At 70.1% G+C, this 57,083-nt stretch carries 51 protein-coding genes, 1 tRNA gene and 2 pseudogenes (1 of these 54 running past the window's edge); 21 read left to right on the forward strand and 33 right to left on the reverse strand.

What is annotated here, in order from left to right; genetic code table 11:
- Positions 1–24: 24 nt before the first annotated feature.
- Positions 25–717, reverse strand: a complete 693-nt coding sequence (locus ADK36_RS27020; RefSeq protein ID WP_078916523.1) for a helix-turn-helix transcriptional regulator — start codon at positions 715–717, stop codon at positions 25–27.
- A gap of 264 nt (positions 718–981) precedes the next feature.
- Here ADK36_RS27020 and ADK36_RS27025 point away from each other — a divergent pair, with 264 nt between their 5' ends.
- The 5 genes from ADK36_RS27025 (at position 982) to ADK36_RS49030 (ending at position 5,168) form a co-directional block, all read left to right on the forward strand.
- Positions 982–1,188 (forward strand): hypothetical protein, encoded by a 207-nt coding sequence (locus ADK36_RS27025; RefSeq protein WP_048584692.1) that lies wholly within the window; start codon positions 982–984, stop codon positions 1,186–1,188.
- Between the two features lie 13 nt (positions 1,189–1,201).
- A complete protein-coding gene (locus ADK36_RS27030; RefSeq protein WP_053199392.1) occupies positions 1,202–1,546 on the forward strand; it encodes an EGFR-like transmembrane domain-containing protein in 345 nt (114 codons plus the stop codon).
- 278 nt (positions 1,547–1,824) lie between these two features.
- On the forward strand, positions 1,825–2,172 hold the full coding sequence (locus tag ADK36_RS27035; protein WP_048584694.1) for a hypothetical protein: 348 nt from the start codon (positions 1,825–1,827) through the stop codon (positions 2,170–2,172).
- Between the two features lie 42 nt (positions 2,173–2,214).
- The gene (locus ADK36_RS27040) at positions 2,215–4,470 is read left to right on the forward strand and encodes a hypothetical protein (protein ID WP_159391204.1); all 2,256 of its coding nucleotides are present in this window, start codon (positions 2,215–2,217) and stop codon (positions 4,468–4,470) included.
- 53 nt (positions 4,471–4,523) lie between these two features.
- Positions 4,524–5,168 (forward strand): hypothetical protein, encoded by a 645-nt coding sequence (locus ADK36_RS49030; protein WP_159029263.1) that lies wholly within the window; start codon positions 4,524–4,526, stop codon positions 5,166–5,168.
- Between the two features lie 286 nt (positions 5,169–5,454).
- On the opposite strand, the gene ADK36_RS27050 is transcribed toward ADK36_RS49030, so the two are convergent.
- The 10 genes from ADK36_RS27050 to rsmI all read right to left on the reverse strand — a co-directional run bounded on the left by ADK36_RS27050 (position 5,455) and on the right by rsmI (position 18,673).
- Positions 5,455–7,344, reverse strand: coding sequence for a PQQ-binding-like beta-propeller repeat protein (locus ADK36_RS27050; RefSeq protein WP_053199398.1), 1,890 nt, complete (start codon positions 7,342–7,344; stop codon positions 5,455–5,457).
- Positions 7,345–7,409: 65 nt separating this feature from the next.
- Positions 7,410–9,188 (reverse strand): PQQ-binding-like beta-propeller repeat protein, encoded by a 1,779-nt coding sequence (locus tag ADK36_RS27055; RefSeq protein ID WP_053199400.1) that lies wholly within the window; start codon positions 9,186–9,188, stop codon positions 7,410–7,412.
- Positions 9,189–9,514: 326 nt separating this feature from the next.
- Positions 9,515–11,329 carry an ABC-F family ATP-binding cassette domain-containing protein gene (locus ADK36_RS27060; protein ID WP_048584699.1) on the reverse strand — a complete coding sequence of 605 codons (1,815 nt, stop codon included), beginning with the start codon at positions 11,327–11,329 and terminating at the stop codon, positions 9,515–9,517.
- Between the two features lie 146 nt (positions 11,330–11,475).
- Entirely contained in the window at positions 11,476–12,594 is a 1,119-nt protein-coding gene (locus ADK36_RS27065) for an N-acetylmuramoyl-L-alanine amidase (RefSeq protein ID WP_338060794.1), read from the reverse strand.
- 175 nt (positions 12,595–12,769) lie between these two features.
- Positions 12,770–13,684, reverse strand: coding sequence for a 4-(cytidine 5'-diphospho)-2-C-methyl-D-erythritol kinase (locus tag ADK36_RS27070; RefSeq protein ID WP_048584701.1), 915 nt, complete (start codon positions 13,682–13,684; stop codon positions 12,770–12,772).
- On the reverse strand, positions 13,685–14,569 hold the full coding sequence (gene rsmA / locus ADK36_RS27075) for a 16S rRNA (adenine(1518)-N(6)/adenine(1519)-N(6))-dimethyltransferase RsmA (protein WP_053199401.1): 885 nt from the start codon (positions 14,567–14,569) through the stop codon (positions 13,685–13,687). It abuts the gene before it with no gap.
- Between the two features lie 71 nt (positions 14,570–14,640).
- Positions 14,641–16,116 carry a resuscitation-promoting factor gene (locus tag ADK36_RS27080; protein WP_053199403.1) on the reverse strand — a complete coding sequence of 492 codons (1,476 nt, stop codon included), beginning with the start codon at positions 16,114–16,116 and terminating at the stop codon, positions 14,641–14,643.
- A 141-nt stretch (positions 16,117–16,257) separates the two neighbouring features.
- Complete coding sequence (locus tag ADK36_RS27085; protein WP_048584704.1) at positions 16,258–17,139, reverse strand: TatD family hydrolase; 882 nt, start codon at positions 17,137–17,139, stop codon at positions 16,258–16,260.
- Positions 17,140–17,220: 81 nt separating this feature from the next.
- Positions 17,221–17,634 (reverse strand): hypothetical protein, encoded by a 414-nt coding sequence (locus tag ADK36_RS27090; protein ID WP_048584705.1) that lies wholly within the window; start codon positions 17,632–17,634, stop codon positions 17,221–17,223.
- Positions 17,635–17,824: 190 nt separating this feature from the next.
- Positions 17,825–18,673 (reverse strand): 16S rRNA (cytidine(1402)-2'-O)-methyltransferase, encoded by an 849-nt coding sequence (rsmI, locus tag ADK36_RS27095; RefSeq protein ID WP_048584706.1) that lies wholly within the window; start codon positions 18,671–18,673, stop codon positions 17,825–17,827.
- Positions 18,674–18,768: 95 nt separating this feature from the next.
- Between rsmI and ADK36_RS27100 the strand changes: the two genes are divergently transcribed.
- The 3 genes from ADK36_RS27100 to ADK36_RS27110 all read left to right on the forward strand — a co-directional run bounded on the left by ADK36_RS27100 (position 18,769) and on the right by ADK36_RS27110 (position 24,630).
- Entirely contained in the window at positions 18,769–20,511 is a 1,743-nt protein-coding gene (locus tag ADK36_RS27100) for a dolichyl-phosphate-mannose--protein mannosyltransferase (protein ID WP_048584707.1), read from the forward strand.
- A 637-nt stretch (positions 20,512–21,148) separates the two neighbouring features.
- Entirely contained in the window at positions 21,149–22,789 is a 1,641-nt protein-coding gene (locus ADK36_RS27105) for a penicillin-binding transpeptidase domain-containing protein (RefSeq protein ID WP_048584708.1), read from the forward strand.
- A gap of 158 nt (positions 22,790–22,947) precedes the next feature.
- On the forward strand, positions 22,948–24,630 hold the full coding sequence (locus ADK36_RS27110) for a penicillin-binding transpeptidase domain-containing protein (protein WP_053199405.1): 1,683 nt from the start codon (positions 22,948–22,950) through the stop codon (positions 24,628–24,630).
- A gap of 24 nt (positions 24,631–24,654) precedes the next feature.
- On the opposite strand, the gene ADK36_RS27115 is transcribed toward ADK36_RS27110, so the two are convergent.
- Complete coding sequence (locus ADK36_RS27115; protein ID WP_048584710.1) at positions 24,655–25,035, reverse strand: SsgA family sporulation/cell division regulator; 381 nt, start codon at positions 25,033–25,035, stop codon at positions 24,655–24,657.
- A gap of 182 nt (positions 25,036–25,217) precedes the next feature.
- Here ADK36_RS27115 and ADK36_RS27120 point away from each other — a divergent pair, with 182 nt between their 5' ends.
- The 6 genes from ADK36_RS27120 to ADK36_RS27145 all read left to right on the forward strand — a co-directional run bounded on the left by ADK36_RS27120 (position 25,218) and on the right by ADK36_RS27145 (position 30,052).
- Positions 25,218–26,276: an energy-coupling factor ABC transporter permease gene (locus tag ADK36_RS27120; RefSeq protein ID WP_048584711.1), complete on the forward strand. Its 1,059-nt coding sequence runs from the start codon at positions 25,218–25,220 to the stop codon at positions 26,274–26,276.
- A gap of 3 nt (positions 26,277–26,279) precedes the next feature.
- Complete coding sequence (cbiQ, locus tag ADK36_RS27125; RefSeq protein WP_048584712.1) at positions 26,280–27,041, forward strand: cobalt ECF transporter T component CbiQ; 762 nt, start codon at positions 26,280–26,282, stop codon at positions 27,039–27,041.
- Positions 27,029–27,841 carry an energy-coupling factor ABC transporter ATP-binding protein gene (locus tag ADK36_RS27130; protein ID WP_048584713.1) on the forward strand — a complete coding sequence of 271 codons (813 nt, stop codon included), beginning with the start codon at positions 27,029–27,031 and terminating at the stop codon, positions 27,839–27,841. Before cbiQ ends, ADK36_RS27130 begins: the two co-directional genes overlap by 13 nt.
- Positions 27,838–28,302 carry a MarR family winged helix-turn-helix transcriptional regulator gene (locus ADK36_RS27135; RefSeq protein ID WP_048584714.1) on the forward strand — a complete coding sequence of 155 codons (465 nt, stop codon included), beginning with the start codon at positions 27,838–27,840 and terminating at the stop codon, positions 28,300–28,302. Before ADK36_RS27130 ends, ADK36_RS27135 begins: the two co-directional genes overlap by 4 nt.
- Positions 28,303–28,408: 106 nt before the next feature.
- On the forward strand, positions 28,409–28,858 hold the full coding sequence (locus ADK36_RS27140; RefSeq protein WP_048584715.1) for an organic hydroperoxide resistance protein: 450 nt from the start codon (positions 28,409–28,411) through the stop codon (positions 28,856–28,858).
- Between the two features lie 36 nt (positions 28,859–28,894).
- Positions 28,895–30,052, forward strand: coding sequence for a serine hydrolase domain-containing protein (locus ADK36_RS27145; protein ID WP_048584716.1), 1,158 nt, complete (start codon positions 28,895–28,897; stop codon positions 30,050–30,052).
- Positions 30,053–30,058: 6 nt separating this feature from the next.
- Here ADK36_RS27145 and ADK36_RS27150 read toward each other — a convergent pair whose 3' ends face one another.
- Positions 30,059–30,334, reverse strand: coding sequence for a DUF1876 domain-containing protein (locus ADK36_RS27150; protein ID WP_048584750.1), 276 nt, complete (start codon positions 30,332–30,334; stop codon positions 30,059–30,061).
- 234 nt (positions 30,335–30,568) lie between these two features.
- Here ADK36_RS27150 and ADK36_RS27155 point away from each other — a divergent pair, with 234 nt between their 5' ends.
- Positions 30,569–32,041: a purple acid phosphatase family protein gene (locus ADK36_RS27155; protein WP_078916524.1), complete on the forward strand. Its 1,473-nt coding sequence runs from the start codon at positions 30,569–30,571 to the stop codon at positions 32,039–32,041.
- A 246-nt stretch (positions 32,042–32,287) separates the two neighbouring features.
- Positions 32,288–32,572: a hypothetical protein gene (locus ADK36_RS27160; protein ID WP_048584717.1), complete on the forward strand. Its 285-nt coding sequence runs from the start codon at positions 32,288–32,290 to the stop codon at positions 32,570–32,572.
- A 161-nt stretch (positions 32,573–32,733) separates the two neighbouring features.
- On the opposite strand, the gene ADK36_RS27165 is transcribed toward ADK36_RS27160, so the two are convergent.
- The 7 genes from ADK36_RS27165 to ADK36_RS27195 form a co-directional block, all read right to left on the reverse strand.
- Positions 32,734–33,579, reverse strand: a complete 846-nt coding sequence (locus ADK36_RS27165; protein WP_048584718.1) for a DMT family transporter — start codon at positions 33,577–33,579, stop codon at positions 32,734–32,736.
- On the reverse strand, positions 33,576–34,094 hold the full coding sequence (locus ADK36_RS27170; protein WP_048584719.1) for a YbaK/EbsC family protein: 519 nt from the start codon (positions 34,092–34,094) through the stop codon (positions 33,576–33,578). The genes ADK36_RS27165 and ADK36_RS27170 overlap by 4 nt, the downstream gene beginning before the upstream one ends.
- Before the next feature lie 45 nt (positions 34,095–34,139).
- Positions 34,140–34,892 carry an HAD family hydrolase gene (locus ADK36_RS27175; protein ID WP_053199414.1) on the reverse strand — a complete coding sequence of 251 codons (753 nt, stop codon included), beginning with the start codon at positions 34,890–34,892 and terminating at the stop codon, positions 34,140–34,142.
- A gap of 1,021 nt (positions 34,893–35,913) precedes the next feature.
- Positions 35,914–36,714: a trypsin-like serine protease gene (locus ADK36_RS27180; RefSeq protein ID WP_048584720.1), complete on the reverse strand. Its 801-nt coding sequence runs from the start codon at positions 36,712–36,714 to the stop codon at positions 35,914–35,916.
- Positions 36,711–37,046 carry a CU044_2847 family protein gene (locus tag ADK36_RS27185; protein WP_234329892.1) on the reverse strand — a complete coding sequence of 112 codons (336 nt, stop codon included), beginning with the start codon at positions 37,044–37,046 and terminating at the stop codon, positions 36,711–36,713. The genes ADK36_RS27180 and ADK36_RS27185 overlap by 4 nt, the downstream gene beginning before the upstream one ends.
- 4 nt (positions 37,047–37,050) lie before the next feature.
- Positions 37,051–37,302, reverse strand: coding sequence for a DUF397 domain-containing protein (locus ADK36_RS27190; RefSeq protein ID WP_048584721.1), 252 nt, complete (start codon positions 37,300–37,302; stop codon positions 37,051–37,053).
- Positions 37,299–38,144, reverse strand: coding sequence for a helix-turn-helix domain-containing protein (locus ADK36_RS27195; protein ID WP_048584722.1), 846 nt, complete (start codon positions 38,142–38,144; stop codon positions 37,299–37,301). Before ADK36_RS27195 ends, ADK36_RS27190 begins: the two co-directional genes overlap by 4 nt.
- A 137-nt stretch (positions 38,145–38,281) precedes the next feature.
- On the opposite strand from ADK36_RS27195, the pseudogene ADK36_RS27200 reads away from it, so the two are divergent.
- Positions 38,282–38,719: pseudogene (locus ADK36_RS27200) on the forward strand (ATP-binding protein); the annotation flags it as partial.
- A 391-nt stretch (positions 38,720–39,110) separates the two neighbouring features.
- On the opposite strand, the gene ADK36_RS27205 reads toward ADK36_RS27200, so the two are convergent.
- Together ADK36_RS27205 and ADK36_RS27210 are read right to left on the reverse strand one after the other, a co-directional pair.
- Complete coding sequence (locus ADK36_RS27205; RefSeq protein ID WP_048584723.1) at positions 39,111–41,369, reverse strand: MMPL family transporter; 2,259 nt, start codon at positions 41,367–41,369, stop codon at positions 39,111–39,113.
- A 132-nt stretch (positions 41,370–41,501) separates the two neighbouring features.
- Positions 41,502–42,107 carry a TetR/AcrR family transcriptional regulator gene (locus ADK36_RS27210; protein ID WP_048584724.1) on the reverse strand — a complete coding sequence of 202 codons (606 nt, stop codon included), beginning with the start codon at positions 42,105–42,107 and terminating at the stop codon, positions 41,502–41,504.
- 168 nt (positions 42,108–42,275) lie between these two features.
- Between ADK36_RS27210 and ADK36_RS27215 the strand changes: the two genes are divergently transcribed.
- Positions 42,276–45,542, forward strand: a complete 3,267-nt coding sequence (locus tag ADK36_RS27215; protein WP_048584725.1) for a S41 family peptidase — start codon at positions 42,276–42,278, stop codon at positions 45,540–45,542.
- A gap of 158 nt (positions 45,543–45,700) precedes the next feature.
- Here ADK36_RS27215 and ADK36_RS27220 read toward each other — a convergent pair whose 3' ends face one another.
- The 4 genes from ADK36_RS27220 to ADK36_RS27235 form a co-directional block, all read right to left on the reverse strand.
- On the reverse strand, positions 45,701–45,895 hold the full coding sequence (locus tag ADK36_RS27220; protein WP_048584726.1) for a hypothetical protein: 195 nt from the start codon (positions 45,893–45,895) through the stop codon (positions 45,701–45,703).
- A gap of 91 nt (positions 45,896–45,986) precedes the next feature.
- Complete coding sequence (locus ADK36_RS27225; RefSeq protein ID WP_048584727.1) at positions 45,987–46,871, reverse strand: SDR family oxidoreductase; 885 nt, start codon at positions 46,869–46,871, stop codon at positions 45,987–45,989.
- The gene (locus ADK36_RS27230) at positions 46,868–47,785 is read right to left on the reverse strand and encodes an alpha/beta fold hydrolase (protein ID WP_048584728.1); all 918 of its coding nucleotides are present in this window, start codon (positions 47,783–47,785) and stop codon (positions 46,868–46,870) included. The genes ADK36_RS27225 and ADK36_RS27230 overlap by 4 nt, the downstream gene beginning before the upstream one ends.
- Positions 47,782–49,281: a flavin-containing monooxygenase gene (locus tag ADK36_RS27235; protein ID WP_048584729.1), complete on the reverse strand. Its 1,500-nt coding sequence runs from the start codon at positions 49,279–49,281 to the stop codon at positions 47,782–47,784. The genes ADK36_RS27230 and ADK36_RS27235 overlap by 4 nt, the downstream gene beginning before the upstream one ends.
- Before the next feature lie 163 nt (positions 49,282–49,444).
- On the opposite strand from ADK36_RS27235, the gene ADK36_RS27240 reads away from it, so the two are divergent.
- Positions 49,445–50,086 carry a MerR family transcriptional regulator gene (locus tag ADK36_RS27240; protein WP_107083867.1) on the forward strand — a complete coding sequence of 214 codons (642 nt, stop codon included), beginning with the start codon at positions 49,445–49,447 and terminating at the stop codon, positions 50,084–50,086.
- Positions 50,087–50,205: 119 nt separating this feature from the next.
- On the opposite strand, the gene ADK36_RS27245 is transcribed toward ADK36_RS27240, so the two are convergent.
- Positions 50,206–51,009 (reverse strand): exodeoxyribonuclease III, encoded by an 804-nt coding sequence (locus tag ADK36_RS27245; RefSeq protein ID WP_048584730.1) that lies wholly within the window; start codon positions 51,007–51,009, stop codon positions 50,206–50,208.
- 477 nt (positions 51,010–51,486) lie between these two features.
- Between ADK36_RS27245 and ADK36_RS27250 the strand changes: the two genes are divergently transcribed.
- Complete coding sequence (locus tag ADK36_RS27250) at positions 51,487–51,729, forward strand: hypothetical protein (RefSeq protein ID WP_159029264.1); 243 nt, start codon at positions 51,487–51,489, stop codon at positions 51,727–51,729.
- 432 nt (positions 51,730–52,161) lie between these two features.
- The gene (locus tag ADK36_RS27255; RefSeq protein WP_048584756.1) at positions 52,162–52,638 is read left to right on the forward strand and encodes a GNAT family N-acetyltransferase; all 477 of its coding nucleotides are present in this window, start codon (positions 52,162–52,164) and stop codon (positions 52,636–52,638) included.
- Positions 52,639–52,653: 15 nt separating this feature from the next.
- Here ADK36_RS27255 and ADK36_RS27260 read toward each other — a convergent pair.
- The 6 genes and pseudogenes from ADK36_RS27260 to moaC form a co-directional block, all read right to left on the reverse strand.
- Positions 52,654–53,900: pseudogene (locus tag ADK36_RS27260) on the reverse strand (MFS transporter).
- Between the two features lie 105 nt (positions 53,901–54,005).
- Positions 54,006–54,079, reverse strand: a tRNA-Ala gene (locus tag ADK36_RS27265).
- 71 nt (positions 54,080–54,150) lie between these two features.
- On the reverse strand, positions 54,151–55,458 hold the full coding sequence (gene glpR, locus ADK36_RS27270; protein WP_053199407.1) for a gephyrin-like molybdotransferase receptor GlpR: 1,308 nt from the start codon (positions 55,456–55,458) through the stop codon (positions 54,151–54,153).
- A gap of 172 nt (positions 55,459–55,630) precedes the next feature.
- A complete protein-coding gene (locus ADK36_RS27275; protein WP_078916525.1) occupies positions 55,631–56,323 on the reverse strand; it encodes a GNAT family N-acetyltransferase in 693 nt (230 codons plus the stop codon).
- Between the two features lie 20 nt (positions 56,324–56,343).
- Positions 56,344–56,844 carry a MogA/MoaB family molybdenum cofactor biosynthesis protein gene (locus ADK36_RS27280; protein WP_048584734.1) on the reverse strand — a complete coding sequence of 167 codons (501 nt, stop codon included), beginning with the start codon at positions 56,842–56,844 and terminating at the stop codon, positions 56,344–56,346.
- Positions 56,841–57,083 carry the final stretch of a cyclic pyranopterin monophosphate synthase MoaC gene (gene moaC, locus ADK36_RS27285; protein ID WP_048584735.1) on the reverse strand. Its footprint extends 252 nt past the window's final position, so 243 of the gene's 495 nt are visible here — the last part of the coding sequence; its start codon lies off the right edge, out of view; it ends in the stop codon at positions 56,841–56,843. The genes ADK36_RS27280 and moaC overlap by 4 nt, the downstream gene beginning before the upstream one ends.

Genomic DNA, 57,083 nt, shown 5'->3' on the forward strand with positions numbered 1-57,083 from the left:
CCGCACAGGCCAACGCAGGCGCGATCACACCCCCGCCGTGCCCTCCCCCGTGACCGGCCCCGCCCGGTCCAGCAACCCCGTACGGGCCGCCAACGCCGCCGCCTCAAGTCTGGAACCGACGCCCAGTTTCATCAGCACCCGCTGCACATGCGTACGCGCTGTCGACGGCGCGATGCCCATGCCCGCCGCGATCAGGCGGGTGTCCTCGCCGTCCGCGACGCGCACCAGCACCTCGACCTCCCGAGGGGTGAGCATCTGAAGCAACCTCTGCCCCTCGTCGTCCGGTTGGGCCACGGGGTTGAGCAATTCGCTGAACGCACCCTGCAGAAGGGACGGCGCCACCGCCGCCTCCCCCGCCCGCGCCTTCATGATCGCCCGCTCGACGCCCTCTATGCGTTCGTCATGGCGCACATAGCCGGAGGCCCCGGCCGCGAACGCCGCCGCTATCCCCCGAGGACTCGGCACCGGACCCAACACCAGCACAGCCACCTGCGGCCGCTCCCGCTTGATCTTCACCACCGGGTCGAACATCCCCGGCTCCGCAGGCGAGGCGGTCCCGAGCAAGCACACCTCCGGCGCCCGCGTGATCACCAGCTCCGCCGCCCCCGCGGCCGGCGCCGCCGCGGCCAGCACCCGGTGCCCCCTCAGCTTCAGCGCCGAGGCCAGCGCCTCGGCGAGCAATCGGTGGTCGTCGACCACCATCAGCCGTACTCCCATCGAGCAACCCCCCAGTCCCCCGAGTCCCCAGTCCCCTCCGCACAGACGGCCGGAGCCCCCTCCCGACTCCCCGCCCTTCATGCCCCCGGAAGCTACACGCTGGTTCGACGTTGCGCTCCCCCTACCGGTGAGAAGTGCCCCGGAACGGCGGATTTTCTGGCTTTCCACGTATTCGAGGACGACGGGACATTGATGAGCACCTGACGTTCGTATAGCTGTCCGCCCCGCCCTACGCCAGACAAGGCGGACAACACCTACGGATGGATGCTCACCCTGCGATCGGCCTGGCTGGCGCCAGACCCAGCGCCTGGGGCCGACCTCACCGCGGGCCAGATCGTCAACCGCCTCACCAAGAGGGCTGGTCTCCCTGACGACGCCAAGGGCCTCAAGCTCCCCGACCAGAAGTACGGCTACGGCTACATCCAGCCCCTCGCCGCCCCCAAGCAGAACATCCCGGCCGGCCCCCAATAACGGCCCCCTGACCATGCCCGCCGCCGACTCCAGCAGCACCGGCAAGGGCGACGCCACCACACCCCCGGCCTCCTCCAACAGCTCGGACGACAGCAGCGTCCTGAGCACCACCACGACCCTCGCCCTCGCCGCAGGCGGAGTGCTCCTCGTCCTCGTGATCGGCGCCCTCGTCGTCCGCAGCAAGAACCGAGCCCGCCGCGACGGCTCGCCCAACCCGCCGCTCAGTTTCCCCACGTACGCCCCACTGCAGCCGTACAACAATCAGGCCGCGCCCCCCAACCCCTACCAGCAACACCCCACACCCCAGACCGTCCCACCGAACCAGCCCCCGTCCGGCAGCAACCCCTATCAGCGGTAGCGTTCCTTTTCCGTCACATCCCGGTAGTCCCTCGCCTGAATGTACAGCCGCGCCATCCACTCAAGTGCGACGAGATCCTGGCCCGCGTGTGTCCGTAACGGTCAAATGGGCGTGGGCTTTCAGCCAAAGTCATTGGGCCGGCGCTGTATTGATAGACGAGATTGGGGTTTGCGCCGTATCCAACCGCGTTGATCAGCAGGCGAACCCATGTGTCAATTATCATGCTGCGATGTCCAGGGAGCTCGCAGTTCCCCTGACACATAAGACAATTGGGGGCGATGATGGCAGGCACGACAAACGTCGACGACACCGAACAGTTGTTGACGGCAAGCCGGGGCTGCTCCGAGTTGGCGTCGCTGGTCCGGATCGCCGGTGATTTCCCGCGCAGCGACCTGGACGAGGCTGCCGCGAGCCTGTCCGGCGCCAACTGGGACGGTCAGCTGGGCGGTGCCTTGAAACACCTGGCAGCGCGATGGATGGACCACCAGTGCGAAGCCCTGCATGCCACCTACCGCGCCCTCGGTCAGAAAACCTGGGACACGTGGTCTGCGTACACAGGTGCCGAGCGCACCAACACCGCGACGTTCAACGACGCGCACGCTGACATCCGGGCCACTTTCGGCTGACACACGCGCAGCTGACGTCGAATAGCCAACGGGGACATCTGCATGTCGATCACCTACGCCCAGCTCGACCACCTCAACCTGTCCCGCCTAGATCACGCCATTACCGCGTGGAGAGCGGTGGTGCGCAAGATGAGGGAAATCGACGACTCCCACGGGCCCAAGGCGCAAAAGCCCTTCGAGGCCGCGGGATGGACCACCACCGGGGCTGGCCCCGATACGGCTGCAATGGCCCACAAGCAGATCAAGGACGCGGGGCACGAGGCCGACTCCGCTCTGAAACAGGCCCGCGCGATCGAGAAGGTCCTCACGGAGGCGCGCGACAGCCTCAAGGCCCAGCAGAAGCGGCTCCACGATTACGTGCAGGAGACGTCAGCGGGCGGAAAGGTCCGCATCTCCAACCAGGGCACGGTCACTTTCACCGATTCCGTCGCCGACGACCCCGAACTCCAGGGACAGCCCGGCTTCGGCCAAGCCGTGGCTGCCGAGCAGCGCCGTATCGACGAGATCGAGGGCGAGATACGCAAGATCCTGCAGACCGTCACGGAGGTCGACGACAGCGCTGCCGCTGCCCTGCGCTACAACGTCGGCAACGATAAACACGGATTCAACGAGCACGCCACCGGCAGCACGGAAAAAGCCGAGGACCGCTACGACGCCGCTCGCGCAGTTCAACTCGCCCAGAAGGGTGAGGACATGAGCAACAGCGAACTCAAGGAGTTCAACAGCCTGCTCAAGGAGCACAAGAAGGACCCCGAGTTCTCTGAGCGATTCGCGACCCGTATGGGCGGCCGCGGCACGTTGGAGTTCTGGGAGGGCATGGGCCTGCACGACGAGCCAGCTCCCGAGGGCGCCCGCAAGGAGCTCCTGGAGCAAACCCGCAGCCAACTCGGCGCGACCATCGGAACGGCCACCCAGTCCGACAGCAAGGCGATGCAGGACTGGAAGAATGACGTAATCGCCGCCGGCCCCTACGCGCTCGATCATGATCTCAACAAGCCCAGGGGATTCCAGGTGATGTCGGACCTGATGAACTCGGGCCGCTACGACAGCGCATTCCTCAAGGACTACGGGAACGCCCTTATTTCCTACGAGAAGGACGCCACCAAGAACGGCGACTCACTGAGCGACGAATACCTGGGCAAGGTAATCCCTGGCAGCGGCCTCGACGGCGGCGATATCGACCTCACCAATGACTGGGGTACCGATCCCATGGCTGGCTACATGAACGCTCTCGGCCACAACCACGAAGCCTCCACCGAGTTCTTCTCCAACAAGAGCAACTTCGACTACGCGATGGGCGGCGAAGGTGTGAAGGGCGCTCGCGACTGGCCCGAGGACGCCTACCCCCAGTATGACAGCGGCAAGTCCCGTGGATACGACGCTCTCGGCCATGCCCTGGAATCCGCCACCACAGGGAGCGACTATGGCGCCGCCAAACCGGAGTTGCACCGGGGCGAGGACGAACGTGCCGTCATGCAGCGAGTCATGGAACGCTACGGGAATCCCGAGATGGAGCTGATGGACAAGCAGACGGGCATCTCCGACAGCATGGGGCGCATGGGCGCTGCCTATATCGACGACCTCAACTACAGTATTTCGGGACTGGATGCCTCCGACCAACGCCAGCGGGGCATGGAGGAGTTGTTCGGCGCTAAGGACGAGAACCGGATCGAACCAGTCACTGCCCAGCAGTTCGTCCGTGAACTCGGCAACGACGAGACTTCGCACGGCATCATGTCCCAGGCCCAGCAGGCGTTCACCACCAGCCGTATCCAAGCCCACGAAGGCACCGCCGAGGCATATCGGGCCGCCGAGTGGGGGATGACGATGCATGGTGCCCTCGATGAGGCGCGCGCCGAACAGATCGGCCGCGAATACCGTGAGGGCGACGAGGACTACAACCACGAACTCGCGAAGTCCGCCGCCTGGAAGCAAGCGGGGGTCTCCGTCGCCGTGGGCGGCGCGACGACCGGAGTCGAAGCAGCTGCCACCATCCTGGCGCCACAAGCTGCACCCTTCGTCATTCCCATCGCCGAAGCCGCTGGCACCGCTGTGGAAACCGGCCTGGGAAATGAGATTGCAGACTCTCTCAAGGAGAGCGAACGAGACAGTACCGGCAAGGCGATCAACAGCATCGATGGATTCGACTACGAAGCCAAGGGACTGGCCCGAACGGGCATCGACAACTACATGAACAGTCACGGCGTAGAGGGCCCGTCGCGAGACGCTCGGAACACGGCACTCGACGCCGCATACGCCCGGGGTGGCCGCATAACAGATACGGACAACTCTCGGTGAAAAAGATGTATTCAGCCCAACGAATGACGCTTTGGCTGGCACCCTGCGCGGTCGTGGGCGCGCTGATTACGGGATGCACTTCATCCACGATACCTGATCAGAGTGTCAACAAAGTGTGTGACGGATTGCTTGGCGAAGAAGGCGGCAAGTTGTTCACCGAACTCGCCAACGGCAGAACCAGACTGACTCCAGCTACCGCCTCGGAGGGCACCCGCATTAAGAAGGTGGCCGCGGCCATGAAGAAAACTGCAGGCGAACCCGCTCCCGCCAAGGCCACCTTGAAAAGCATCTGCACAGTCAAGAGGCCAACTATAGACGGGGAAGTCTATAAGAAGGACACGATAGAATTCAAGTTCGGATGGAGCAGAAAACCGGATCCGGTCCCCGAAACGGCCGTATCGTCGCACTCCATTGGGACCGCCCGGGTGGACTACTGGGCCTCCCTGTTGAATTTCGTAGACTTGTACTTCACCTGCCACCTAGCCAGCGGCGACGAGGGAATCGTCAAAGGCGAGTGGATAGGACCGACACGGAGCGACCTGCCCTACGCAAAGGCGGCAGACGCTCGGATGCGCATCATGGCCGCCGCCAGCGCAACATTCGCCACCGCCCTCGGCTGCACAAACAACCTCGGTCTGTCCCCGATAGCCAAGATGGAGACACTCCCAGTGGGCACCGAGTTCCCCGATCGCCACTGACATACCGGCGCCTCACCCTACTTACACAGTGCCAGATCCTCGACCTCCGTCCCGGTCGACACGTCACACCTCATGGCACATTGCGCTCCGTGCGTAGGCAAAAGGCATGCACCGCATCTGCCGCGAACACGACGATTGTGACCGTGTACAGCCCCGGCTACTCAGGGAGTTGGGTGAGTAGCCGGTGGAGGAAACCTGGCGGCACTTCGGCCCGCTGCGGTGGCGGGAGCCGCAGCGAGCAGCAGCTGTACTTGCGCGCCGATGACACCACCGGGCCCCCGGCGGTTCAGCCCTGTGCTCCGAAAGCGATCACATGCACCTTCCGGGTGTCCGAACTCGTCAACTCACTCGCGTACACGGCGGACATGTACAGATGCCCCTGCGCGTAGATGAGCTCGGAGTACTGCGGAGACAGCCGGGTCTCCACATCCCGCACCGACCTGGACGCCGGGTTCTCCAGCAGCTTCGTCTCCTTGAACGTGCCACCGTCGATGCTGACGATCTGCCCGCCCTTGTCGTACGGCGGACGCTTGTACGCGATCACGTTGCCGCCGTCCATCCGCAGCGGCGTCATCGTGTACCGGTCGCCCGCGTCCGCACGCTGCCCGGTCTTCTTGCCGGTGGCCAGGTCGAAGGCGACGATCTCGTTGGTCATGCCGTACGAGCCGTTGCTGCCGTCGTGCTGCTTGGTCTCCACGTAGAGCCGGTCGTTGCCCACCACGACGCCCTTGCACTGCTCGATCGTGGTGACGCCGGAGCAGCGGGCCTCGAACTGGTCGCTCGGCACGGAGATACGGATGCGCAGCTTGCCGGTCTTGTTGTCGATCGAGAAGACGTCCGAGAGGCCGATGGAATCCGTGTCCCCGACCTCCGCGGCCACGACGAGCGGCTCGGTGGACACCACGCTGGCGTACTCGACGCCCTCGGCCATCTTGTACTCGGAGATCACCCCGCCGGACTTCGGGTCGATGGTCAGGATGTGCAGCTGGGGATTGTCGTAGGAGCCGCACTTGCGGACCGTGACCAGCTTCTCGCCGCCGGCGTACCCGAGGTCGTAGCAGCCGTCGTCGGCCTTGGGGACCCACAGCTGCTTGCCGGACTCGATGTCGAACGCGGTGCCGCCGCTGGTGCCGCCGGCCGCGACCGTGCCGCCGCTGACGGTGATGTTGTCGAAGCGGATCGGTGAGCCGTCCACCTCGGCGGTCTTGGTCCAGAGCTTCTTGCCGGCGTCGAGGTCGATCGCCGCGACCTCGCTGCAACCGTACGAGGGCTTATCCTTGGTCGGCTTCGCGGGCTGGAAGGCGATGGCCGTCAGGTTGTCCTCGTTGACGTGCTTGCTGGCCTGGCAGACCGGCCCGGGCAGCGCGATGGTCCAGAGCTTGGTGCCCTTGTCGGGGTCGTAGCCGACGATCTCGGAGACACCGCTCTTGACGTACGCCTTGTCGGTCAGCCACGAGCCGGACACGACGACGCTGGTGTCGTCCTCGACCTTGGGCGCCGGCACCTGGAAGAGGACCGAGGAGTTGGTGTCGGAGGGCACCTTCTCGGTGCCGTCGGGGGTGTCGCCGCCGCCACCGCCCCCGCCGCCGTTGTCCCCGCCGCCGGTGCCGCCGCTGGAGCTGGCGGTGTCGTCCGTGGTGCTCCCGTCACCGGACTTGGCGTACCACACGCCACCTCCGATGATCAGCGCGATCACCACGACGGCCGCGGCCACGATGACCGCCAGTTGCGAGCTGGACCGGCCACCGCCGCCACCGGGCCCGGTGGCCTGCGGGTGCAGCGGCACGGTCTGCTGCGGATAGCCGTAGCCGGGCGGCTGCGGCTGACCGTACGGGGCCTGCGGCTGACCGTAGGGGGCCTGCTGCTGGCCGTACGGGTCTTGCTGCTGGCCGTACGGGTTCTGCGGCTGGCCGTACGGAGCGGGCGGCTGCTGCCCGGGGTAGCCGTACCCGCCGCCCGGAGGGGTCTGCGGGGCTTGGGGTGCCTGCGGTGCCTGGGGGTAGCCGTACCCGGACGGCGGGCCCTGCGGGGGCGGCGTCTGGGGCGGGCCCTGGGGCGGCGGGTTCTGGGGTGCGCCGAAGCCGCCACCCCCCGGCTGCTGGGGCGGCTGGTCCTGGGGCGGGCCGAACCCGCCCTGCGGGGGCTGGTTCGGCGGCGGAGGCGGCGGCTGGGTCATGGCGTGGGTACCTCAGGGGAGGGGGACGGAGGGGGCGACGGTGAAGGGGATGTCCGGCGCACGCCTCACTTGCCGAAGGCGAGGATCAGCTTCTCCTTGGCGGCGTCGTTGCCGGTCAGCCGGGTGCTGGCGAGGTAGAAACGCCCGTCGGCCCAGTCGAACGACTTCGTGAAGAAGCCGCGCTCGACGTCCGAGGCGCTCGCCGGGTTCTGCAGCAGCTTCGTCGGCTGGGGGTTGCTGCCGCTGACCGGGATGGACACGACCTGGCCGCCCGCGTCGTACGACGGCTCGACGTAGGCGATGAGCTTGCCGTCCTCGACCTTGATCGGCAGCATCGACTCCTCCGCCGGGGACTTCACGCGCCACTTCTCCTTGCCGTTGGCGAGGTTGATCGCGACGATCTCGTTGGCGCCGGTCGTGGCCTTGGTCGGCATGTAGAGCGTGTCGGCGTCGGCGGCCACACCGGTGCAGCCCTGGAGGTCACGCTGGAGGATGGCCCAGCCGCACTGGGCGCCGATCTCCAGGGGGACGTCGACCTGCGAGCGGCGCTTGCCGTCAGCGCCGAAGGTGGAGATGTTCCACTGCTTCTTGTCCTTGTTGGTGCTGTAGATGACCAGCGGGTCGAGGGAGAAGACGCGCGAGACCTTCCAGCCCGTGGCGAACTCCCAGGTCCACTTGGCCTTGCCGGTCGCCGGGTCGAGCTCCTGCACCTCGTCGTGCTCGTTGCTGCGGCTGGCGTTGCAGCCCGCCACGGCGATCAGCTTCTTTCCGCCCGCGAAGGAGTCCGGGAAGCACGCGTCGCCGTACCTCTTCTTGTCCCACAGCTTTTCGCCGGTGTTGACGTCGTACGCCGTGCCGGACTGCGAGCGGCCCACCACCAGCGTCTTGCCGGTGATGGACAGTTCGACGTCGAGCGTGCTGTCGAACAGCGCGCCGTTGGCGACCGAGCCCTTCCAGCCCTTGGCGCCGGTGTTGAGGTCGATCTGCTGGAGCTGGTTGCACTTGGCGCGGTCGCTGCCGCCGCTCATGTACGCCACGACGATCTTGTCGTCGGACGACTTCTCCGGGGTGACCGCACAGATCTTCTCGGGGAAGGAGATCGGCTCCCAAGCGGCCTCGCCGTCACCGACGTTGTAGGCGAAGACCTGCTTGTACGCCGCCTTCACGGCGGCCTTGTCGGTGATCCACAGACCGGGGGCGTCGGCGCCGGAGCCGGGCGCGTCGGGCGCTTCCTTGTACCAGAGCACCTTGGAATCGCCGGCCTCACGGCCCCCGTTGAGGTTCTCCGGGTCGGCGCCGCCGCCCCCGCCGTTGTCGGGGTCGTCGGTCGGGGACTCGGAGCCCTTGGAGTCGCCGCTCTCCTGAGCGATCGGCTTCTTCGGGTCGTCGTCGCCGCCGCGGGTCACCGCGAAGACGGTGCCGCCGATGACGGCCAGCGCCGCGACCGCGGCACCGATGGCGAGGGCGGGCTTGCCCTTGAAGGGATTGCGCGAGCCGGGCTGCGGGGCGCCCGGGTACTGCGGCTGGGGCGGGTAGCCGTAACCCTGGGCGGGCTGCTGCGGGTAGCCGTACGGCCCCGGCTGCTGCTGCGGCTGACCGTACGGGCCGGACGGGTACGCGCCCGGCTGGGCCGGCGGTGCCTGTGGTGCCGGCTGCTGCGGATAGCCGTAGCCGGGCTGCGGGGCGGCGGGCGGCGGGCCCTGCGGGGGCGGCGGCGTCTGGGGCGGTCCCTGCGGCGGCGGGGGCGGCGTCTGCGGGGGCTGCGGTGCACCGAAGCCGCCCTGCCGCGGATCCTGCGGTGCGCCGAAACCGCCCTGGGGCGGCTGGTTGGGCGGCTGGCTCATGTGCGGTTCCCCCTCATCACCGGTGTGGTGCCACGTTCTGTGCCGTCGCGTTTCCGCCACACCAGCGGTTCTCAGACTGTTCTCAGACGGCTCTTTCTATCACCCGCCGACGACAGTGCACCGGGCCGTCTCGCCCCCTGTTCCCAAGGGAGGACCGGCCTGTGATGCCCCCGTTATGCGCCTTCACACGCCCTTCACCCAGGGCGCCCAGCGCCCGGGTGAAGGGGCGCGGGGAACTGCGCGCTCAGCCACGACGGCGCCGCACCCGTCGACAACACCTCGCGTCCCGCGGCGAAACCGCGAACCCGCCCAACCCGGCGGAGCGCTCACGCGTCCTCGGCGAGCTCCAACCACCGCATCTCAAGCTCATCCCGCTGCCCCGCCAAGTCCCGCAGTTCCGCGTCGAGTTCGGCCACCTTCGCGAAGTCCGTGGCGTTCTCGGCGATCTGCGCGTGCAGCTTGGTCTCCTTCTCGGAGACCTTGTCGAGCTGCCGCTCGATCTTCTGCAACTCCTTCTTCGCGGCACGCGCATCCGCGGCGCTCTTCTCCGGTACGGCCCTCTCGGCGGCCGGAGCAGCCGCCGTGGCGGTGGCGGTGACCCGCGCCTCCATCCGGTGGCGGCGCTCCAGGTACTCGTCGATGCCGCGCGGCAGCATCCGCAGGGCGGCGTCGCCGAGCAGGGCGAACACCCGGTCCGTGGTGCGCTCGATGAAGAACCGGTCGTGGGAGATGACGATCATCGAGCCCGGCCAGCCGTCGAGGACGTCCTCCAGCTGGGTGAGGGTCTCGATGTCGAGGTCGTTGGTGGGCTCGTCGAGGAAGAGGACGTTGGGCTCGTCCATGAGCAGGCGCAGCAGCTGGAGCCGCCGCCGCTCACCACCCGACAGGTCCCCGACCGGCGTCCACTGCTTCTCCTTGCCGAACCCGAACGTCTCGCACAGCTGCCCGGCGGTCATCTCGCGCCCCTTGCCGAGGTCGACGCGCTCGCGCACCGCCTGGACGGCTTCCAGCACCCGCCAGTTCGGGTCGAGTTCGTCGACCTCCTGGGAGAGGTAGGCGAGCTTGACGGTCTTGCCCACAGCGATCCGGCCGCCGGCCGGCTGCGCCTCGCCCTCCGTCCGCGCCGCCTCGGCCATCGCCCGCAGGAGGGACGTCTTGCCGGCCCCGTTGACACCGACGAGACCGATCCGGTCGCCGGGGCCGAGCTGCCATGTCACGTGCTTGAGCAGCACCTTGGGCCCGGCCTGGACGGTGATGTCCTCCAGGTCGAAGACGGTCTTCCCGAGCCGGGACGAGGCGAACTTCATCAGCTCGCTGCTGTCCCGGGGCGGCGGTACGTCCGCGATCAGCTCGTTGGCCGCCTCGACCCGGAAGCGCGGCTTCGACGTACGCGCGGGGGCCCCGCGGCGCAGCCAGGCGAGCTCCTTGCGGACGAGGTTCTGCCGCTTGACCTCTTCGGTGGCGGCGATGCGCTCGCGCTCGGCGCGGGCGAAGACGTAGTCGGAGTAGCCGCCCTCGTACTCGTGGACCGCGCCGCGCTGCACGTCCCACATGCGGGTGCAGACCTGGTCGAGGAACCACCGGTCGTGGGTGACGCACACGAGCCCCGAGCGGCGCTCGCGCAGGTGCTGGGCGAGCCAGGCGATGCCCTCGACGTCGAGGTGGTTGGTGGGCTCGTCGAGGACGATCAGGTCCTGGTCGTCGATGAGCAGCTTGGCGAGGGCGATCCGTCGTCGCTCGCCACCGGAGAGGGGGCCGATGACGGTGTCGAGGCCCTGCGGGAAGCCGGGCAGGTCGAGGCCGCCGAAGAGCCCGGTCAGTACGTCCCTGACCTTGGCGTTCCCGGCCCACTCGTGGTCGGCCATGTCCCGGATGACCTCGTGCCGGACGGTCGCCTCGGGGTCGAGCGAGTCGTGCTGGGTGAGGACGCCGAGCCGCAGCCCGCCGGAGTGCGTGACCCGGCCGGTGTCAGCCTCCTCCAGCTTGGCCAGCATCCGGATCAGGGTCGTCTTGCCGTCGCCGTTGCGTCCGACGACGCCGATGCGGTCCCCCTCGGAGACGCCGAGCGACACACCGTCGAGCAGGGCACGGGTGCCGTACACCTTGCTGACGTTCTCGACATTGACCAGATTGACGGCCATTTCTCTCCTGCCCAGGGGGATGGATCAGCCTCCCAGCGTAGTCGGGCGCACCGACAGCTCCTCGCCCCGCGTCTTCCGGCCCTCTCCGGAACGACCGTGCGCCCCGGGGACGGCCGTCCCCGGGGCGCATCGCGGTGTGCTCGGCGTCAGCGGCGGGCGGCCGCCGCGCGGACCTCGGCGAGGAGGTCGTACATGACCTGGCCGGGGCACTCGGTGGCGAAGTAGTCGCGGTGACCGCCGACCGTGTGGGTGTCCTTCTTCGTGCCGTTGACGGGGTTGGTGTAGGTGACCTGCGCCTGCGGGTCCAGGCCCTTGAACCGGGAGATGACCTTGATCAGGCGGATCAGGGACGCCTTGGCCGCGTCCGTGGGGCCCTGCTTGTCGAGGTTGCCGATCAGGGCGATGCCGAGGGCGCCGGAGTTGTAGCCCACGGAGTGGAAGCCGGTGACGAGGTCGCCGTCCGGGTTGAAGGCGGGGATGCCGTCGTCGCCGGAGTAGCGGCCCTCGTAGACGGCGCCGGCCTCATCTATGAGGAAGTGGTAGCCGATGTCGCCCCAGTCGTTGGTGATCGCGTGGTACTCGTAGATCGCGCGTACCGTCGCGGCCGGGTCGGGGTCGTTGTTCGGCGTGTCGGTGTGGTGGACCGTGATGATCTGCAACGGGTAGTACGTCTCCGGCGAGTTGACCTTGCCGTCCTTGTACCGCTTGGACTCGTCGGCGCCCCAGGCCGCGCGCGAGAGGTAGCCGACGCCACGCACGCGGGTGGGCTCGCTCGGCACGTGGACGGTGCGGTTGGGCCCGTCGGTGGTGTCGATCGCCAGCGAGTGGACGCCGTTGACGCCGACCGGTGCCTTCACCGAGTACGCCGTGGCGCTGTCGGCGGCGACCAGGGCCGTACCGCCGTCCTCGACGGTCGCGCAGCCGCTCGCCAGGGTCTGCCAGTCGCCGTCCGCGAGCCGGATGGCGGCGCCCTCCTTCGCGCCGGACCAGCGCACCCCGACGTAGGAGGCGGCGAAGGCGGTGGTGGCCTCGCCGGCGCCGGTGGCGGCCTTGGTCCGGGTGGCGGGGAACTTCTCGGGCGTCGTACCGGAACTTCCGGAGCCGGACGCGGAGTTGTCGCTCTCGCCGGAGTCGGTGGTCGCGAACACCACCGGCGTGATGGCGGCTCCGGCGGCCACGGCGCCGCCCGCTGCGATCACGCCGCGGCGGGACAGGGAGCGCTTTCTACGGTGAGACGGCTGGGCGGGGGTGGGGGATTCGGACACGGAAGTGTCCCCTTCCAGAAGTGCACTTGACGGTGGGGGCCGGACACGGGGCACATCACGGCCCGGCGATTGAAACCTCAAGCGACCCTAACGGTCCCACCCGCCCCACGTGTACTGCGAGCGCAGTACATTCGTGTGGAGATCGGGCAAAGAACGTCTCCTTATGAGTGCGGCGTTACGCTCCCGTGATCCGCACGACCGTGGCGCCCGGCGCGGGCCCGGACGCCGTGCGCACCGCACGACACGTGCCGGACGACCGCAGGGTCTCGGCCACCTTCGCCGCCGACTCGGGGTCGCGGGCGAGGAACGCCGTCGTCGGGCCCGAGCCGGAGACCAGCGCCGTGAGCGCACCGGCGGCGCGGCCGGCCGCGAGGGTGTCGGCGAGTTCCGGGAAGAGGGAGAGGGCGGCGGGCTGCAGGTCGTTGGAGACGGCGGCCGCGAGCGCGTCGGGGTCGCCCTTCGCGAGGGCGTCGAGGAGCGGCTGGGAGGCGACGGGCTCGGGGATGTCGGTGCCCTCGCCGAGCCGGTCGAACTCCCGGAAGACGGCCGGGGTGGACAGACCCCGCTCGGCCATCGCGAAGACCCAGTGGAAGTCACCGCCGACGTCGAGCGTACGGAGCTTCTCGCCCCGCCCGGTGCCGAGGGCCGCGCCGCCGACCAGGCTGAACGGCACGTCGCTGCCCAACTCGGCGCAGATGTCGAGGAGTTCCTCGCGGCTGGCGTGCGTGCCCCACAGCGCGTCGCAGGCGAGCAGCGCACCCGCGCCGTCCGCGCTGCCGCCCGCCATGCCGCCGGCGACGGGGATGTCCTTGGCGATGTGGAGGTGCACGGCCGGGTCGATCCCGCGGCGCTCGGCGAGCGCGATCGCCGCCCGCGCGGCCAGGTTCGTGACGTCGAGCGGGACCTGGTCGGCGTCCGGCCCCTCGCACGTCACGCGCAGTGCGTCGGCCGGGGTCACCGTGACCTCGTCGAACAGGCCCACGGCAAGAAAGACATTGGCCAGGTCATGGAACCCGTCGGGGCGGGCGGCGCCCACCGCGAGCTGGACGTTGACCTTGGCGGGGACGCGGACGGCGACGCTCGCGCTCACTTACTCGGACTCCTTGTCCTGGGCGGCTTCCTTGTGCTCCGCGATGCGCGCGAACTCCTCGACCGTCAGGCCCTCTCCGCGTGCCTGGGGGGAGACGCCGGCCGCGACGAGGGCCGCCTCGGCGGCGGCGGCCGAACCCGCCCATCCGGCGAGCGCGGCGCGCAGCGTCTTGCGGCGCTGGGCGAAGGCCGCGTCGATGACGGCGAAGACCTCGCGCCGGGAGGCGGTGGTCTTCAGCGGCTCCGCGCGCCGGGTCAGGGACACCAGCCCGCTGTCGACGTTGGGGGCGGGCCAGAAGACATTGCGCCCGATGGCACCGGCCCGCTTGACCTCGGCATACCAGTTGGCCTTCACGGACGGCACGCCGTACACCTTGGAGCCGGGCGGGGCGGCCAGCCGGTCGGCGACCTCCGACTGCACCATGACGAGGGTGCGTTCGATGCTCGGGAAGGTCTCCAGCATGTGGAGCAGGACCGGGACGGCGACGTTGTAGGGGAGGTTGGCGACCAGGGCGGTGGGCGGCGGGCCCGGAAGCTCCTCGACCTGCATCGCGTCGGAGTGCACCAGCGCGAAGCGGTCGGCGCGCTCCGGCATGCGGGCCACCACGGTCGCGGGCAGCGCGGCGGCCAGGACGTCGTCGATCTCGACGGCGGTGACGCGGTCGGCCACCTCCAGCAGGGCGAGCGTGAGGGAGCCGAGTCCCGGGCCGACCTCCACCACCACGTCGTCGGGGCGGACCTGCGCGGTGCGGACGATACGGCGGACCGTGTTCGCGTCGATCACGAAGTTCTGGCCGCGCTGCTTGGTGGGCCGCACGCCGAGGGCGGCCGCGAGTTCACGGACGTCGGCGGGGCCCAGGAGGGCGTCGGGGGTGGGGCTGCTCACCCGACAAGGGTACGGGCGTCACGGGCGGGGCCTGCGCAGTCGGGCTCGGCCGGGCACGGAACGCCGCCCGCTCACCCGTGCAACCGGTCCCCGCAGTGCGGCCAGGGGCTCGCGCCCTGTCGCACGTAGAGCTTCTTCGCCCGCATGGTCTGCTCCCCCGCCGGCGCGTCCTGCGGGCGCCCCTTCCCGCCGAGGTTGCGCCAGGTCTGCGTGTCGAACTGGTACAGCCCCCCGTACGTCCCCGAGGAGTCCACCGCGTCCGGCCGCCCTCCGGACTCGCACGCCGCCAGCCCCTGCCAGTCCAGACCCCCGGCGGCGTCCACGGACGTCGGCAACGGCTTGGTGCCGACCTTCACCACCTGCGTCCGCGGCTCGCGCACCACCTCGGACCGGATCCGCCGCGGCTTCTGCTTGACGCCGTTGACGGTGCGCAGTGAGTACGTGATCCGCCGCAGGCCCACCTGCCCCGCCCGCTCCACGACCTCCGTGCCCTTGAACACCGAGGGATCCTCGATCCGCTCCACGGCGAACTGGATCGCCTCGTCGTGGATCTCCCTCCGGCCGGTGATCCGCAGGACGGTGACCGCCTGTCCGTCGCGCGGAAAGCTGTCCAGCGGGACGGAGGTGGTGTCCTGGCCGCGCAGGGTGATGCCCGCCTGCTCCACGACCTCGCTCACGGTCGCGGCGTTCGTGCGGATGGTGCGCGCACGGCCGTCCGCCATGATCGTCACGGCGCGCTCGGTGCGCACATCCAGCGCGAGCCCTTCGCGTCCGATGCGCCGGGAGCGCGAGGTCGAGACGTACGCCCCCTCGGCGCGCACCCCGATCTGCCGGAGGGCCGCCTCCACCGTGCGTTCCGTCGTCCACACCTCGCGCCGCTGACCGTCGAGGGTGAGCCGCACGGGGCGCCCGTAGCGCACCGCGACCTCGTCACCGCTGGTGAGCGCCTCGTCGGCAGCGGGCGACACGACGTCGTGCGCGCCCACCTCGACGCCCTCCTCGTCGAGGAGTTCTGTCACGTCGTCCGCGAAGGTGTGCAGGGTGCGCGGCTTGCCGTCGACGTTCAGCTCGATCGCCTTGTCCTTGGCGACGAAGGCGCTCGTCCCGCCCGCGAGGAACGCGACGACCAGCGCCTGCGGGACGAGGCGGCGCATGGGCCCGTCTCCCCGCTCGGCGAGCCGCGCCCTGCGCCGGTGCGCGGCGCGACGGCCGCTCCGGGGGCGCGGAACAGGCTCGCGCGCCGTCTCGGGTCCGTCATAGGCGGGGCGGTACGTGTCCTCGAAGGCGCCGTGGGCGCCGTGGGCACCGTACGCGTCACGCGCCCCGTATCCCCCCGGGCCTCCGTATCCCTCGTAACCCCCGTATCCGTCGTAGCCCTCGTGGACACCGCGCCTCTCGTAACCGGGCGTGTACGTGTCCGTCCGCGTCTGGTGCGGCGTCGGCACCCCGTACGCCAGCGTCTGAGCGCTGTGCGGGTCGAAGCCGCCGTACCCCGGCGGCTCGTGGGCCGGGCTCGGGCCATACGTCTCGAACTGCGCGTTGCTCACGACGACACGCTCCAGCGGAGGGGTCCGTTTAGGGCCCCCAGAACCTAGCGGAGCGGTGATTACTCTCCAAAGCGACGCGACTACGCACAGTCGCGGCCGGTTCGAGGTGAACCCCCGCAAGCGTTATCCGGCGGTTATCCGTCAGTAGCCGAAGGCATGTGCCGTGTTCGCCGCGAGGGCCGTCGCCAGCGCGTCCTCGTCGATGCCCCGCACCGCGGCCATGGCGCGCACCGTGATCGGAATGAGATACGGCGCGTTGGGCCGTCCGCGGTACGGCGCCGGCGTGAGGAAGGGCGCGTCGGTCTCCACGAGCAGCAGCTCCAGCGGGGCCACCGCCACCGCGTCCCGCAGGTTCTGGGCGTTCTTGAAGGTGACGTTGCCCGCGAAGGACATGTGGTAGCCGGCGCGGGCGCACACCCGCGCCATCTCCGCGTCTCCCGAGTAGCAGTGGAAGACGGTCCGCTCGGGCGCGCCCTCCTCCTTCAGCACGCGCAGCACGTCTTCGTGGGCGTCGCGGTCGTGGATGACGAGGGCCTTGCCGTGCCGCTTGGCGATCTCGATGTGGGCGCGGAAGGACGCCTCCTGCGCCTCCTTGCCCTCGGGCCCGGTGCGGAAGTAGTCGAGGCCGGTCTCGCCGACGCCCTTCACCTGAGGGAGTGCGGCAAGGCGGTCGATCTCCGCGAGCGCCTCGTCGAGCGCCCGCGCACCCCCGGGTTCGCGCGCCCCCTGCCGTGACCAGCCGTCGGGGTCCCCGTGCACGATCCGCGGCGCCTCGTTCGGGTGCAGGGCGACGGTCGCGTGCACGGCGTCGTACCGCGCCGCCGTCTCGGCCGCCCACTGCGAGCCGCGTACGTCACAGCCCACCTGCACGACCGTCGTCACCCCGACCGACGCCGCCTTGGCCAGACCCTCCTCCACCGTGCCGGACTGCATGTCCAGGTGGGTGTGCGAATCGGCGACCGGCACCCGCAGGGGTTCCGGGAGCGGCGGGGCGGCGTGCTTGTCGGCGGTGTTCGAAGGCATGCCCCGATCCTACGAAAGGAGCATGCCCTCGAACGGAACAGCCGGCTTCGAGCGGGCCGGCCTTCCCGGCCGGCGCTCGGCTCAGCTCGCCTTGCGGTGGTGGAAGACGTGCAGGAGATCGGACAGATGCCAGTGGTGGTGCGGCTCGGCGTTCACCGACTCCGGGTCCGACCCCGGCTCCGCCTTCGACTGGCCCGGGATCGGGCGCCTGCCGTGCAGGGAGTTCTGCACCGAGGACACCTGCCCGGGGCGCATGATCCGGACGACGTGGCCGTCGCAGTTCTGGCACGTGGGGCGGCTCAGCGGGGAGGGAACCACCTGGCCGTCCGCCACGTACATGACGAACTCATGGCCGTCGCCGTCTATGTGGTGCTCTATCTCGTACGACTGCTCCCAGCCATGCCCGCAGCGCATGCAGGCGAACGAATACGACTCGTGGACGACGGCGGTCGCGGCGCTGCGAAGGTCCGTGGTCTGCTGTGCGATCTCACTCATGCCAGCTCCTGTGGTCCGCTGGTGGAACGGGTTGCGTCCCACCACCCAGTGGACTCCTCCGCAGGAGCGAAGGCACGCCATCTGTCCACTGTTGGGGGCGACTTGGACGTTCCTTGCCGAAAGGCCCGGGTCCCTTTACCCCCGCATGGGGCGCACGCTCATGCGATATACACCCTGCTCACACGGCGTTTCACGCCCCCGCGTTCTTCGCCGCCACCACGGCGTCGAAGACCTCCCGCTTCGGCACCCCGGCGTCCGCCGCCACCGCCGCGATGGCCTCCTTGCGCCGCTCACCCGCCTCTTCGCGCACGCGAACCCGGCGCACCAGCTCGGCGGCGTCGACCTCCTCGGCCCCCTTCTCCGGTGCCCCCTCGACGACCACGGTGATCTCCCCGCGCACCCCCTCGGCCGCCCACGCCGCGAGCTCCCCCAGCCCACCCCGCCTGACCTCCTCGTACGTCTTGGTCAGCTCCCGGCACACGGCGGCCCGCCGCTCGGCGCCGAAGACCTCGGCCATCGCGGCGAGGGTGTCGTCGAGCCGGTGCGGGGCCTCGAAGTAGACGAGCGTCCGCCGCTCCCGCTCCACCTCCCTGAGCCGCGACAGCCGCTCCCCCGCCTTGCGCGGCAGGAAGCCCTCGAAGCAGAACCGGTCGACGGGCAGCCCGGACAGGGCGAGCGCGGTCAGCACCGCGGACGGCCCCGGCACCGCGGTGACCTTGATGTCCTTCTCGACCGCCGCCGCGACCAGCCGGTACCCCGGGTCCGACACCGACGGCATCCCGGCGTCCGTGACGAGCAGCACCCGCGCCCCGCCGAGCAGCTCCTCCACCAGCTCCGGGGTCCGCGCGGCCTCGTTCCCCTCGAAGTACGACACGACCCGGCCCTTGGGCGTCACCCCGAGCGCCTGTGTCAGCCGCCGCAGCCGCCGGGTGTCCTCGGCGGCGACGAGATCGGCACCGGCCAGCTCCTCCGCGAGCCGGGGCGGCGCGTCCGCGATGTCACCGATGGGGGTACCTGCCAGTACGAGGGTTCCAGTCACGCCCCCCATCCTCGCAGGGACCGCCGAAGCAACGCTTCCGCGCCCTTACCCCACATGCACGGGACTCCCACAGAACGTTTCCCTACGATGGCGCGGTGACCAGTACCGCGTCCTCCACGGACACCCGGCAGGGCCAGGCGACCCACGAGCAGCGACAGTCGTGGCAGCAGCGGCTGCGCCGATTCGGCTACACGGCGGCGCCCAGAAGCGACGTCCGCGACCGGCTCGTGCCGCCGTATGTCCAGCCCAGCCCGCGGATGTGGCAGTTCCTCGGCGCCTCACGGCCGCTCGCCGAGCGGATCGGACGCTGGTCGGGCTGGGGCGGTCCGCTGCTGGTGACCCTGCTCGCCGGGCTCCTGCGGTTCTGGAACCTGGGCAGCCCGAAGGCGGTGATATTCGACGAGACGTACTACGCCAAGGACGCGTGGGCGCTCGTCCACCGCGGTTTCGAGGTCAACTGGGACAAGAACGCCAACGACCTGATCCTCAAGGTCGGCGACCAGGTCCCGATCCCGACGGACGCGGCGTACGTCGTCCACCCGCCGGTCGGCAAGTACGTCATCGGGCTGGGCGAGCTGATGTTCGGGTTCAACCCGTTCGGCTGGCGGTTCATGACGGCGCTGCTGGGCACGCTGGCCGTCCTGATGCTGTGCCGCATCGGCCGCCGTATCTTCCGCTCGACCTTCCTCGGCTGCCTCGCGGGCACGCTGATGGCGGTGGACGGGCTGGCCTTCGTGATGGCGCGCACCTCGCTGCTCGACGGGGTGCTGATGTTCTTCGTGCTGGCGGCGTTCGGCTGCCTCGTCATCGACCGGGACAAGGCGCGCGCGAAACTCGCGGCGGCGCTCCCGGCGGACGCCGACGGCCGGGTCCGCCCCGACGCGCACCTCGCCGAGACCCTGCGCCTGGGCTGGCGCCCCTATCGCTGGCTGGCCGGTCTGATGCTGGGCCTGGCCATCGGCACCAAGTGGAACGGCCTCTACTTCCTGGTCGCGTTCGGCCTGATGACGGTGGTCTGGGACGTCGGCGCCCGCAAGGTCGCCGGTGCCCACCGCCCCTACACGGCGGTCCTCAAGCACGACCTGGGCTTCGCCTTCCTGGCGACCGTGCCGGTGGCGATCTTCACCTACATCGCCTCGTGGACCGGCTGGATCCTCTCCCCGACGGACGGCACCGGCGGCTACTACCGCAACTGGGCGAGTGCCGACGGCCGCGGCAGCAGCTGGTCCTGGCTGTTCCCCGACTGGTGGCTGAGCCTGTGGCACTACGAGCACCAGGTGTACAAGTTCCACGTCGGCCTGTCGTCCCCGCACACCTACCAGTCCAACCCGTGGAGCTGGATCGTCACCGGCCGCCCGGTGTCGTACTTCTACGAGTCCCCCGCCCCCGGCAAGGACGGCTGCCCCGTCGACGCGGGCGAGAAGTGCGCGCGCGAGGTGCTGGCGCTCGGTACCCCGCTGCTGTGGTGGGTGGCCGCCTTCGCGGTCCTGTACGTCCTGTGGCGCTGGGCCTTCCGCCGCGACTGGCGGGCCGGGGCCATCGCCTGCGCCGTCGTGGCCGGCTACTTCCCCTGGTTCCTCTACCAGGAACGCACCATCTTCTTCTTCTACGCCGTCGTCTTCCTGCCGTTCCTCTGCCTCGCCGTGGCCATGCTCCTGGGCGCGATCATCGGCCCACCGGGCTCCAGCGACACCCGCCGGGTGGCCGGCGCCACGGGCGCGGGCGTGCTGGTGCTGCTGATCGCCTGGAACTTCATCTACTTCTGGCCGATCTACACGGGGACGGTGATCCCGCTGGACGGCTGGCGGTCGCGGATGTGGCTGGACACCTGGGTATAGCCCTTCCCTTGTCGGCGGCCTGCCGCACGGCGATCATCGCCGCGACACCGCTCAGCAGCCCACCGAAGCCGGACGCCCCGGACACCACGACCGGCAAGATGCTCGGCGAGGCCGGCGCACTCTCCTCAGCTGCCGTCTCTTCCTCCGGGGCCTCTTCCGCCCCTGTGTCTTCCTCCGGCGCCTCCTCCACCGGCGCCTCTTCCACCGGCGCCTCCTCCTCGGGTGCCGGCGGTTCCCCGCCCCCCTCAGCCGGTGGCGCGCTCTCGTGATGTCCGCTGACGGGAGTGCGGGGGCCGGAGCGGTCCTCCGCGACCCACACCAGGAACGAGCCGAGGCAGAGGGCGAACAGGGCAGCGGTGGCGATCAGCCATAGCACCGGGGCACGGGCCGTGACGGGTCGACGCATGGGGCTCACTCCTAGGCTCAGCGGGTGCCACACGTCCGTGGCAACCCCTGCCTCCATTGCGCCGCGGCCGTCGATTCGCGTCACGGCACTGCATTTCGGGGCTTGACAAAGACCAACATGTCGTTCGTTCAGCCAAGAATCGGTCACTCATTCGGACAACAAAAGAAAACAGCTTCCCCAGCTATCACCCACGCCACTTACAGTGCGGTGGACGAAAACGGGGAGGGGACCATGCCCAAGGGGGTCAAAGCCACCGTCATAGGTGGGGTGTTCGCGGTGATGGTGGGCGGTGCCGGATACGGCGCGTACAACATCATGTCGGCACTGAACGGCGGCGGGGCGACCGGCCAGGGCGGGCCGGCGCCGGTGCGGTCCGGGCCGCCGAGCGCCGAGGAGGTCGAGGAGACCACGGCGAAGTTCTTCGCGGCCTGGGAGAAGGGGGAGGCGGCGCGGGCGGCGACGTACACGAACAACGACGCGGCCGCCGAGTCGGTGCTGACGGCGTACAGCGGGGGCGCCCACATCACCGGCGTGAAGATCACGCCCGGCAGGGCGACCGGCACCGCCGTGCCCTTCAGCGTGAGCGCGAAGGTCACCTACGAGGGGAAGTCCAAGCCGCTGTCCTACAAGAGCGAGCTCAAGGTGGTGCGCGGCCTCACCACCGGGCGGGCCCTCGTCGACTGGCAGCCGACCGTCATCCACCCGCAGTTGAGGAAGGACGACACCCTCGTCACCGGCGAGGCGAAGGCCCCGCCCATCGAGGCCGTCGACCGCGACGGCACCGTGCTGACGAAGGAGAAGTACCCCTCCCTCGGCCTGGTCCTGGACACCCTGCGCGACAGGTACGGCAGCAAGGCGGGCGGCTCCCCCGGCATCGAGCTGGCGATCCGGCACGCCGACGAGTCGCCGGACACCTCGCTGCTGACCCTCGCGAAGGGCAGGCCCGGGAAGCTGGAGACGACGCTCAGCGCGCCCGTGCAGGCGGCGGCCGAGAAGGCGGTGAAGCAGTACGGCCAGTCCTCGGTGGTGGCCGTCAAGCCGAGCACCGGCGAGGTGCTCGCGGTGGCCAACCACCGTGACGACGCCTTCAACGCGGCCTTCGAGGGACGCGTACCGCCCGGCTCCACGATGAAGATCATCACCTCGGCGATGCTCATCGACAACGGTGTGACCACGATGAACGGGCCCGCGCCCTGCCCGGACACGGCGCTGTGGCAGAGCCAGACCTTCAAGAACCTCACGGGCCTGAAAGCCGACGAGAGCGCGAACGCCACCCTTGCCAACGGCTTCATGCGCTCCTGCAACACGGCCTTCATCAAGCTCGTCGACGAGGAACCGCTCACGGACGCCTCGCTGACGACGGAGGCCGAGAAGCGGTTCGGGCTCGGCGGCGACTGGAAGACCGGCATCGCCTCCTTCGACGGCAGCGTCCCCGCCTCCACCGGCCCGGACCGCGCGGCCAACGCCATCGGCCAGGGCCAGGTCCAGATGAACCCGCTGAACATGGCGTCGGTCACGGCCACCGCGATCACCGGCACGTTCCGGCAGCCGTACCTGGTCGCGCGCGAGCTCGACGACCGGCCGTTCGCCACCGCCGACGGCCTGCGGGCGAGCACCGTCGCCCAGCTGAAGCAGATGATGCGGCTGACCGCGACCTCGGCCCAGGGCACCGCCGTGCGGGCCATGTCCGGGCTCAGCGGCGACATCGGCGCCAAGACCGGCTCCGCCGAGGTCGACGGCAAAGCCACCTCCGACAGCTGGTTCACCGGTTTCCGCAATGACGTGGCGGCCGCGGCCATGGCCGAGCAGGGCGGCCACGGCAGCGACGCGGCGGGGCCGATTGTCGCAGCCGTGCTACGAGCGTCCGGCTGAACTTATGCCCCGCGGCACGGGACTCTAGGGTGGTCGCCGTCGTTGGTATGCGGGAGAGCCTGTGAACAGACCCCGCAGCGCAGGCGGGGGCCTGTTCACAGGCTCTCAGGTCGGCGGGGCGGCGGGGGCTCCTGGAATACGCGAGGGAACGGAAAGCAGTGGGCAACAGAGGGCGCGTCGCTGAGCGACGGAAGACCAACCCCGCAGTGCTCGGCGGGATGATCGCCGTGGTCGTCGGCGGCGCCGGGTTCGGCGCCTACGCGCTGTTCGGCGGCGGGGCCGTCGCCGACAGCCGTGCGCAGTCGACGTCGGCGAGCGCCGACCACAAGGCGAAGGACGTCAAGACCGGCCCTCTGTCGGCGACCGAGGTCACGACCGCGGCCCGCGAGTTCCTCACCGCCTGGCAGCAGGGCAAGGTGACCGAGGCGGCCGCCGCCACGGACGACACGACGGCCGCCCAGGCCCTGCTGACCGGCTACACCAAGGACGCCCACATCAAGGACGTCACCCTCACCGCGGGCCCTCGCACCGGCGACAAGGTCCCCTTCTCCGTGAAGGGCACGGTCGCGTACAAGGGCACCACCAAGCCGCTGGCCTACGACAGTTCGCTGACGGTCGTGCGGCGGGCCGAGGACGGCAAGCCGCTCGTCGAGTGGCACTCCGCGATCGTCCACCCCGACCTGAAGGACGGCGACACCCTCGTCACCGGCGAGTCCGGCACCCCGCCGGTCAAGGCGCTCGACCGGGACGGCGGCGAGCTGACGGAGGACGAGTACCCGTCGCTGGGCTCGGTCCTGGACGGGCTGCGCGAGAAGTACGGCGAGAAGGCCGGCGGCAAGGCGGGCGTCGAACTCCAGGTGATCCGGGGCAAGGACTCCCAGAAGGCCGAACTGTCCGACAAGACCCTGCTGGAGCTGAGCAAGGGCACGCCGGGCGAGGTGAAGACGACGCTGAGCCCGGCGCTGCAGGCCGCCGCGGAGAAGCAGGTCGCCGCCAAGGCGAAGGCGTCGGTGGTCGTGCTGCGCCCGTCGACCGGCGAGATCCTGGCGGTCGCCAACTCCTCGCACGGCTTCAACACGGCCTTCCAGGGCTCTCTCGCCCCCGGCTCCACGATGAAGGTCATCACCTCGACGCTGCTGATCGAGAAGGGACTGGCGTCGGCGGACAAGGAGCACCCCTGCCCGAAGTACTTCACGTACGGCGGCTGGAAGTTCCAGAACGACGACAAGTTCGAGATCAAGAACGGCACGTTCAAGACGAGCTTCGCCCGCTCCTGCAACACGGCCTTCATCAGCCAGGCCCCCGAGCTGGACAACGACAGCCTGACCAAGCAGGCCCAGCAGGTCTTCGGTCTGTCCATGAACAACTGGTCCGTCGGCGTCCCGACCTTCGACGGCTCCGTCCCGGTCCAGTCGCAGGCCCAGATGGCGGCCTCGCTCATCGGCCAGGGCGGCGTACGGATGAACCCGCTGAACATGGCGTCGGTGTCGGCGACGATCAACACGGGCACCTTCAAGCAGCCCTATCTGGTGGCCCCGTCGGTCGACGACCGCACCCTCGCCACCGCCTCCCGCACCATGTCGCAGACCACGCTCTCGCAGCTGCGCGAGCTGATGTCCTACACGGCGGCCTACGGCACGGCGGCCGAGGCGATGTCCGGGGTCACCGGTGACGTCGGCGCGAAGACCGGCTCGGCGGAGGTCGACGGCCAGAAGAAGCCGAACGGTTGGTTCACCGCCTACCGCAACGACCTGGCGGCAGCGGGTGTGGTCCAGGCTGGCGGCCACGGCGGCGACACGGCGGGACCGATCGTGGCGGAGCTGCTGAAGCTGGGCGGCTGAGCCTCAGCGTCACCCAGCTGAGGCTCACCGGCCGAGCTGGGCCTCTCGTGCCACGGGTGCGGCGGCGGCCAGATAGGTCCGCCGCAGAAACCTCATCAGCGCCTTCGACTCGAACTGCACCACCGACACGCCCTGCGCGGAGTGGAACTCCACCACGGCCTGCACCCGGCCGCACGGCCACACCCGTATCTCTCCGCTCCCCGCAGGGGCACGCAGTCCCTGTTCCAGCAGGGACCGCGAGAAGGTCCACTCGTGGGCCTCGCGCCCGGGCAGCCGGACGCGCACCGCGCGCGGATCGGTGTCCGGGTCATAGCGCAGGACGACCGGAACGGCGTCCTGTTCCTCCGCCAGGAGGTCCGCGTCCGTAACGATATGGGCCCGTGCGTACTGTTCGACTACAGACATCGGACGCCCTCTCACCCTGCGTGACCTGTGCGAAAGCTGTGCCTTCGCCCCCCTCCAATGTCGCATATCTTCCCGAAAGCGCCCCTCGGGACGGGCGTATATCACATGTGCGATACACGGGACCAAATCCACGAGGCTATCGCTCTTGCAACCCGTTCGCATTAAGCCACTATCATCGAACGGTGCATGTACCTGACGGATTCATAGACGCCCCGACCTCCGCCGTGACCGGAGTGGTCGCCGCGGCCGCGGTCGCCGTGAGCCTGCGCGGCGCGCGCCGTGAACTCGACGAGCGGACGGCGCCGCTGGCCGGTCTGGTGGCGGCGTTCATCTTCGCGGTGCAGATGCTGAACTTCCCCGTCGCGGCCGGGACCAGCGGACATCTCCTGGGCGGCGCCCTCGCCGCGATCCTCGTCGGCCCCTATACCGGCGCGTTGTGCATCTCCGTCGTCCTGCTGATGCAGGGCATCCTCTTCGCGGACGGCGGCCTCACCGCGCTCGGTGTGAACATCACCAACATGGCGATCGTCGGCGTCGTCGTCGCCTATGTCGTCTTCCGTGGCCTGGTGAAGGTCCTGCCGAAGACCCGCCGCTCGATCACCGCCGCCTCCTTCGTCGCCTCGGTGGTGTCCGTGCCGGCCGCGGCCCTCGCGTTCACGCTCCTGTTCTGGATCGGCGGCACCACCGACGTCTCGATCGGCAAGGTCGCCACCGCCATGGTCGGCGTCCACCTGCTGATCGGCATCGGCGAGGCGGCGATCACCGCGCTGACCATCGGGGCCGTCATCGCCGTACGGCCGGACCTCGTGTACGGCGCCCGTGATCTGCGGCAGCCGCTGAAGCTGCGGGTCGGCGGCGAACTCGTCGACGCCCCGGCGCCCGAGGCCGCGCGGCCGGTCGCGGCCCGCACCTCCCGCCGCACCCTGTGGATCAGCGGCCTGGTCACCTCGCTCGTCCTCGCCGGGTTCGTCAGCTTCTACGCCTCCGCCAGCCCCGACGGCCTGGAGAAGGTCGCCGAGGACAAGGGATTCGCCGAGTCCGCGGAGGAGCACGCCAATGCCGACTCGCCGCTCGCCGACTACGGCGTGAAGAACATCGACAACATCCGGCTGTCCGGCGGCCTCGCCGGGACGATCGGCGTCGGCGCGACCCTGGTCGCGGGCACCGGCGTCTTCTGGGCGGTGCGCCGGCGTCGTACGGACGAGGCGGCCGACGTGTCGCCGACGAGCACGAGCGTCTGACTCATGGGCGCCGGGCACGCGCACAGGCTCTACCGGCACGGGCACTCGCCCGTGCACGGCCTGCCGCCGCACACCAAGCTCGCCGCCACCTTCGCGTTCGTGGTGGTCGTGGTGTCGACGCCGCGGGCGGCGATGTGGGCGTTCGGCCTGTACGCCGTGCTCCTCGCGCTCGTCGCGTACGTCGCGCGCGTGCCCGCCGGGTTTCTGCTCAAGCGGCTGCTGATCGAGGTGCCGTTCGTCGCGTTCGCGGTGCTGATGCCGTTCGTGGCGGAGGGCGAGCGGGTCGAGGTGCTGGGCATGTCGCTGAGCGTCAGCGGACTGTGGGGCGCCTGGAACGTGCTCGCGAAGGGCACCCTGGGCGTCGCCGCCTCCGTGCTCCTCGCCTCCACCACCGAGCTGCGTGAACTGCTCCTCGGCCTCCAGCGCTTGAAGCTCCCGCCGCTTCTGGTGCAGATCGCGTCCTTCATGATCCGCTACGGCGATGTCATCACGGACGAGATGCGGCGGATGCGGATCGCACGCGAGTCACGCGGCTTCGAGGCGAAGGGCGTGCGGCAGTGGGGCGTCCTCGCGAAGTCGGCGGGCGCGCTGTTCATCCGGTCCTACGAGCGCGGCGAGCGCGTCCATCTGGCCATGATCAGCCGCGGGTACGCCGGTTCGATGCCGGTGATCGACGAGGTGACCGCGTCCCGGGCGCAGTGGTCGTACGCCCTCACGCTCCCCTTCGCCGCCCTCGTCGTCTGTCTGCTGGGATGGTCGTTGTGACGGAACCGATTCCCTCCCTGGAAGTGGCCGGTCTGGCCTTCGCCTACCCCGACGGCCACCAGGCCCTGTTCGGCGTGGACTTCTCCATCGCGCGGGGTGAGCGGGTCGCGCTGCTCGGCCCGAACGGCGCCGGCAAGACGACCCTCGTGCTCCACCTCAACGGCATCCTGACCGGCGGTACGGGCACCGTGCACGTCGCCGGGCTGCCCGTCGGCAAGCAGCACATGGCCGAGATCAGGCGCCGGGTCGGCATCGTGTTCCAGGATCCGGACGACCAGCTGTTCATGCCGACGGTCCGCGAGGACGTGGCCTTCGGTCCCGCGGCGGCCGGGCTCAAGGGGCCGGAGCTGGAGGAGCGCGTCGACCGGGCCCTCGACCGGGTCGGCATGGCGGAGTTCAAGGACCGGCCCCCGCACCACCTCTCCTTCGGCCAGCGGCGCCGGGTCGCGGTGGCGACCGTACTGGCGATGGAGCCGGAGATCCTCGTCCTCGACGAGCCCTCCTCCAACCTCGACCCCGCCTCCCGACGCGAACTGGCCGACATCCTGCGCTCGTTGGACGTCACCGTCCTGATGGTCACGCACGACCTGCCGTACGCCCTGGAGCTGTGCCCGCGCTCCCTCGTTCTCAGCGAGGGCGTGATCGCGGCCGACGGGAAGACGGCGGAGCTGCTGTCCGACGACGAGCTGATGCGCGCCCATCGCCTGGAGCTGCCGTTCGGCTTCGATCCGCGGTCCGTGATGGGGGTGCCCCCGCGCGAGCCGGGCGAAGCCGCTTCGAGCGTGAGGGAGGGCGCGTGACGAACGAGGAGACCAAGGGCTCGCTGTTGCTCGACGAGCAGCTGTGCTTCGCGCTGTACGCGGCCCAGCGCGCCGTGACGGCCGCCTACCGCCCGCTTCTCGACGAACTCGGCCTCACCTACCCGCAGTACCTCGTCCTGCTGGTCCTCTGGGAGCGCGGCGAGATCACGGTGAAGGAACTGGCGGCCGCCCTTCGGCTCGATTACGGCACCGTCTCCCCGCTGCTGAAGCGGCTGGAGGCGGCGGGGCTGGTGCGGCGGGAGCGGTCGGCGCGGGACGAGCGGTCGGTGCTCGTCGCGGTCACCGGGCAGGGCGCGGCGCTGCGGGAGCGCGCGGAGTGCGTACCGGGCACGCTGCTCGCGGAGACCGGGCTCGACGGCCCGGAGATCGAGCGGCTGCGCGAGGAACTGTGGCAGCTGGCGGCGAAGGCGACGGCCGTCGCCGACCGCGCCGCCCGCTGATCTCGGCTTACCAACGGTCACGACCCCCTGGTAACAGCAGTCCCATACCCGCCAGTACCTTGTGCACGATGTACTTGCGTACGTTCTTTTTGGGGGAGGGCCAACCATGAACGACGAGGACACCGCCGTCGACACCCGTCCGACGAAGATCACATACGTCGCCGAGGCCACCGCGCACGGCGGCCGGGACGGCTACGTCACCAGCCAGGACGGCCAGATCGAGCTGAAGGTCGCGATGCCGCCGGCGCTCGGCGGTGACGGCAACGGCACCAACCCCGAGCAGCTGTTCGCCGCCGGCTACAGCTCCTGCTTCCACAACGCGCTGATCCTGGTCGGCAACCGCGAGGGCTACGACCTCACCGGCTCCACGGTCGCCGCGAAGGTCGGCATCGGCCCCAACAAGCACCGCGGCTACGGCCTGGCGGTCGCCCTCAGCGTCTCCCTGCCGGTGCTGGACGCGGACCTCGCGGCGAAGCTGGTGGACGCGGCGCATGAGGTGTGCCCGTACTCGAACGCGACCCGGGGGAACATCGACGTCACCATCCTGCTTGGGTAGAAAGGCACCCGCACCAGGCAGGACGAGGAGACGGACGTGGACGTGAACGGCACAGTGGCCGAGGGCTTCGAGCCGGTCAGGGAGGCGTTCGCACGGAACTTCGGCACGCTCGGGGAGCGGGGGGCGGCCGTCGCCGTGTACCGGGACGGGCGCAAGGTCGTCGATCTGTGGGCCGGTACCAAGGATGTGGACGGGACCGAGCCCTGGGAGCAGGGGACCGCGCAGGTCGTGCGGTCGGCCACCAAGGGCGTCGCCGCCGCCGTACCCCTCATTCTCCAGCAGCGCGGAGAGCTGGACCTGGACGCGCCGTTGGCCGTGTACTGGCCGGAGTTCAAGGCTCACGGCAAGGAGCGGCTGCTGGTCCGGCATGTGCTGAACCACCGCGCAGGGCTCCCGGTGCTCGACCGCCCGCTCACGCCCGAGGAGGCGCTGGACCCACGTCTCGGCCCCGAGGCGGTGGCCGCGCAGGCGCATGCGTGGGAGCCGGGCACCGACCACGGCTATCACGCGCTGACGTACGGCTGGCTGCTGGACGAGCTGGTGCGGCGGGTGACGGGGCGGTGGGCCGGGGAGTGGCTGGCGGCGGAGGTCGCCGGGCCGCTGGGCCTGGATCTGTGGCTGGGGCTGCCGGAGTCGGAGGCGGGACGGGTGGGGCGTACCGGGCGGGTCGAGGGGCCCGAGCCGGTCGGCGGGCTGCGGTCGCGGCCGAAGCGGTCGGTCACCGAGGCCTACGACGACCCGGACTCCCTGACCCGCCGCGCGTTCGCCGCGATCACCCCGTTCCCGGACCAGAACGACCCCGCCTACCTCGCCGCCGCGCTCCCCGCGACGAACGGCATCGCGACGGCCGACGGTCTGGCCCGCTTCTACGCGGCGCTGATCGGCCAGGTCGACGGCGTGCGGCTCTTCGACCCGGAGACCGTGGAACAGGCTCGCGCCGAGGAGTCGGCGGGCCCGGACCGCGTCCTGGTCGTCAACACCCGTTTCGGCCTCGGCTACATGCTCCACGGCACCGCGTCCCCGTTGCTCGGACCGGGCTCTTTCGGCCACCCCGGCCGCGGCGGCGCCCTCGGCTTCGCCGACCCCGAGTCGGGAGTCGCGTTCGGCTATGTGACGAACGGCTTCCGCAAGACGGTGACGGCGGACCCGAGGGCGCAGGGGTTGATACGGGGGTTGCGGGCGGCGCTGGCGTAAGGGCGCTCACACGTGAATCGGATGCGAGGTCCGCCCAGAAGCCTGGTCGATCTCGCTGTGCGCCTTCGTGAGCATCTGCATCGCCAGCTCGTTCAGCGCGCGCGCACCGGCGATCTCCTCACCGACGCGCGGCTGATTCGCGTCCGTGTGGTGCCGTGAGGCGTGCCCCTGGGCCCGTACCTCGGTGCCGTCGGGGAGGCGCACCATCGCGACCGCCCTGGTGTGCGTCTCGTCCTCCTGGAACTCCAGCTCGACATGCCATCCCACTGTGGTGTGCATCATGACGATCACCTCCGGAAGTCCTGCTTCCAGGGTGCGCCTCGGAGGGCGCCGCCGACCAGTCAGAGGAGCAAAGACGGCAACTCGGGATCAGTGAGACTCGGCACACTCCCTTCGGTGACCGCCTTCGCCCTGCTTCCATGGAGATGTCGCCTTCCACGGAGATGTCGCGCGCCGGACCTGGCCCCGCCGCCACCGCCACCTCCCCCGTTCACCGCACCGGGCCATATCGAGGACATGCGCTGCTGCTTCTCCGCCCACCTCCCCGCCCTCGCGGCACTGTCGGCCTTCCCCGGCCCCTGCGAGGTGCTGCGCTCCGGCGCCCGGCTCGCCCCCGCCCTGCTGCGGTCGGCGTCCGCCGCCATGCAGCGGGCCCGCTCCCACCACCCCGACGACCTGATCGCCGTCAACCTCGAACTCGTCACCCTCACCGAGGACAGCGCGGTCATCACCTGGTACACCGGGATCCCCGGCACCGATGACGGCCTGGGGCATCCCCTCCCCGCGCTCACCGAGGGCGAGATCGTCTACGGCACCCATCCCTCGCGGCTCAACCGCACGGCGTCCGAGGGCCGTCCGACCGCCCATCACCAGGTCGAACTCACGGACCTGGAGCCGGGGCAGACGTACTACTACCAGGCCCGCTCCCGGGGCACGGCCGCGACGCCCACCCCGCTGCATCTCGTGCGCGGCAACGCGGTGGGCACGTCGACGTTCGGGTTCGGCGCGAGCGGCGGACCGTACTGCTTCACCACCCCCCAGCCGCCGCCCGGCCGGCATCTGCTGTCGGTCGCGCTCTGCAACGACCTGCACCTCGGCGAGACGACCGCGGGGCTCGTCGGCGGCTTTCCCCTGCTGCGCGGGGTGCCGCAGCAGCCGGGGCGGGCACCGTATCCGGAGCTCATGAGCCGCGCCCTGGTCGAGGAGGCCCGGCGGCGCGGGGCGGACGTACTGCTGGCCGGGGGCGACATCTCGGCGGGCGGCGGGGCGCACGACCTCGGCGAGGCCCGGCGGATCCTGGACGGGTTCGGTGCGCACGGGCGGGACTACTTCGTCGTACGCGGCAACCACGACCGCTCCCGCGACAACGCCACCTTCCACGCCGCGTTCCCGGCCGACGGCGGCGGGCCGGGGTACTTCGCCCGGGACCTCGGCGGGCTGCGGATCATCGGCCTCGACACCTACGTCAAGACCGGCAACGGCGCCGACGCGGGCGGGCTCGGGCCCGAGCAACTGGCCTGGCTCCGGGGGCGGTTGAGGGAGGCCCCGGAGCAGCCGACGCTGGTCTTCGGCCACCATCCGCTGACCGTGCGGGACTCGGTCTTCCCGGTGACCCGCGGCCAGCAGCTGGAGCGCCGCCAGGCCCGTGCCGTCGTCGACGCCTACGCGTCCGCGCCGGGCGTCTTCCTCCACCACGCGGGCCACACCCACCGCAACAAGCGCACCGTGCTGTCGCGGGCGCCGCACGTCACCCAGCAGGAGGTCGCCGCCGCCAAGGAGTACCCCGGCGGCTTCACCCTGCTGCGCATCCACTCCGGCGGTTACGCCCTCAACCACTACAAGGCCGGTGACCTGGCGGCCCGTCAGTGGAGCGAGCGCAGCCGCCGGGTCGCCGCGGGCCTGTGGCCCCACCACGCCCTGGGCCGCTCGGTCACCGACCGCAACAGCGTGACGGCGCATGACCTGTCCGGGGTCACGGGGCACGGGTAGCGCGCGACTTCAGGCGTCCGGTTCAAGGCGTTCAGTTTCAAGCGTTCAGTTCAAGCGTTCAGTTCAAGTGTTCGGTTCAGGCGTGCGGTTCAGGCGTTCGGGCGCCCGCGGCAGCATCATCCCGGCGGTAGATCGCAAAACTCGGCGCGCCAGAGGATGATTTGGGGCATTTCCTACTTAATCTCCCTTAATCGTAAGGAGTCGCTCCTTCACGCATCGCATCCACCTCACTCCACCGGAGATGACATGCACAAGCTTCGCAAGGCCGCGGTCCTGGTCGCCGCCCTCACCACCGTCGGCCTCGTGGGCGCGGGCACCGCGCAGGCCGACCAAGGCCCCCGAGGCAACGACGTCAAGGTCCAGCAGAGCACCACCTGCAAGTCCCACGACCTGAACCTCGACATCCTCGGCGTGGTCGGAATCCTCAACGGCCTCCTGGGCAGCGGTGTCAACGGCGAGGGCGACGCGGGTGCCCAGAGCACGCACCTCGGCTCGACGATGGGCTGCAACAACGCCGCCTTCGGCAAGTGACCGTCTGACTGTTGAGGAAGCCCCGGCCGTTGGCCGGGGCTTCCTCAACTCGCACGCTGCTGTGCCGGCGGTGGCTCCAGCAACAAGGGCAAGGGCAAGGGCCCGGGGGCGTGAGGTCGGTGAGCGGCGTGGTGGTCGGCGGACGAGTCGTCGTCGTGGCGTCAGCCCGCGTGCAGCATCAGCCCGATCCCCACGACCAGCAGTCCCGCCGCCACGATGCGCGGCGCCCCGAAGCGCTCCTTGAAGAACACGGCGCCTATCGCGGCGCCCACGATGATCGAGGACTCCCGCAGGGCGGCGATCGGCGCCAACTCGGCCTTCGTCTGCGCCCACAGGACCAGTGCGTACGCGGCGAAGGACAGCGCTGCACCCAGCAGTCCCACCCCGGCGAACGGCCGCAGCACCGTGACCGTCTCCCGGCGCCAGCGCCAGCAGGCGTACGCGGGTACGGCGAACCCCTGCACCGTCATCAGCCAGGCGATATAGCCGAGGGACGACCCGGAGGCTCGCACCCCCAGCCCGTCCAGCACGGTGTACGCCGCGATGCTCAGCCCGGTCGCCAACGCCGCGCCGATCGCGGCCCAGTTGGGCGGGTTGCCGCGCAGACCCCACAGGGCGACGCCCGTGAGTCCCGCACAGGACAGGGCGATCCCGGCCGCCGCCCACCCGTCCGGCACCTCGTGGGCGACGAAGGCGGCGAGTACGGCGACGACGAGCGGCGCGCTGCCCCGCGCGATGGGGTAGGCCTGTCCGAAGTCGCCCAGCCGGAAGGACTTCATCAGCAGCGCGAAGTACACGACGTGGACGAACGCCGACGCGAGGAGATACGGCCACGCCTCCGCCGCCGGGAACGCCGCGAAGCACGCGAGGACCGCGCCGATCAGCGCCCCGCCGCCCCCGATGAGCGTGAACCCCACCAGTTTGTCGGTGATCCGGTGGGCGATGGCGTTCCAGCTGGCGTGCGTGACGGCTGCGAGCAGGACGGCGGCGGTGACGAGCGGCGTCACGAAGCCCGCGTCTGCTCGCGCACGTCCACCAGGGTGGCGCCGGCATGGGCGACGAGGTCCTTGGGCGCCATGGGGAACACGGCGTACGGATTCCCTGCGGCGGCCCATACGACGTCATGGTCGAGCAGCGAACGGTCGGCGAGCACGCGCGTCTTCGTACGGTGCCCGAAGGGCGGTACGCCGCCGATGGCGTACCCGGTGGTCTCCCGTACGACGTCGGCCTTGGCCCGCGTGACCTTCTGGACGCCGAGTTCCTTCCGGACGAGCTCCACGTCGACGCGCGACGCCCCGTCCATCAGGACCAGCACCGGCTCCCCGTCCGCCGCGAAGATCAGCGACTTGCAGATCTCACCGAGCTCGCACCCGATGGCCGCGGCGGCCTCAGCGGCGGTACGGGTCGCGTCCGGGAAGCGGCGGATCCGGGCGTGGAGGTCGGCCAGCCCCAGCTCACGCAGGGCTTCGGCGAAACGGGGGTGGGCTCCGAAGCCCTCGGACTCAGTGGCGGCTGTCGTCATGCACGGCACGCTAGCGGTGGGTGTACCGGGCATGCGACCGGGTTGTCAGGCGGACGAGCGGACGATCCTAAGCACCTGTTCCAGCGACTCGACGACCAGTCCGGCGCCGACGCTCCTGAGCTCCTTGGCCTTACGGGCGTTGCGCGCATACCCGAGGAAAGGAATGCCGGCCTGGAGGGCGGCTTGGCAGTCCGCGGGGGTGCTGCCGATGACCAATGCCTTCGAAGGACCGGCTCCCATCGCGTTCAGCGCCCGGTTGAGGCCGTACGGATTCGGCTTGAAAAGGTGCAGGTCCTGGGTGCGGCCGTAGACGTGGGGGAAAAAGCAGGACATCAGGCCCCGAGACTCGAGGTACTCGCCCACAACCCGTGGGGAGTTGTCGGTGGCGATGGCGAGCCGGGCGCCGACTGCGGTCCAGGTGCGGATCAACGAGTCCGCGTACGCGGTGGGCATCGCAGAGGCCACGGCCCTCAATTCCTCCCGGGTGAGCCGTTCCTCCAGCTCCAACACGAGGTCGAGGCTCGGATGCCGTCGCCCCACGGCAAGCAGGACGGCGTACGGGTCGGGTGTCTCCCGTTCCTCATCCGTCAGCAGGCCGAGCCGGCGCCGTGTATCCAGCCACTGCACCAGACGGTTCGCCACCCGATCCGCCGAATGCCCGGCGAACAGGCGGCAGATCGGCCCGTCGAAGTCCCAGAGCACGACACGGGCACGGGTGATGACCTCGCGCAGGCCCTCGTCCCGGTCGTGCGGAGTCCGATCCTCCGATACGGCGGTGAGCAGCGGGCTGGTGAACATCGCGGTCGCCTCACCCGCGTCCCCCGCCACCGGCTCCCGTGGCTGCGTCCTCGTACCGTTCGCCGCCGACTGGTGTCGCGCCTTCGCCCGTTCCGCTTCCTCCCGCCGGGCCAGTTCCCGCTCCCTGCGCCGGGCCCGTTCCCGGTGGTCCTGCTCCCGCCGCTCCTCGTCCGCTCTGACCTGGCTCGTGATCTCGTGGGCTTCCAGGAGCGCCTCGCGTGCGGCCCTGGCCTGGGGGTGCCGTGCCCCGAGCAGGCTCGCGGACCGTTGGGCCGTCACGGCGAGGGCGTCGGTCAACCGCTCCTGGGCTGCCAGGTCATGCCGCGCCACGGCCTCCGCGTGCTTCGCCGCGGTCATGATCACGAGGGCTTCCAGCGCCCGGGGATGGTCGTTCCCCCAGCGGTCGATCTGCCGACCGCAGAGGTCCACCAGTTCCCGCACCAGGTCGAGGCCCCTGCCCCAGGTCTGTAGCGGCCGCTCGATCAGGAACAAGGTATGGGCCGACCGCATCCGCACGTCGAGCCAAGCCGCCGAGCCATCGGCCTGAGAAGCAAGTCGCGCGGCCCGTTCGGCGTGTTCCCGGGCGGCAGCCCGCCCTCGCAGCCGGACGAACACCGCGCCGAGTTGAGTGAGGGTGTGGGCCTCCTCAAGGGGCGTTCGGGCGGCCTTCAGCGCCCCTCGGAGAGCCCAGCGGGCGTCCCAGTCGTGTCCGCTCTCGGCAAGGACGGTGGCGATCCGGTTGTGGACCGGGCACCGGTGTTCCACGGGAACGCGTTCCTCGTTCACCCATTGGTTGATCGTGTCCAGAGCGACCCCGTACTCCCGCTCGGCCGCGTCGCCGAGCTCACGCAGCAGGGCAAGGAAATACGACATCTCAGCCGCGTCCGCGGGGGTGCTCAGCAACTGCTCGTCCTCGGCAAGCCGGTCGACCTCGTGCCGCAGCAAGCCAACGGCGTCCAGGGATCCCCCGACCGCCCTCTCGGCCAGATCGATCCTGCGCGGCCACGGCAGTACGGCGCTTTCAGACATCGGGGTCGCCTCCCAGGGCGCGGTCGCCGAACTTCCGCAGTGTGCGGCCGCGCTGCTCCTGTGCTTCCTCCGGCGTGATGTAGCCGGCTTCCTCCCACTGACGCAGCGCCCTCAGTACGACTTCGACGTCCCGTACCGCGTTCCGCTCGGGCATCTGCTCGGCCGACTCGCAAGGCTCCGTGGGATCGTGGCCTCCGTTCCGCAGGGAGTCCACGCTGAAGTGCGGAAACAGGTCCATGGCATGTCGTACGGACGCGGCGATGAGCACCTCGCTTCCCTGGGCGGGGTCCGCACGGCTGTACTGCTGCTCCATGAGGATGCCCACCACGCCTGGATCGGTGTCCACGGGGCTGCCCGAGTACCCCGAATAGTCGCCCAGCCCCTGTTCCACGGTCAGCTGAATCCCCGTGAACTCGCCGCCCTCGACGCTGCGGTAGGTGATCGGCGCGTGCGACACGCGTCCGCTGAGCTGTGTCTGCTCGTCCGGCGGACAGTAGGTGCCGCGCCATCGCGCGTCCGGCCGTGGCCAGTCCGTCGGCGGGGCGATGGGCAGGTCGTACCGGCGGGCGTCCTCGATGTGGATGAGGGCGAGGTCCCTGTCCTTAACCGAGTCGCACAGCCGGCCCGTCACCGCGCGCCCGTCCGCCAGTTCGAGATCCAGGCGTCCGTACTGCACGCGTGCTTCCCGGAGGCAGTGCATGGCCGTCAGCACGTAGACGCGGGTCAGGAGGAGCCCGGCACCCAGGAATCTGCCGCCCTCACTGATCCGCACCCAGTAGTGGCCGTCGGTCACGGCGCGCCCGAGGTCCGCTCCACCGTGAGCGTCACTTCGAAGGACGCCTCCGCCGACGCCTTGGAGAGGATGACACCGGCCTCGGCGGCCAGCGTGATCCCGAAGGTGACCTCCGCGCTGGTGACGGCCCAGCCGTGCCGCTCGGGAACCTGGGCGAGCGAGTCCTGCGCGATGGTCGACGCCTGCCGGATGGCGTCCCGCAGTTCGTCCTGGCGGTCGGCCAGGGGCGCGGACTGGCGTGTCCTCGCGCCGATCTGCCGCGCTCCGTGCCCGTTGACCTCGACGGTCTCAACTCGCACCAGGGGCAGGTCAGTTACCGGTTGCTCCGTCACAGCCTCAGGCTAGCGAAACGGATGCGACGAAGAGGGTCCAAGTGGTCGGGGCGACGGTGAGGTGGAGGGCCTCGGGTGTCTTGGAGTCGCGGATGTGGATGGTGGCGGGGGTGGTGGCGACCTCGACGCAGTCGCCGGGTTCGCTGCTGTCGCTGTAGCTGCTCTTGATCCAGTCCAGCGCGACTTCGACGCAGTCGCCGGGATCGCTGCTGCTGCTGTAGCTGCTCTTGAACCAGTGGAGTTGCGAGGTGCTCATAGTCTCCCCAGCGCTTGCTCGATGAAGGCCTGCGACTCCCTCGGCGTGAGAGCCTGCGCCCGGATCATGCCATAGCGCAGCTCAAGGATCCGGAGATCCTTGGGGCTTGAGACCGGGCGGGCGTTGAACACGCCGCTGGAACGTCCGATCGCCGTACCGTCGGCAAACTTCAGTACCTGAATCAGGCCCGACGCTCCGGCGTTCTCCTGCCGGTCGGTCGGCATGACCTGGAGCGTGACGTTCCGCAACTGCGCTACCTCCAAGAGGTGTTCGAGCTGTCGGCGTAGCACCATCTTCCCACCGTAGGGCCGTTCGAGTGTCACCTGTTCCTGGACGAAACTGAGCGTCGGAGCGGGCTCCCGCTCGAAGACGGCCTTCCGAGCCATGCGTGCGGCGGTCTCCCGCTCCACGACGTCTTCGGTGAGCGCAGGTTGCCTCATCTCGAACAGCGATCGTGCGTACTCCGGCGTCTGCAACAGGCCGTGGAGGTTGTGGCTGCCATACAGCAGCATCTCCACTGCCCGCCTCTCCAAGTCCGCTAGATCGCGCACCTTCTTCGGGTACCGAGCCTGCTCCATGTCCCGCTTGAACGCCTTGAGATGCCCCTGCGCCTTCAGGACGCCGTCCACCCTGTCCAGGAACTCCGGCCGAGGAATCCGCTGCCCCCGCTCGATCTTGCGGATCATGTCCTCGCCGTAGCCCATGACCTCCGCGAGGTCGGCCACCCGCATCCCCGCCGCCTCCCGGCACACCTTCAGCAGTCGCCCCACCGCCTGGACCACCGGCTCGATCTCGTCCCCGGGCTCGACATCCCAACCGGCCTCGTCCGCCACCTCGTTCATGCCCCACCTCCACCGCGCAGTCGTACCCGAACAACCCCTGAGACAGCCGAGACAGCACGAGACAAACCCGGGACAGTCCCGCTACGCACGGCTGCGATCACTCACCCAGGGAAACCGATCACGCCACTCTGAGTGACATGAACCGCGAGATGACTGCCCCTGAAAACGAACTCACCCACACCATCCGCAACTTCAGCGTGCTGCTGTCCCCAACGCCCCGCGGCGCCCGCCTCGCCCGCCTCCTCGCGAGGGAACAACTCCGCACTTGGGGAGTCCCGTTGGACCCGGCGGAACACATCGTCGCGGAGCTGGCCAACAACGCCACCACCCACGGCCGCGTCCCCGGCCGCGACTTCCGCCTGACGCTCTACGTCGTCGCCGACACCCTCCGCATCGAGGTCACGGACACCCGCGGCGACCGGCTGCCCTGCCTCGTCCCGCCCTCCGCTCCGGACGCCGAGTCCGGCCGGGGCTTGCTCCTCGTGGAAGCGCTCGCCGACCGATGGGGCGTGGCGCCGGGGCCGGATCCGCGCAAGACGGCGTGGGCGGAGGTGAAGGTGCAGACGGGTGAGCCCGCACGCCGGATCTTCCGGTCCGCGGGCGCGAGCGACAGTGGTCGAACCGACACCTCCGAGAGCACGGACAGCGAGATCAGCCAGATCATCGACGAGCGCATGACGAACCGGGCATCCGGCGTCCCGATCGAGGACGTCATGAGGGAAACGCAGGACCGGGGCGAGGCCCGGCAGCGCTTCCTGAAGGCGGGCCAGCAGTGGGACGAAAACGGTTTCCGGCGGCGCCACACGGCGGAGAGGGGCTTCCCGGACGAGGACCGCATGGAAGAGGGCATCGACAGCGATCCGCCGTCGCCCCACCGGCAGGAAGAAGGCCGGTGAGGGCACCCCGTCCCCACGGAGCCCTCACCGGCTGGTCTACTTCAATGGTCGTACTTCAGACGGCGGCCGGTCAGACGCGCACCAGCTCCCGGTCCCGGTCGCCGTCCTCGTCCTTGTCGGTCTGCGCCCGCAGCCCCTCGCCCTCGACGTCCACGTTCGGCAGAGCGCGGTCCAGCCACTTCGGGAGCCACCAGGCCTTCTCGCCGAGGAGGGCCAGGACCGCCGGGACGATGGCCATCCGGACGACGAACGCGTCGAAGAGGACGGCGATCGCGAGGCCGAAGCCGATCATCTTGACCATCGACTCGCTGGCGCCGATGAAGCCGGCGAACACGGCGATCATGATGAGCGCGGCGGCAACCACCACCCGGGCACTGTGCCGGAACCCGGTCACCACGGCCTGGCTCGGCTTCTCGCCGTGGACGTACGCCTCGCGCATCCGCGTCACCAGGAACACCTCGTAGTCCATGGCCAGGCCGAAGACCACGCCGACCATGAAGATCGGCATCATCGACATGACCGGCCCGGTCTCCTCGACCCCGAAGAGGCTCGCGAGCCAGCCCCACTGGAAGACCGCCACGACCGCGCCGAGCGACGCCAGCACCGACAGCAGGAAGCCGAGGGCCGCTTTCAGCGGGACCAGGATGGAGCGGAACACCAGGATCAGGAGCAGGAAGGCGAGGCCCACGACCAGGATCAGATACGGCACCAGCGCGTCGTTCAGCTTCTGCGAGAAGTCGATGTTCATCGCCGTCGTGCCGGTGACCAGCACGCTCGCGTCCGTGTCGGACTTGATCTCGGCACCCGCGTCACGGATGGAGTGCACCAGGTCCTCGGTCGAGACCGACGAGGGCTTGGAGTCGGGAACCACGGTGATCATCGCCGTGTCGCCCGCCTTGTTGTACGTCGCCGGGGTCACCGTCACGACGTCCTTGAGACCCTTGATCTCGCTGGTGACGTCGTTGACGACGTTCTTGGGGGCATCGCTGGCCTTGGCGTCGACGACGACCATGAGCGGGCCGTTGAAGCCGGGGCCGAAGCCCTCCGAGAGCAGGTCGTAGGCACGGCGCTGCGTGGTCGAGGTCGGCTGCGAGCCGTCGTCCGGCAGGCCCAGTTCGAGGGAGGTCGCCGGGAGGGCCGCGGCACCGAGGCCGACGACGCCGAGGAGGAGGACGGCCACGGGACGGCGTACGACGAAGCTCGCCCAGCGCGTGCCCATGTTCGGCTTGACCGGATCGGCGTTGGCCGAAGCCGCCTTGCCTGCAGCCGCCTTGTCCGCGGCGGCCTTCTTGCGGCCTCCGAGGAGCTTGCCCTTCTCGCCGACCGGCCTCACCTTGCGGCCCGCGTAGCCGAGCAGCGCGGGGACCATGGTCAGCGCGATCAGCACCGCGATCACGACGGTGCCGGCGGCCGCGAGGCCCATCTTCGTGAGCATCGGGACGTTGACGACGGCCAGGCCGGCCAGTGCGATCACCACGGTGAGACCGGCGAAGACCACCGCGGAGCCCGCCGTGCCGGTGGCCCGGCCGACCGCCTCCTCGCGGTCGCGGCCCTCGGCGAGTTCGGCGCGGTACCGGGAGACGATGAACAGCGCGTAGTCGATGCCGACCGCGAGGCCGATCATCATGGCCAGGGTGGAGGTGGTGGAGCCCAGGTCCAGTGCGTTGGCCAGCGCGGTGATCACCGAGACGCCGATGCCGACGCCGATGAGGGCGGTGAGCAGCGGGAGTCCGGCCGCGACCAGCGAGCCGAAGGTGATGACGAGGACGACCGCGGCGACGGCGAGACCGATGATCTCGGAGGCGGCCGCCTCGGGCGCCGCCTGGAGCGCGTCACCGCCGATCTCCACGGTCAGCCCCGCGTCCCGCGCCTGCTGGCCGGCGTCCTCCAGGGCGTCCCTGCTGGCGTCCTTCAGCTCCATGCCGGGGACCTCGTACCGCACGGAGGCGTACGCGATCGTGCCGTCCTTGCTGACGGCGTGCGCCTGGTAGGGGTCGGCGACGGAGACGACCTCGGAGCCGTCGGACAGCTCCTTCACGGTCTTCTCGACGGTCGCCTTGTTGGCAGTGTCCGTCATCTTCTCGCCGTCCGGCGCCTTGAAGACGACACGGGCGGTACCGCCGTCCGCGCTGCTGCCGGGGAAACGCTGTTCTAGCAGGTCGAACGCCTTCTGCGCTTCCGTGCCCGGAATGGAGAAGGAGGTGGATCCGGCACTGGGGGCGCTGGCCGCGCCGACGCCGGCGAGCGCCAGCAGGGCGACCCATATCAGGGCGACGAAGTGCCGTCGCCGGAAGGCGAGCCGGCCGATTTTGTAGAGGAACGTGGCCACGAAGGCGTCTCCCGGTCAGGTCGTGGGTTACTTCTGGGCAGGGGTGATCAGCCCGACGACGTGAGCGGTTACGTCAGGTGGAGGGCTTGCTGGGGCTTACTGGGGAGGGGGCTCGTCAGCTGCGGGGACTCGTCAGCTGACGGGCGCGCCGAGGGCGGGGAGGACCACGGCGTCGATGTACGAAAGGAGGAACGCCTGGGTGGGCGGCTGCTCGTCGAGCAGCGTGCGGGCGACGAACGCGCCGAGCATCATGTGCATCATGAATCCGGCGGCCGGGTTGTCCGCGGAGACCTCGCCCCGCTCGACCGCCCGCTGCACGATGCGACGGAATTCCGCGATCTCCGGTTCGACGAGATGCTCGCGAAACGCCTGCAGCAGGTCCGGATTGCCGTGGACCGCCATGGCCAGCCCCCGCATCAGCGCGGAGTTCTGCTCCATCTCGCAGTCGTCCGAGCGCAGGGTGAGGGCGTGCAGATCGCCACGGAGAGATCCGGTGTCGATCTCTTCGAGGCCGAGGCCGCCCGGCTTGCTGTGCCGCACCGCCTTCGCCACCAGCTCGGCCTTGCCGCCCCACTGGCGGTAGAGGGTGGCCTTGCTGGACCGGGTGCGGGCCGCCACGGCGTCCATGGTCAGCGCGTCGTAGCCGACTTCCCGGAGCAGGTCGAGCACGGCCCCGTACAACTCGGCCTCGCGCTCGGGAGTGATACGACTGCGACGCGCCGTTGCGACCTCAGTCATGCCTCTCTCCACCTTCCCACTCCGAACGACACTGTTTCGTACACAACGAATGTAGCGCATCTCTCAGCGAAACGAAACGGTTTCGTTCGTGTTGTGGGTCACGCTTCGCCGTCACGACACGACTTGTCATAAGTTGCCCAGGTCCGTCCGCGGGAAAAGCATGGGGACGTGAGCTATCTGCGCCTGCCGCACCTCCATGACGACCTGTTGTGCTTCGTGGCCGAGGACGACCTGTGGCTGTCCCCCCTCGACGGCCGGGGCCGCGCCTGGCGGCTCACCGTGGACCGCACCAAGGTGGGCCACCCCCGCTTCTCCCCCGACGGCCGCCATCTCGCGTACACGAGCTGGCGGAGCCTCGTCCCCGAGATCCACCTGGTCGCGGTCGACGGCGGACCGGGCCGCCAGCTCACCCACTGGGGGTCGGCGGACACCCGGGTGTGCGGCTGGACACCCGAGGGCGTGATCCTCGCCGTCGCCTCCCACGGCGAGCCCTTCTCCCACTTCACCTGGGCCTACAAGGTCCACCCCGACGGCGACCCCGGCAGCAAGCTCCCCTGGGGGCCGTGCTCCGACCTCCAGGTCGCCGACCTCGACGGCGAGCGCAAGAGCCTGCTCCTGACCGGCACCCCACCGCACGAACCCGCCTCCTGGAAGCGCTACCGGGGCGGGGCCATGGGCCGCCTGTGGCTGCACGGCGAACGCCTGCTCGCGGACATCGGCGGCCATCTCGACTCCCCCATGTTCGTCGGCGGCCGGATCGCCTTCCTCTCCGACCACGAGGGCGTCGGCAACCTCTACTCGTGCGCCTACGACGGCTCCGACCTGCGCCGCCACACCGACCACGACGCCTTCTACGCCCGGCACGCCGCGAGTGACGGCACCCGGGTGGTGTACCAGTGCGCGGGCGACCTGTGGATCGTGGACGACCTCAGCGCCGGCTCCGAGCCGCGCCGCCTGGACGTGCGCCTCAGCGGCTCGGGCGCCGGCCGCCGCAGGTACCAGGTGCCGGCCGCCCAGCACATCGACGGCATCTCGGTCGACGAGACGGGCCGCGCGAGCGCCGTGGTCGTCCGCGGCAGCCTCTACTGGCTCACCCACCGGGACGGCCCGGCCCGCACGATCACCGACACCCCCGGCGTACGGGTCCGGCTCCCGGAGATGCTCGGTTCGGCCGGGCAGGTCGCGTATGTGACGGACGCCGAGGGCGAGGACGCCGTCGAGATCGCCTATCTGCCCCGCGCGACCGGCGACCGCGAGCCACGCCGGCTGGCCTCCGGCGAACTGGGCCGGGTCCTGGAGATGGTCGCCGACCCGCAGGGCGAGCGCCTCGCGATCGCCGCGCACGACGGACGACTGCTTCTTCTGACTGTGCCTGACGATGCGGCTGACGCCGCGGGCACAGAGGACTCGAACGGTGAGGTCACCGAGCTGATCCGGTCGGTCAACGGCCCCGTCCGGGACCTGGCCTTCTCCCCGGACGGCAGCTGGCTGACCTGGTCGCACCCCGGAATCGGCCGCTCCCTCCGCCAGATCAAACTGGCCCGTATAAGGGACACCCTGATCGTCGACGTCACCAACGGCCGCTTCGAGGACGAGAACCCGGTGTTCACCCGGGACGGCCGCTACCTGGCCTTCCTCTCCTGGCGCGGCTTCGACCCGGTGTACGACGTCCACACCGGCGACCTCTCCTTCCCGCTGGGCTGTCGCCCCTACCTGGTCCCCCTCTCCTCCGCGACCCCCTCCCCCTTCGCGCTGACCCCCGAGGGGCGCCCGGCCGCCGGCGGCCTGGACCCGGTGGAGGACGACGAGGGCGGGACCGGCGGCCCGCCGACCGTCGAGATCGAGGGCCTGGAGAGCCGGGTCACGCCCTTCCCGGTCGGCGCCTCCAAGTACTCGGCGCTGTACCCGGTGGCGGGCGGCGGACTGGTCTGGCTGCGCTGGCCGATCTCGGGCGCGCTGGGCGAGACGTTCGCCAACCCGGACGACACGACCGGCCGGCCGACCCTCGAACACTTCAACATCAGCAAGGCGAAGAAGACCGAACTCGTCGACCACCTGGACTGGTTCGCGGTAAGCGGCGACGGCAGCCGCCTGGTCCTGGTCGACGAGGGCGACCTGCGGGGGGTGCCCGCCTCCGAGTCCGGCGACAGCGACACGACGGTGTGGATCGACCTACGCCGCATCCTGCACGAGGTCGACCCGGCGGCGGAGTGGAGGCAGGCGTACGCGGAGGCGGGCCGGCTGATCAGGGCGTACTTCTGGGAGCCCGGGATGTGCGGCATCGACTGGGACGCGGTCCTCGCCCAGTACCGACCCCTGGTCGAACGGGTCGCCTCCCCCGACGAGTTCGCCGACCTGCTCCGCGAGGTGCTGGGCGAACTGGGCACCTCGCACGCCTACGTCACGGCCGCCCGCCGCAACGAGGGCCCCCCGCACTACCAGCGCTGGCAGGGCCTGCTGGGCGCCAACTTCGTACGCCGCGACGACGGCTGGACGGTCCGGCGCATCCTCCCCGGCGAATCGTCCGACTCCAAGGCCCGCTCCCCGCTGGCGGGCACGGGAATCCGCGAGGGCGCGGTGCTCACCCACGTCGACGGCCGCCCCGTGGACGCCGTCACCGGCCCCTACCCACTGCTCGCCGGGGCCGGCGGTACGACGGTGGAGCTGACCTTCACCCCGGCGGAGGGCGAGGCGGGGCGGGCCCGGCGCGTGGCCGTGGTCCCCCTGATCGACGAACGCCCGCTCCGCTACCAGGACTGGGTCGCCAAACGCCGCGCCGTCGTCCGCGAGTTGAGCGGCGGCTGCTGCGGCTACCTCCACATCCCGGACATGGGCGGCTCGGGCTGGGCCCAGTTCAACCGGGACCTGCGCATGGAGATGTCCCGCCCCGCCCTGATCGTCGACGTACGCGGCAACGCGGGCGGCCACATCAGCGAGCTGGTGGTGGAGAAACTGACCCGCACGATCCTCGGCTGGGACCTGACGAGGAACGCCCAGCCGGTGTCGTACGCGTCGAACGCCCCGAGGGGACCGGTGGTCGCCCTGGCCGACGAGGCGACGTCATCCGACGGCGACATGATCACGGCAGCCTTCAAACTCCTGAAGCTCGGCCCGGTCGTCGGCCAACGCACCTGGGGCGGAGTCGTCGGCATGACCGGCCGCCACCGCCTTGGCGACGGCACGGTGATCACGGTCCCGATGAACGCGGCCTGGTTCGACGCGTACGGCTGGACCATCGAGAACAAGGGCGTCACCCCGGACGTCGAGGTCCTGCGCACCCCACTGGACTGGGCGGAGGGCCGCCACGCCCAACTGAAGGACGCGGTTCAACTGGCCCTGCAGCTGTTGGAGACCAACCCTCCGGCAACGCCCCCGGACTACGCACACGTACCGGACCGATCACGTCCAAAGCTGCCGCCGAGGACAACCCCCTAGGGGCGCGGGACCGTTTCAATCCGCGGCTCCGCCGCACGGGCACGACCAGCCCCCACCGGCCCGCACCCGACGACGAACCCCGAACGGCACAGCAAACGCGGGGCACCCACCAAACAGGGGGCACCCCGCGTTCACATCAGCTGAGCCGAGGACGACGCCTACCGGTCGTAGTCCTGGTCAAAGCGCTCCTCGTCCTCACGCGTCGGACGCTCACGCTCGTCCTCCCGCTGCGGCCGCTGCGGACGGCCACGCTCCTGCGGCCGCTCCGGACGACCCCGCTCCGGCTGACCGTGCTGACGCGCACGCTGCTGAAGCTGCTCGGACTTCTCCTGGAACTGGTCCTTCATACCCATGTGGGTTCACTCCCGTAGTGAGTGGGGGGGGATTGGCCCCTCGGTGGGGCCTCGACCAGATTCACACGGGCGATAACCCCACGCATGTCGATCAGTTACGCCGCGTAGTCCTCGCCTGCTCATCGGCGGCGCCGCCGGCCCCGACCAACCCCGTCCGCACCCCCTGCAGCCGCCCACCGAACCGCCGCATCTCGCGCTGCCCCACGGTCCCGATGAGCCCCGGCAGATACCCGCGCACCCCCTGCATCCCACGCAGCCACCACTGCGCGTACACATGACTCGACCGCCGCTCGATCCCGGCCACGATCCGGTCGACAGCCGGCCCCAGCGGATAGGTCTTGTTGGACGGCCACGGCAGCCGCTTCCTCAACTCCCGCATGACATCGTCCTGATCGGCTCCCCGCACCATGTCGGTGTCCGTCCAGGACAGATACCCGACCCCCACCCGCACGCCCTTGTAACCGACTTCGGCCCGCAGACTGTGCGCGTACGCCTCCACACCCGACTTGGACGCGCAGTACGCCGTCATCATCGGCGCGGGAGTGATCGCCGCGAGCGAGGCGATCTGCAGCAGGTACCCCCGGCTCTCCGTCAGCACCGGCAGAAACGCCCGCGCCGTCACCGCCGACCCGATGAGATTGACCTCGATGACCCGCCGCCAGGACTCCGGATCGGAGTCCATGAAGGGCCCCCCACTCGCGACCCCCGCGTTGGCGACGACGATGTCGACCTTCCCGAACCGCTCCTTCACCTCCCGCGCGACGACGGCCATCGCCTCATGGTCCGTCACATCGGCGTACCAGTGGTCACTCTCGCTGTGCAGCCGTTCGGAGACCTGCTTGAGGGCGTCCGGCTCCAGCCCGACGAGCGCCACCTTCGCCCCGCGCGCGGAGAGCTTGCGGGCGAGCAGCTCGCCGACGCCACGCGCCGCCCCCGTCACCACGGCGACCTGCCCTTCGAGGCTCACCCTGCTCATGCGTCCTCCTTGATCGTCGCGTACGTCGTGATGAGCTCGCGTATCTTCCCGGTCACCAGCTCGGGCGCCTCGACCGGCGTCATGTGCCCGAGGCCGGGCAGTTCGGTGACGCCGAGGCACTGCGGCAGCGCGGCGGCCAGCGAGTGCGCGTGCACCGGCGGGGTCAGCCGGTCGGCGGTGCCGACGACCACCGCGGTCGGCACCGCCAACTCCCGTACGCCGTGGTCGAGATCGAGCAGATCCAGCACATGCGACCAGGCGTGCCGCACCTTGCGCGGGCACGCGTGCACGATCCGCGCGCACGCCTCGACCATGTGCGGGGCCGAACCGGGGCCCATAGTGCCGTACTTGAGGATCGCCCTGGCGACCGGCGTGACCGGCCCGAGCGGCGCCCGGGAGCCGAGGATCTGCTTCGTGAGCCAGGTCCGCAGCCGCCCCGGCCGCATCGGTACGAGCGTCGACTCGACGACCAGCCGGGAGGAGCCGGTGCTGCACAGCAGGACGGCGACGGCATGCTCGCGGAACCCCGGGCGCGTGGCGGCGGCCATCACCGTCATGCCGCCCATGGAGTGGCCGACGATCACGGCCTTCTCGCCGGGTGCGAGGGTCGCCTTCAGTACGGCTTCCAGGTCGTCGGCGAGCACGTCGGCGCTGCATGCCGGGCTCGCCGGGCTGCGTCCGTGGCCGCGCTGGTCGTATGCGATGACCCGGTGGTCGGCGGCCAGTTCCCGGATCTGCGCGGCCCAGAAGGCGGTCGAGCAGGTCCAGCCGTGCGCGAGCACGACGGCGGGCGCGTCCTCGGGGCCGTGCACCTCTATGTGCAGCCGGGCGCCGTCGGCGGATGCGGCCGTCAGCTCACGGGCGGGGGCGGGCGGGGCGTACGGCCCGGACTTCACGTGCATGAGACGGCTCACGCGGTCACCTCGGCGCTTTCCTTGACGGTGGCCCGGACCACGGCGTACTCCGACAGGTCCACGCGCCGCGTGGCCCGCCGGAACTCGGTCGTCGTACCGGGCCAGATGGTGGTGTTGCGGCCGTTCGCATCGAGGTACCAGCTCGTGCAGCCGCCCGTGTTCCACACGGTTCGCTTCATGCGTTCCTGGACCCGCCGGTTCCAGGCGTGCACGGCACTCGGCCGCGCGTCGAGGGCGACCCGCCCGCCGAGGACGCCCAACTGCCGTACGAAATCGGCCATGTAGTTCAGCTGGGACTCGATCATCAGGATCATCGAGGAGTTCCCGAGTCCCGTATTGGGTCCGATGACGGTCATCCAGTTCGGGAACCCCGCCGCGGAGGCACCCCGCAGCGCTTCCATCCCGCCCTTCCATGCCTCGGCGAGCGTCTTGCCCTCCGCCCCCACCACCCGGTCGGCGATGGGCATGTCGGTGACATGGAACCCCGTACCGAAGACGATCGCGTCGACCTCGGCCTCGGTCCCGTCGGCGGCCACGACGGTCGAGCCGCGGACCTCGCTCAGCCCGCCGGCCACCACGTCCACGTTGGGCTGGGCGAGCGCCGGATAGTAGACGCTGCTCAGCAGGATCCGCTTGCAGCCGATGCGGTAGTCGGGGGTCAGCTTGGCGCGCAGGGCCGGGTCCTTGATGGACCGGGCCATGTTCCGCTTGGCGAGCTGCTCGACGAACCCCAGCTCACCCGGGTGCTTGGTGAACGCCTGGACCTGAAGCTCCCGGATGCCCCACAGCAGTCCGCGGCGCAGCTGCGCGGTGAAGGGCAGGGCCCGGTGCAGGGAGCGTTCGGCGCCGCTGATGGCGCGGTCGACGCGGGGCATGACCCAGGGCGGGGTGCGCTGGAAGAGGGTGAGCCGCTCGACGTCGGGCTGGATGGTCGGCACGATCTGGATGGCGGAGGCGCCGGTGCCGACCATGGCGACCCGCTTGCCGCGCAGGTCGTAGTCGTGGTCCCAGCGGGCGGAGTGGAAGACCTTGCCGGGGAAGGAGTCGAGCCCCGGGATGTCGGGGATCTTGGGGTCGGACAGCGGCCCGGTGGCGGAGACGACGAAGTCGGCCGCCAGGTTCCCGCCGCTGGTCTCGATGTCCCAGCACAGCCGCTCGCCGTTCCAGGTCATCCGCTTCACCTCCGAGTTGAAGCGGAGGTGCGGCCGCAGCCCGAAGACATCGGTGACGTGCTCCAGATAGGCCCGGATGTGCTCCTGCCCGGAGAAGGCGCGCGGCCAGTCGGGATTGGGCGCGAAGGAGAACGAGTACAGATGGGACGGCACATCACAGGCGCACCCCGGATAGCTGTTGTCCCGCCAGGTGCCGCCGACGCTGTCGGCGCGCTCCAGGACGACGAAGTCGGTGACGCCCTCGCGCCGCAGCCGTACGGCGGCCCCCAGTCCGCCGAACCCGGACCCGACCACCGCGACCCGCACATGTTCGCGTTCGGCCATGCCTGTGCCTCCATGCTTCACCCGGAACCGGAACCATGCCAGTGAACACTGGCGCAATGGGGAGACTAGAGCAGGTCCGTACCCACCGGTAGGGGTCGAACCGAGGACGTTGGCATCAGCGGCCGCCGCCGCGGGTACCGGCGGTACGCCTTAAGGTGCCAAGGTGACCGAGAAGCGTGAATACCGCATGGAGGAGATCGCCCACCTGGCCGGCATCACGGTGCGCACCCTGCGGTTCTACCGCGAACGCAAGCTGATCCCACCACCCCGCCGCGAGGGCCGCATCGCCTGGTACGACGACCACCACCTGGCCCGCCTGCGCACGATCTCGGCCCTACTGGAGCGCGGTCACACCCTGAACGGCATCGCGGAGCTCGCCGACGCCCTCGACCACGGCCGCGGCGTCGCCGACCTCCTCGGCGTCGACGCCCCCACCGAGGAGGAGCCGGTCCGCCTCACCCCCGAGGAACTCGCCGCCCGCTTCGAGGGCGAGGTCACCCCCGAGAACCTCGCCGCCGCCATGGACCTCGGCTATCTCAGCACCGACGGCGACGAGATCGTCCACATCAGCCGCCGCCTGCTGGACGTCTCCTCCGCCCTGGTGCGCGAGGGCATCCCGCTCGCGGAGGTCCTGGCGGCGGGCAAGCGCGTCCGTGAACACGTGGACGCGTTGGCGGAGATGTTCGCCGAACTGGTCCTGCGCCACGCCCACGAGGAGGACCTCCAGCGGCTTCGCCCGCTGGCGAGGAGCGTGGTGGAGGCGGAGCTTTCGCTGGCGCTGGACCGCCGCCTGCGCAAGCGATAGCGCCCTCAAAGGGGCGCGGGGCCGTATCGATGTCCGGCTCCGCCGCGTGGGCGCGACCAGCACGACGGCGCCTCGGCGGACGACGAACGATCGCGGTACTTCCGTAAGCCGCGAAGCGCTCAGCGGTCGTAGACCACCGTCACCGGCGCATGATCCGACCACCGCTCGGCATGCGTCGCCGCCCGCTCCACGTACGCCTTGAGCGCCCTGCCCGCCAGCCCCGGCGTCGCGACGTGGTAGTCGATGCGCCAGCCCGTGTCGTTGTCGAAGGCCCGCCCGCGGTACGACCACCACGAGTACGGCCCCTCGACGTCCGGGTGCAGCGACCGTACGACGTCGACATAGCCGCCCGCCGAAGGCGCGAACACCTCGCCGAGCCACTCCCGCTCCTCCGGCAGGAACCCGGAGTTCTTGGTGTTGCCGCGCCAGTTCTTCAGGTCGGCCTGCTGGTGGGCGATGTTCCAGTCACCGCAGACGACGACCTCGCGACCGTCGGCGGCGGCGCGTTCGCGCAGGTCCTTCAGATAGGCCAGGAACTCGCCCATGAAGCGGACCTTCTCGTCCTGCCGCTCGGTGCCGACCTCGCCCGAGGGGAGGTAGAGAGAGGCGACCGTCACACCGGGCAGGTCGGCCTCGACGTAACGCCCGCTGTCGTCGAACTCACTCGACCCGAAGCCGACCTGGATGCGGTCGGGCTCACGGCGGGTGTAGAGGGAGACGCCGGCGCGGCCCTTGGCGGCGGCGGGCGCGTGCACGACATGCCATCCGTCGGGCGTACGCACATGCTCCGGCAGCTGCTGCGGCTCCGCGCGCACCTCCTGGAGGCACAGCACATCGGCTTCGGTACCGGCGAGCCACTCCACGAAGCCCTTCTTCGCGGCGGCCCGCAGCCCGTTCACATTCACAGAGGTCACGGTCAGCAAAACACTCTCCAGAGCAAAGGCGGACGCAGGCACGCTACTGGACGGCGGCGCCCTCCCTTGCCGACGCCCACGGGCAGGCTGGCCGGCCTCGCGCTGGAGGGGTGCGGGAGGAGTGCGAGAGGAGTGCGGGCGGAGTGCGAATGCGTGCCGAACCCGGGGTGCAAACGTGAAGGCCCGACATTCCTTCCGCTAACCGGCTCTGACACCAAGTCACAAAAGACCCCGCCTCAAATCCCGGTCAAATCCCTTCAGGCCTGAGCGATCTTGTGCCTAGGGTCATACATGACCGGAAGGCGGCACTCCTGACCAGAGTCCGCCGGTCCAATCAATAAGAATCGGGGATTCTCCAAAATGAAGCGCGTCATATCGAGCACGCTGTCCGCCGCCCTTCTCAGCGGCGCCCTCATAATGGGTTCGGGCACCGCGTCAGCCGCCACCGAGTCGCAGCCTGTCGCCAAGGCTCCGACGGCTCACATCATGGTTGACCCGATCGAAGAACAGCGGTCGCTGTGCACCGTCTACCACAGCAAGACCGCCTGCGCCTCGCTTCTGCACAACAACAAGATGACCAAGATCGTCAAGAACTGCCTGGTCAAGGCCGCGATCGGCGGGGCAGCCGCGTTGGTCGTCGGCAAGTTCATCAGCAAGGACGCGGCCGAGGACATCGCCGGAAAGGTCGTCGTCGCAGGGGCGGCGGCCTGCCTGTCGTCCTTCGCGTAAAACTAGGAGCGCACCAATGACGGCCAAGATTCTTGTCACGCTCGCCTGGGCCGCCGTACTTGTCGGAGCGAACAAACTACTCACCGGCACCGAATGGGCTCAATACGTGGCCACATTCGTTCTGGGCGGCGCCTACGTCCTACTGATAAACAAAGTCAGCAAGCCCTCCGTCCGGAACAGCCAAAACTAAAGGGCCGTTTTCGAACGGTTCTCGCTCAAAGCAGGAATCAAATCAGCGGGGCCGCTCTACCCTTCAGAGCCACTGCCGCGCATGGACGTTCCCCCGTCCGGAAGCCCCGGGCTGGGGAACGTCGTCTCCTCCAGCCCTGCGCCCGCCCTCCCACGCGGCACACGGCACGGCACCCATGCCTGCCCCTGGACCATGTCCGGTTCTGGAATCCGGCGAAATTGAACTGATATACGGTGTTCGGCATGGACATACGCCGGGTCGCCTTCGACCACCCCGACGCCGTCAAGCTCAGTGACCAGGTCCAGGCCGAATACGGCGTCCGCTACGGCGACGGGGGCGACGCCACACAGCTGGACGTGACGGACTTCAGGCCGCCGAACGGCCTGTACCTGATCGCGTACGACGCGCTCGGCACCCCCGTCGCCTCCGGGGGCTGGCGCGCCCAGGACGAGAACGACGAGGGCTACGCGGACGGGGACGCCGAGCTCAAGCGGATGTATGTCATCGAGCAGATGCGCGGGCAGGGCCTGGCGCGCCGCATCCTGGCCGCGCTGGAGGAGGACGCGCGGGACGCGGGCCGCAGGCGCATGGTGCTGGAGACCGGGGCCAAGCAGCCGGAGGCGGTGGCGCTGTACACGTCCAGCGGGTACGAGCCGTGCGAGAAGTTCGGCTACTACCGCTTCCACGAGCTGAGCCTCTGTTTCGCCAAGGCGCTGTGACGCGGACGACCGAGGTCAGCCATCGCCCGCATCAGCCGTCACCCGCCGGTTGATGCGATACACGTCCCGCACACAGAGATTGAGCACGGCGGAGGCGACGACGAGACCGGCGCACGCCACCAGGACCATCCGGTTGTCCCAGGTGCCGACCGCGAGGGCGGTGAGCAGATAGCCGAGCGGAACGGCCAGCCGCTCGCCGACGCTGTTGAAGGCGCTCATCCGCCCCAACTCGCCTGGTGGCACATGCTGTTGGAAGGCGGTGGCCCACGCGACGATCGCCACGTCGAGCCCGATCCCCGCGACCAGCGCCGCCAACAGCACCCAGGGCAGCGGCAGTCCCGCTCCAAGGGCGAGCAGGGGCCGGCGAGCGGCGCACCGGCCGCGACGGCCACGACCATCAGCCGGTACGGCCGCCAGCGCAGGCACACCACGGTCCCGGCCAGCAGCCCTGCCGCGAACGCGGCCTGCACGAGCCCCCAGTCACGCGCTCCCGCGTATTCGTCCGCCGCGACGACGGGTCCCAGCAACTGGAACCCGGCCAGCCATGCGGCGACGAGGACGGTCCCGGCAGCCGTATAGGTCCACAGCCACGTCCGCGACCAGAATCCTGCCCACCCGTCCCGTAGGTCGCCGAGCGCGCTGGTGACGGTGACGGGCGTGTCCAGGCGCAGTCCGACCAGCAGGAAGGCGGCGACGGCGAAGCTGAGCGCGTCCCAGGCGAGCGCCCAGGCCGGGCCGCTGACCGCGACGACGACTCCGCCCACGGCCGGCCCGAGCACCTTGACCGCGTTGCCGGGCAGCCTGAGCAGGGCGTTGGCTTGTTGCAACTGCTCCACGGGGACGATCTGGACCACGGCGCCCTGCGCGGCGGGCACGGTGAGGGCCACCGCGGTCCCGGAGACGAAACCGCAGACCGCGATCGAGGTCGTCGACGCGTCTCCCGTGACGACGATCACAGCGAGCGCCCCCTGGGCGACGGCCGCCAGCAGATTGCCGAGGAAGAGCATCCGGCTCCGGGACATCCGGTCCGCGAGCACTCCGCCGACGAGCAGGAACAGCACCGTCGGCACGGTGTTCGTGGCCAGCACCAGCCCGAGGTCCCCGGCTCCGCCGCCCTCCCCGATCACGGAGTAGGCGAGTGCGAGGGGCGCCATGGCGGACCCGGTGGCGGAGACGAGATGGGCCAGCACGAACCGTCGGAAGGCCGCGCTCCGCAGCGGGGCCGTATGCCTCGCCGATAACTCTGCGTCGACCTTCCCCACGCTCCCCCTCGCGATGCCGACACTCGGGCACAGCAAAGATCCCGCCCGATCAACCGATCGGACGGGATCTCTCAACTCCCAGGTTTCCCTGGAGAGTTGTTGCGGTGGACCTGAGGGGATTTGAACCCCTGGCCCCCTCGATGCGAACGAGGTGCGCTACCGGACTGCGCCACAGGCCCTTGCAACGAGTGAAACTTTAGCACCCCGATCGGCCTGCTTGGAAATCCGTTCCCCGCCCGGCCGACGGCCGCTACTCGTTGGCGGCTCGCGGCCGCTCGCCGTCCTCGTACTGGTCGAACAGCGGCGTACGGCCCCGCTCACGTGCCCGGCGGGCGGAGGCGGCCCGGCGGGCGTCGCTACGACCGCCGCCCTCGGCCCTCTCCTCGTCGGGCACCGTATCCCCCGACTCCGCGCCCCGCGCGGAACCGTCCGCGGCGTCGGCGCCCGCCTCCCGGTCCCGGTCCCGGCCGACGGTGCCCGACCGTGCCGAGCTCCACGCGTCCGGCGCGCCGAGGTCCACGTCGGGGGTGGCCCGTGGCGCGACCGGCGCGGTCACATACGTCGGCAGCGGCACCGGCACCGGGTCCCAGCTGTCCCCGTGTCCGGGCCTGCGCTGCCGCTCGCGCTGCTGGTCGACCCACTCCGCGTGGTCGGTCTGCTCGACGAGGGCACGCCGGTCGGCGGCGAGGGCGGACAGTCCGGGGTCGGTGCCTGGTTCGGGCCCCTCGTCGGGCTCGTCGAGGCCCGTACCGGGGTCGGTGGTGCCGCGCCGACGGGACTGGCGCGCATGCTCGCGAAGCCGCTGCGCGGCGGCCTCGGCCTGCTGCCGGTCCATCTGGTAGGCGAAGCGACGGCGCTCCTGGGACCGCAGGTACGCGATGTACCCGCTGAGCAGCACGGCGGGAACGCCGGGCGCCCACAGGAACGCGAGCCCGCCGACCGCGGCGACGATCGCGCCGAGGGTGAAGGCGAGGAAGAGCATCACGGTGGTGCGGCGACGGCGCGCGAGCACCTTCAGGCGCCGGGCGCGTGCTGCTGCCGCCTCGTCCGAGGGTGCTCGCCGCGCGGCGGGCACCCGTTTGCGTGCCTTGGCCGCCGGGCCGGAGCCCGTCTCGGCCGAGGGGGCGCCCGCGCGTTCGGGTGCCTGCCGCGAACCGTGTTCGGGGGCAGGCCGGGAACCGTGTTCGGAAGCCGGCTTGCCCGCCTGCTCCCGCCCGGACTCGCGGGCCGGCTCCGGGCGCGCTGATGCCTGTGCCGGGACCGGTGCCTGGGTCTGCGGACGGGTCGGAGGCATGGCGAAGGCCCGGACGTCCACCGACTCGGTGACGTCGCCCGGGTCATCGGCGCTGAGCTCCCCCTCTTCGGCGGAGCGCGCGCGCAGGTCCTTGGCGTATCGGCGCTCCATCCCCGCCCGTCCGGACAGCAACCGGATGGCTGTGCTGAAGCGTTCCGTCGGACGGGCCTCGTTCAGCTCGTCCTGCCTACGGAGCCACATCGGCACCAAGTAGGCGGCCCAGGCCCCGACAATGACTGCGTAGATGAGGCCGCTGCTGCTCACGCCTCACACGGTAGAGGGGTTTCCGTGAGGCCATCCGCCAATTGAGCCGGTGTGTCGCACGATCTGGCTGATATTTCGAACTTTTTTTGTGACCGATGCGATCAGCAGCCCACCGAGGGCGCGAATTTAATGCCCTGAGGCGGTCATCCGGCGATCAATTTCGAACACTTATTCAATTACCGGGAGGTCTTCGAGCTACGCGGGATTCCCCCTGGGGGTTCTGCCGGGTGTTCTGCCGACGGTCCTGCTCGGTGTCCTGCTGGTTCGACGCGGTCTTCTGCGAGCGTGCCCGATGCCAGCGGCCCAGCAACCCTTCCGGGACCTCTTCCGCCGTGAGCGCGAAGACGAGATGGTCCCGCCAGGCCCCGTCGATGTGGAGATATCGCGGACGCAGCCCCTCCTCGCGGAATCCGAGTTTCTCCACGACTCGGCGGCTGGGCCGGTTCTCGGGGCGAATGCAGACCTCGATGCGGTGCAGCCCGACGCCGCGGAAACAGTGGTCCACGACCAGCGCCACGGCCGTCGGCATCACCCCGCGGCCCGCCACCGCCTCGTCCACCCAGTAGCCGACGTGCCCCGAGCACATCGAGCCCCAGGTGATCCCGGCGACCGTCAACTGCCCGACCAGCCGCCCCTGGTACTCGATGACGAACGGCAGCATCCGGCCCGAGTTCGCCTCGGACCGCAGATGCCGGACCATCTGGCGGTAGGTCGGCCGGTGCGCGATCGGCCCGCTGGGCGTGGGCGGCGGAATGGTCGCCTCCCAGGGCCGCAGCCAGTCCCGGTTGCGCCGGTTGACCTCGCGCCAGGCCCGTTGGTCGCGCATCTTTATCGGCCTCAGGACGACATCGCCGTCCCTCAGCACGACGGGCCAGGATGGGCTGTTCAGCTCACACCCCCACTGCTGGGTCTGGGGTGGTCGCCGCCGCGGATCTGGTCGACGGCGTGGACCAGGAGGGGTTCCAGGACGGCCAGTCCGTCCTTCACCCCGCCGCTGGAACCGGGCAGATTGACGATCAGCGTGCGCCCGGCGACTCCGGCCAGCCCCCGGGACAGTGCCGCCGTGGGCACCTTCTCCCGTCCGAACGCCCTGATCGCCTCGGGAATGCCCGGCACCTCGAAATCGAGGACGGCACGGGTCGCCTCCGGTGTGCGGTCGGTGGGCGAGATGCCGGTGCCGCCGGTGGTGACGATGACGTCGTACCCGGCGTCGACACCGGCGCGCAGGGCGGCCAGGACCGGATCGCCGTCGGGCACGACCTGCGGCCCCTCGACGTCGAAGCCGAAGCCCTGCAGACCCTGGGCGATCAGCGGACCGCCCTTGTCCTCGTAGACCCCGGCGGCAGCCCGGTTGGAGGCGGTGACCACAAGAGCGCGATACGTCATGCCCGGCTCCAGTCGCCCGACTTGCCGCCCGTCTTCTCCTCGACCCGTACGTCCGTGATGACCGCTCCCTTGTCGACCGCCTTCACCATGTCGATCACGGTGAGCGCGGCGACGGAGACCGCGGTGAGGGCCTCCATCTCGACGCCCGTGCGGTCCGTGGTCTTCACGGTGGCCGCGATCTCCACGGCGTCGTCCGCGACCGACAGCTCCAGTTTCACACCCGACACCGACAAGGGGTG

Source organism: Streptomyces viridochromogenes (assembly GCF_001270495.1).
In the GTDB taxonomy this organism is placed as follows: Bacteria; Actinomycetota; Actinomycetes; order Streptomycetales; family Streptomycetaceae; genus Streptomyces; species Streptomyces viridochromogenes_A.

What these genes read in the sequence shown, in the direction of transcription:
- ADK36_RS27030 (WP_053199392.1), top strand. Translation starts at nt 1,202, where the DNA reads ATGCCCGCCGCCGACTCCAGCAGCACCGGCAAGGGCGACGCCACCACA.
- ADK36_RS27035 (WP_048584694.1), top strand. Translation starts at nt 1,825, where the DNA reads ATGATGGCAGGCACGACAAACGTCGACGACACCGAACAGTTGTTGACG.
- ADK36_RS27140 (WP_048584715.1), top strand. Translation starts at nt 28,409, where the DNA reads ATGAACGACGAGGACACCGCCGTCGACACCCGTCCGACGAAGATCACA.
- ADK36_RS27235 (WP_048584729.1), bottom strand. Translation starts at nt 49,281, where the DNA reads ATGGCCGAACGCGAACATGTGCGGGTCGCGGTGGTCGGGTCCGGGTTC.
- ADK36_RS27210 (WP_048584724.1), bottom strand. Translation starts at nt 42,107, where the DNA reads ATGACTGAGGTCGCAACGGCGCGTCGCAGTCGTATCACTCCCGAGCGC.
- ADK36_RS27060 (WP_048584699.1), bottom strand. Translation starts at nt 11,329, where the DNA reads ATGGCCGTCAATCTGGTCAATGTCGAGAACGTCAGCAAGGTGTACGGC.
- ADK36_RS27160 (WP_048584717.1), top strand. Translation starts at nt 32,288, where the DNA reads ATGCACAAGCTTCGCAAGGCCGCGGTCCTGGTCGCCGCCCTCACCACC.
- ADK36_RS27255 (WP_048584756.1), top strand. Translation starts at nt 52,162, where the DNA reads ATGGACATACGCCGGGTCGCCTTCGACCACCCCGACGCCGTCAAGCTC.
- ADK36_RS27190 (WP_048584721.1), bottom strand. Translation starts at nt 37,302, where the DNA reads ATGAGCACCTCGCAACTCCACTGGTTCAAGAGCAGCTACAGCAGCAGC.
- ADK36_RS27220 (WP_048584726.1), bottom strand. Translation starts at nt 45,895, where the DNA reads ATGGGTATGAAGGACCAGTTCCAGGAGAAGTCCGAGCAGCTTCAGCAG.
- ADK36_RS27055 (WP_053199400.1), bottom strand. Translation starts at nt 9,188, where the DNA reads ATGAGCCAGCCGCCCAACCAGCCGCCCCAGGGCGGTTTCGGCGCACCG.
- ADK36_RS27280 (WP_048584734.1), bottom strand. Translation starts at nt 56,844, where the DNA reads ATGACGTATCGCGCTCTTGTGGTCACCGCCTCCAACCGGGCTGCCGCC.
- ADK36_RS27115 (WP_048584710.1), bottom strand. Translation starts at nt 25,035, where the DNA reads ATGTCTGTAGTCGAACAGTACGCACGGGCCCATATCGTTACGGACGCG.
- ADK36_RS27025 (WP_048584692.1), top strand. Translation starts at nt 982, where the DNA reads ATGCTCACCCTGCGATCGGCCTGGCTGGCGCCAGACCCAGCGCCTGGG.
- ADK36_RS27090 (WP_048584705.1), bottom strand. Translation starts at nt 17,634, where the DNA reads ATGAGTGAGATCGCACAGCAGACCACGGACCTTCGCAGCGCCGCGACC.
- ADK36_RS27130 (WP_048584713.1), top strand. Translation starts at nt 27,029, where the DNA reads ATGGTCGTTGTGACGGAACCGATTCCCTCCCTGGAAGTGGCCGGTCTG.
- ADK36_RS27195 (WP_048584722.1), bottom strand. Translation starts at nt 38,144, where the DNA reads ATGAACGAGGTGGCGGACGAGGCCGGTTGGGATGTCGAGCCCGGGGAC.
- ADK36_RS27105 (WP_048584708.1), top strand. Translation starts at nt 21,149, where the DNA reads ATGCCCAAGGGGGTCAAAGCCACCGTCATAGGTGGGGTGTTCGCGGTG.
- ADK36_RS27085 (WP_048584704.1), bottom strand. Translation starts at nt 17,139, where the DNA reads ATGCCTTCGAACACCGCCGACAAGCACGCCGCCCCGCCGCTCCCGGAA.
- ADK36_RS27155 (WP_078916524.1), top strand. Translation starts at nt 30,569, where the DNA reads ATGCGCTGCTGCTTCTCCGCCCACCTCCCCGCCCTCGCGGCACTGTCG.
- ADK36_RS27020 (WP_078916523.1), bottom strand. Translation starts at nt 717, where the DNA reads ATGGGAGTACGGCTGATGGTGGTCGACGACCACCGATTGCTCGCCGAG.
- ADK36_RS27150 (WP_048584750.1), bottom strand. Translation starts at nt 30,334, where the DNA reads ATGATGCACACCACAGTGGGATGGCATGTCGAGCTGGAGTTCCAGGAG.
- ADK36_RS27040 (WP_159391204.1), top strand. Translation starts at nt 2,215, where the DNA reads ATGTCGATCACCTACGCCCAGCTCGACCACCTCAACCTGTCCCGCCTA.
- ADK36_RS27250 (WP_159029264.1), top strand. Translation starts at nt 51,487, where the DNA reads ATGGTTGACCCGATCGAAGAACAGCGGTCGCTGTGCACCGTCTACCAC.
- ADK36_RS27225 (WP_048584727.1), bottom strand. Translation starts at nt 46,871, where the DNA reads ATGAGCAGGGTGAGCCTCGAAGGGCAGGTCGCCGTGGTGACGGGGGCG.
- ADK36_RS27170 (WP_048584719.1), bottom strand. Translation starts at nt 34,094, where the DNA reads ATGACGACAGCCGCCACTGAGTCCGAGGGCTTCGGAGCCCACCCCCGT.
- ADK36_RS27050 (WP_053199398.1), bottom strand. Translation starts at nt 7,344, where the DNA reads ATGACCCAGCCGCCGCCTCCGCCGCCGAACCAGCCCCCGCAGGGCGGG.
- cbiQ (WP_048584712.1), top strand. Translation starts at nt 26,280, where the DNA reads ATGGGCGCCGGGCACGCGCACAGGCTCTACCGGCACGGGCACTCGCCC.
- ADK36_RS27175 (WP_053199414.1), bottom strand. Translation starts at nt 34,892, where the DNA reads ATGTTCACCAGCCCGCTGCTCACCGCCGTATCGGAGGATCGGACTCCG.